This is a genomic window from Bradyrhizobium liaoningense, from assembly GCF_018130785.1.
GTDB lineage: Bacteria > Pseudomonadota > Alphaproteobacteria > Rhizobiales > Xanthobacteraceae > Bradyrhizobium > Bradyrhizobium liaoningense_A.
This window is the reverse complement of record NZ_JAFCJT010000007.1, coordinates 170,033-227,703: the sequence shown is the minus strand read 5'-3', so window position 1 is coordinate 227,703 and position 57,671 is coordinate 170,033. Positions and strand designations below refer to the sequence as shown.

General features: G+C 60.8%; 49 protein-coding genes and 1 pseudogene (2 of these 50 running past the window's edge). 24 read left to right on the top strand and 26 right to left on the bottom strand.

The features are described 5' to 3' along the window. On the bottom strand, positions 1-1,356 hold the 5' portion of the coding sequence (locus JQ627_RS18395; protein WP_212485556.1) for a porin. Its footprint begins 213 nt before the window's first position; only the first 1,356 of its 1,569 coding nucleotides appear in the window; the start codon lies at positions 1,354-1,356; its stop codon lies off the left edge, out of view. Positions 1,357-2,012: 656 nt separating this feature from the next. Continuing rightward, positions 2,013-3,254 carry a sensor histidine kinase gene (locus JQ627_RS18390; RefSeq protein ID WP_249143160.1) on the bottom strand — a complete coding sequence of 414 codons (1,242 nt, stop codon included), beginning with the start codon at positions 3,252-3,254 and terminating at the stop codon, positions 2,013-2,015. A 516-nt stretch (positions 3,255-3,770) separates the two neighbouring features. Between JQ627_RS18390 and JQ627_RS18385 the strand changes: the two genes are divergently transcribed. Then, complete coding sequence (locus JQ627_RS18385) at positions 3,771-4,967, top strand: cation:proton antiporter (protein WP_283817116.1); 1,197 nt, start codon at positions 3,771-3,773, stop codon at positions 4,965-4,967. A gap of 8 nt (positions 4,968-4,975) precedes the next feature. Here JQ627_RS18385 and JQ627_RS18380 read toward each other — a convergent pair whose 3' ends face one another. The 14 genes from JQ627_RS18380 to JQ627_RS18315 all read right to left on the bottom strand — a co-directional run bounded on the left by JQ627_RS18380 (position 4,976) and on the right by JQ627_RS18315 (position 21,605). Continuing rightward, a complete protein-coding gene (locus tag JQ627_RS18380; RefSeq protein ID WP_212485554.1) occupies positions 4,976-6,889 on the bottom strand; it encodes an adenylate/guanylate cyclase domain-containing protein in 1,914 nt (637 codons plus the stop codon). 167 nt (positions 6,890-7,056) lie between these two features. Then, on the bottom strand, positions 7,057-7,401 hold the full coding sequence (locus JQ627_RS18375; RefSeq protein ID WP_212485553.1) for an HdeA/HdeB family chaperone: 345 nt from the start codon (positions 7,399-7,401) through the stop codon (positions 7,057-7,059). Between the two features lie 52 nt (positions 7,402-7,453). After that, positions 7,454-8,923, bottom strand: a complete 1,470-nt coding sequence (locus tag JQ627_RS18370) for a lytic transglycosylase F (protein WP_212485552.1) — start codon at positions 8,921-8,923, stop codon at positions 7,454-7,456. 87 nt (positions 8,924-9,010) lie between these two features. Then, positions 9,011-10,150: an HlyD family secretion protein gene (locus tag JQ627_RS18365; RefSeq protein ID WP_212485551.1), complete on the bottom strand. Its 1,140-nt coding sequence runs from the start codon at positions 10,148-10,150 to the stop codon at positions 9,011-9,013. Beyond that, on the bottom strand, positions 10,147-10,341 hold the full coding sequence (locus JQ627_RS18360; RefSeq protein ID WP_212485550.1) for a hypothetical protein: 195 nt from the start codon (positions 10,339-10,341) through the stop codon (positions 10,147-10,149). The genes JQ627_RS18365 and JQ627_RS18360 overlap by 4 nt, the downstream gene beginning before the upstream one ends. A gap of 1 nt (position 10,342) precedes the next feature. Beyond that, positions 10,343-10,708 carry a DUF3302 domain-containing protein gene (locus JQ627_RS18355; RefSeq protein ID WP_212485549.1) on the bottom strand — a complete coding sequence of 122 codons (366 nt, stop codon included), beginning with the start codon at positions 10,706-10,708 and terminating at the stop codon, positions 10,343-10,345. Between the two features lie 15 nt (positions 10,709-10,723). Further along, complete coding sequence (locus JQ627_RS18350; RefSeq protein ID WP_212485548.1) at positions 10,724-12,217, bottom strand: DUF1254 domain-containing protein; 1,494 nt, start codon at positions 12,215-12,217, stop codon at positions 10,724-10,726. 105 nt (positions 12,218-12,322) lie between these two features. Then, positions 12,323-14,692 carry an arylsulfatase gene (locus tag JQ627_RS18345; protein ID WP_212485547.1) on the bottom strand — a complete coding sequence of 790 codons (2,370 nt, stop codon included), beginning with the start codon at positions 14,690-14,692 and terminating at the stop codon, positions 12,323-12,325. A 70-nt stretch (positions 14,693-14,762) separates the two neighbouring features. After that, positions 14,763-16,076, bottom strand: coding sequence for a DUF3300 domain-containing protein (locus tag JQ627_RS18340; protein ID WP_249143159.1), 1,314 nt, complete (start codon positions 16,074-16,076; stop codon positions 14,763-14,765). A gap of 30 nt (positions 16,077-16,106) precedes the next feature. Further along, positions 16,107-17,120, bottom strand: a complete 1,014-nt coding sequence (locus JQ627_RS18335) for an HAD family phosphatase (protein WP_212485546.1) — start codon at positions 17,118-17,120, stop codon at positions 16,107-16,109. A 72-nt stretch (positions 17,121-17,192) separates the two neighbouring features. Then, positions 17,193-18,902 (bottom strand): arylsulfatase, encoded by a 1,710-nt coding sequence (locus JQ627_RS18330; RefSeq protein ID WP_212485545.1) that lies wholly within the window; start codon positions 18,900-18,902, stop codon positions 17,193-17,195. Beyond that, positions 18,902-19,876 carry a formylglycine-generating enzyme family protein gene (locus JQ627_RS18325; protein WP_212485544.1) on the bottom strand — a complete coding sequence of 325 codons (975 nt, stop codon included), beginning with the start codon at positions 19,874-19,876 and terminating at the stop codon, positions 18,902-18,904. The genes JQ627_RS18330 and JQ627_RS18325 overlap by 1 nt, the downstream gene beginning before the upstream one ends. Before the next feature lie 186 nt (positions 19,877-20,062). Next, on the bottom strand, positions 20,063-20,674 hold the full coding sequence (locus tag JQ627_RS18320) for a DUF502 domain-containing protein (RefSeq protein ID WP_212485543.1): 612 nt from the start codon (positions 20,672-20,674) through the stop codon (positions 20,063-20,065). Positions 20,675-20,729: 55 nt separating this feature from the next. Next, on the bottom strand, positions 20,730-21,605 hold the full coding sequence (locus JQ627_RS18315; protein WP_249143176.1) for a transporter: 876 nt from the start codon (positions 21,603-21,605) through the stop codon (positions 20,730-20,732). A gap of 520 nt (positions 21,606-22,125) precedes the next feature. On the opposite strand from JQ627_RS18315, the gene JQ627_RS18310 reads away from it, so the two are divergent. The 12 genes and pseudogenes from JQ627_RS18310 to JQ627_RS18255 form a co-directional block, all read left to right on the top strand. After that, positions 22,126-24,414: an ATP-binding protein gene (locus JQ627_RS18310; protein WP_312015780.1), complete on the top strand. Its 2,289-nt coding sequence runs from the start codon at positions 22,126-22,128 to the stop codon at positions 24,412-24,414. Continuing rightward, positions 24,411-25,034 carry a response regulator transcription factor gene (locus tag JQ627_RS18305; RefSeq protein WP_212485540.1) on the top strand — a complete coding sequence of 208 codons (624 nt, stop codon included), beginning with the start codon at positions 24,411-24,413 and terminating at the stop codon, positions 25,032-25,034. Before JQ627_RS18310 ends, JQ627_RS18305 begins: the two co-directional genes overlap by 4 nt. Positions 25,035-25,097: 63 nt before the next feature. Beyond that, the gene (locus JQ627_RS18300) at positions 25,098-25,493 is read left to right on the top strand and encodes a response regulator transcription factor (protein ID WP_212485539.1); all 396 of its coding nucleotides are present in this window, start codon (positions 25,098-25,100) and stop codon (positions 25,491-25,493) included. Between the two features lie 476 nt (positions 25,494-25,969). Continuing rightward, positions 25,970-28,855 (top strand): autotransporter outer membrane beta-barrel domain-containing protein, encoded by a 2,886-nt coding sequence (locus JQ627_RS39640; protein WP_212485538.1) that lies wholly within the window; start codon positions 25,970-25,972, stop codon positions 28,853-28,855. A gap of 233 nt (positions 28,856-29,088) precedes the next feature. Then, complete coding sequence (locus tag JQ627_RS18290; protein WP_312015778.1) at positions 29,089-30,096, top strand: AAA family ATPase; 1,008 nt, start codon at positions 29,089-29,091, stop codon at positions 30,094-30,096. A gap of 8 nt (positions 30,097-30,104) precedes the next feature. Then, on the top strand, positions 30,105-31,091 hold the full coding sequence (locus JQ627_RS18285) for a DUF58 domain-containing protein (RefSeq protein WP_212485536.1): 987 nt from the start codon (positions 30,105-30,107) through the stop codon (positions 31,089-31,091). Then, entirely contained in the window at positions 31,084-31,575 is a 492-nt protein-coding gene (locus JQ627_RS18280; protein ID WP_212485535.1) for a DUF4381 domain-containing protein, read from the top strand. The genes JQ627_RS18285 and JQ627_RS18280 overlap by 8 nt, the downstream gene beginning before the upstream one ends. After that, a complete protein-coding gene (locus JQ627_RS18275; protein ID WP_212485534.1) occupies positions 31,568-32,566 on the top strand; it encodes a VWA domain-containing protein in 999 nt (332 codons plus the stop codon). The genes JQ627_RS18280 and JQ627_RS18275 overlap by 8 nt, the downstream gene beginning before the upstream one ends. Next, positions 32,559-34,079 (top strand): VWA domain-containing protein, encoded by a 1,521-nt coding sequence (locus JQ627_RS18270; RefSeq protein WP_212485533.1) that lies wholly within the window; start codon positions 32,559-32,561, stop codon positions 34,077-34,079. The genes JQ627_RS18275 and JQ627_RS18270 overlap by 8 nt, the downstream gene beginning before the upstream one ends. Continuing rightward, complete coding sequence (locus JQ627_RS18265; protein WP_212485532.1) at positions 34,076-35,473, top strand: BatD family protein; 1,398 nt, start codon at positions 34,076-34,078, stop codon at positions 35,471-35,473. Before JQ627_RS18270 ends, JQ627_RS18265 begins: the two co-directional genes overlap by 4 nt. A gap of 89 nt (positions 35,474-35,562) precedes the next feature. Then, complete coding sequence (locus tag JQ627_RS18260) at positions 35,563-37,239, top strand: arylsulfatase (protein WP_409363811.1); 1,677 nt, start codon at positions 35,563-35,565, stop codon at positions 37,237-37,239. Positions 37,240-37,661: 422 nt separating this feature from the next. Continuing rightward, positions 37,662-37,961: pseudogene (locus JQ627_RS18255) on the top strand (lipid A biosynthesis lauroyl acyltransferase); the annotation flags it as partial. On the opposite strand, the gene JQ627_RS18250 reads toward JQ627_RS18255, so the two are convergent. The 7 genes from JQ627_RS18250 to JQ627_RS18225 form a co-directional block, all read right to left on the bottom strand. Continuing rightward, positions 37,941-39,557, bottom strand: coding sequence for a B12-binding domain-containing radical SAM protein (locus tag JQ627_RS18250; RefSeq protein ID WP_212485531.1), 1,617 nt, complete (start codon positions 39,555-39,557; stop codon positions 37,941-37,943). The pseudogene JQ627_RS18255 and the gene JQ627_RS18250 overlap by 21 nt on opposite strands. A gap of 215 nt (positions 39,558-39,772) precedes the next feature. Next, positions 39,773-40,189: a Rap1a/Tai family immunity protein gene (locus tag JQ627_RS18245; RefSeq protein WP_212485530.1), complete on the bottom strand. Its 417-nt coding sequence runs from the start codon at positions 40,187-40,189 to the stop codon at positions 39,773-39,775. A 93-nt stretch (positions 40,190-40,282) separates the two neighbouring features. Beyond that, positions 40,283-40,438, bottom strand: coding sequence for a hypothetical protein (locus tag JQ627_RS18240; protein ID WP_212485529.1), 156 nt, complete (start codon positions 40,436-40,438; stop codon positions 40,283-40,285). 451 nt (positions 40,439-40,889) lie between these two features. Beyond that, entirely contained in the window at positions 40,890-41,591 is a 702-nt protein-coding gene (locus JQ627_RS18235) for a hypothetical protein (RefSeq protein WP_212485528.1), read from the bottom strand. Between the two features lie 89 nt (positions 41,592-41,680). Further along, positions 41,681-41,881 (bottom strand): hypothetical protein, encoded by a 201-nt coding sequence (locus JQ627_RS39790; protein ID WP_131871326.1) that lies wholly within the window; start codon positions 41,879-41,881, stop codon positions 41,681-41,683. Between the two features lie 213 nt (positions 41,882-42,094). After that, positions 42,095-42,679 (bottom strand): protein-S-isoprenylcysteine O-methyltransferase, encoded by a 585-nt coding sequence (locus JQ627_RS18230; protein ID WP_212485527.1) that lies wholly within the window; start codon positions 42,677-42,679, stop codon positions 42,095-42,097. Between the two features lie 5 nt (positions 42,680-42,684). Continuing rightward, complete coding sequence (locus JQ627_RS18225; RefSeq protein WP_212485526.1) at positions 42,685-43,917, bottom strand: hypothetical protein; 1,233 nt, start codon at positions 43,915-43,917, stop codon at positions 42,685-42,687. Between the two features lie 22 nt (positions 43,918-43,939). On the opposite strand from JQ627_RS18225, the gene JQ627_RS18220 reads away from it, so the two are divergent. Together JQ627_RS18220 and JQ627_RS18215 are read left to right on the top strand one after the other, a co-directional pair. Then, positions 43,940-44,827 (top strand): SGNH/GDSL hydrolase family protein, encoded by an 888-nt coding sequence (locus JQ627_RS18220; RefSeq protein WP_312015777.1) that lies wholly within the window; start codon positions 43,940-43,942, stop codon positions 44,825-44,827. A 183-nt stretch (positions 44,828-45,010) separates the two neighbouring features. Continuing rightward, positions 45,011-45,271, top strand: a complete 261-nt coding sequence (locus JQ627_RS18215) for a hypothetical protein (protein WP_212485525.1) — start codon at positions 45,011-45,013, stop codon at positions 45,269-45,271. A 639-nt stretch (positions 45,272-45,910) separates the two neighbouring features. Here JQ627_RS18215 and JQ627_RS18210 read toward each other — a convergent pair. From JQ627_RS18210 to JQ627_RS18200, 3 genes are all read right to left on the bottom strand, one after another. Continuing rightward, positions 45,911-46,546 (bottom strand): response regulator transcription factor, encoded by a 636-nt coding sequence (locus JQ627_RS18210; RefSeq protein ID WP_212485524.1) that lies wholly within the window; start codon positions 46,544-46,546, stop codon positions 45,911-45,913. A 266-nt stretch (positions 46,547-46,812) separates the two neighbouring features. Continuing rightward, positions 46,813-47,442 carry a response regulator transcription factor gene (locus JQ627_RS18205; protein ID WP_212485523.1) on the bottom strand — a complete coding sequence of 210 codons (630 nt, stop codon included), beginning with the start codon at positions 47,440-47,442 and terminating at the stop codon, positions 46,813-46,815. A gap of 111 nt (positions 47,443-47,553) precedes the next feature. Continuing rightward, positions 47,554-48,639, bottom strand: a complete 1,086-nt coding sequence (locus JQ627_RS18200; RefSeq protein WP_212485522.1) for a sensor histidine kinase — start codon at positions 48,637-48,639, stop codon at positions 47,554-47,556. A 511-nt stretch (positions 48,640-49,150) separates the two neighbouring features. Between JQ627_RS18200 and JQ627_RS18195 the strand changes: the two genes are divergently transcribed. From JQ627_RS18195 to JQ627_RS18155, 9 genes are all read left to right on the top strand, one after another. Beyond that, a complete protein-coding gene (locus tag JQ627_RS18195) occupies positions 49,151-50,218 on the top strand; it encodes an efflux RND transporter periplasmic adaptor subunit (protein ID WP_312015776.1) in 1,068 nt (355 codons plus the stop codon). Then, positions 50,215-53,280 carry an efflux RND transporter permease subunit gene (locus JQ627_RS18190; RefSeq protein ID WP_212485520.1) on the top strand — a complete coding sequence of 1,022 codons (3,066 nt, stop codon included), beginning with the start codon at positions 50,215-50,217 and terminating at the stop codon, positions 53,278-53,280. Before JQ627_RS18195 ends, JQ627_RS18190 begins: the two co-directional genes overlap by 4 nt. A 399-nt stretch (positions 53,281-53,679) precedes the next feature. Then, on the top strand, positions 53,680-54,219 hold the full coding sequence (locus tag JQ627_RS18185) for a Na+/H+ antiporter subunit E (RefSeq protein WP_212485519.1): 540 nt from the start codon (positions 53,680-53,682) through the stop codon (positions 54,217-54,219). Then, on the top strand, positions 54,212-54,478 hold the full coding sequence (locus tag JQ627_RS18180; RefSeq protein ID WP_212485518.1) for a monovalent cation/H+ antiporter complex subunit F: 267 nt from the start codon (positions 54,212-54,214) through the stop codon (positions 54,476-54,478). Before JQ627_RS18185 ends, JQ627_RS18180 begins: the two co-directional genes overlap by 8 nt. Positions 54,479-54,493: 15 nt before the next feature. Continuing rightward, positions 54,494-54,787, top strand: coding sequence for a monovalent cation/H(+) antiporter subunit G (locus JQ627_RS18175; RefSeq protein WP_212485517.1), 294 nt, complete (start codon positions 54,494-54,496; stop codon positions 54,785-54,787). Further along, on the top strand, positions 54,784-55,725 hold the full coding sequence (locus tag JQ627_RS18170; RefSeq protein ID WP_212485516.1) for a hydrogenase subunit MbhD domain-containing protein: 942 nt from the start codon (positions 54,784-54,786) through the stop codon (positions 55,723-55,725). Before JQ627_RS18175 ends, JQ627_RS18170 begins: the two co-directional genes overlap by 4 nt. Continuing rightward, positions 55,722-56,063, top strand: coding sequence for an NADH-quinone oxidoreductase subunit K (locus JQ627_RS18165; protein ID WP_212485515.1), 342 nt, complete (start codon positions 55,722-55,724; stop codon positions 56,061-56,063). The genes JQ627_RS18170 and JQ627_RS18165 overlap by 4 nt, the downstream gene beginning before the upstream one ends. 17 nt (positions 56,064-56,080) lie before the next feature. After that, the gene (locus JQ627_RS18160) at positions 56,081-57,595 is read left to right on the top strand and encodes a complex I subunit 5 family protein (RefSeq protein ID WP_249143158.1); all 1,515 of its coding nucleotides are present in this window, start codon (positions 56,081-56,083) and stop codon (positions 57,593-57,595) included. A gap of 14 nt (positions 57,596-57,609) precedes the next feature. Further along, positions 57,610-57,671: the start of a complex I subunit 5 family protein gene (locus JQ627_RS18155; protein WP_212485513.1), read on the top strand. 1,552 nt of this gene lie beyond the right edge of the window; only the first 62 of its 1,614 coding nucleotides appear in the window; its start codon is at positions 57,610-57,612; its stop codon lies off the right edge, out of view.

The following is a 57,671-nucleotide window of genomic DNA, read 5'->3' as shown; positions in this document are numbered from 1 at the left end:
GATGTTGAAGTCCGGGTTGCAAGAGGTGATACCCGCAGTGGCGGCACCCAACGTAGCGAGTTGGCCGCAAATGAGAGCCGCACCACCGTTGCCGTACTTCAGCTGAGCGTACGAACCGTAGATTGCCGTGTTCCAGTACGCGTCCCAGTTATGGGTGTAGGCGCCACGGAAGCCCCAGCTCGTAACCGTGCTGATGCCAGTTCCGTTGGCGAACACACCATCGGCAGCGCCGGCAAGGCCAATGCTCTGATAGGCGCCAGCCAGGTTGGTACCGCCGAACATCGCATAGTTCTGCGAAGCCAAGCTCTGGAAGTTGTATCGGGTCGCACCGTCAGTGTAGACCGCCTGGACGTTGATCACGTCGCCCGCGCCAGTCGGAATGTTCTTGATGGACAAAGCCGCTTGCACAGCCCAGCCCCACTTGTCGCCCGGATGACCGGCCGCTTCAGTCCCGACAAGACCAGGGGTCGCGTAGTACGCGACATGGTTGTTATGCGCCGCTGCCGACAACTGGAACAGACCCCAGGCCTGGTCGATGCGGACCATACCTTGGATGTCAGGAGCCCGCGTGCCGCCGAAGGCATTGATGCCGTAGCCGCCGGTACCAAAATTCGCGACCGAGAAGCCGGCGCTGGTGTTGTACAGGTTGCTCTGGTAGTAGGCCGTCGGATCGACCGCCGAGATCGCGGCAGTGATGCCCTGGCCGAAGTCGGCAGTATAGGTGAACTGGTTGACACCAGTGACCGTGCCGCCGCCGCCAGTCAAACCGTCGAAGTTGTTACCCGGATAGTTGGTCCAGGGGGCGTCGAACTGGGCAACCGCCTTACCCATCGTGAAGCCAGCGAACTGGATGAAAGCGTAGTACACGCCAAGCGTACCGCCGGCGATTGCGCCTGCGTTGGCATTGTTCGGTGCGCCCACGCCCGTGGCGCCGAGCTGCGAGTAAACGGTGGAGCCGTTGCCGGTGCCGTTGCCCGTGTAGTTATCCGTCGTCCAGGACATGACCACATCAGCAAAGGTACGAACCACGCCGTACTCGGTCGCGGTGCGGGTGTCGATGTTGAGGTCTGAACGGGCGCGAGTGACGTAGTAGTTCGTCAGGCGGTTCGAAGAACCGTTAACGCTGCTGAAGTTACCGTTGAAGTCGGTCGCGTTGATCGCGACTTCAGCACGCAGGTAACCACCCAGCTTGATGCAGGTGTCAGTGCCGGGGATGTAGTAGAAACCCGCACCATAGAGCGAGCAGATCTTCACGTATTCGACCGCCTTGGCCTTTACGGGAAGATCAGCCGCTTGTGCTCCGCCGACGGCAAGCAGAGCTGCCGCAGAACCGAGCAAAAGGCCCTTGAACTTCATGTTTAAACCTCCAAGTGAAGCCTCGGTACAAAACTTCGTACAAAGGCGTTTGAGCTACCCGCGAAAAGACGTTGCTAATCAACGCATCCTCGTAACGATGGTCTACTTAAGCGAACCACCTAGAACGGGACGACCTCGGGATGCCCCCCTCCGTCGCGCAGTGATAGAAACCGAAGAGTGCCGATCAATCAATGGAAGACCGGCCGGATTCACCTCTCCGCAGAGCGTTTTCGGCCAATTGTTGCACAAATATCACGCGCCCGTGAGAGTATGGGGCACCCATAAAGCACTGTAATTACTTGTTTTTTTGCGAAGAACCAAGCAGCGCGACCGAAGACTGGGCGCCGGGCCTCACCATCGACCCGTCAACAGGCATGTGTGGGAACAAAGTCACAGAATCGATTCCACGACGCGGCAAAGCCCGTAAGATTCCCGGTTGGTGCCGGCGAGAATCGCCGAATCTTTGGCAGGCTTTGATCAAGCGGCGCTCCACACCGCCAAAATATTGAGCAGCCTTCCGACCGGAACATGGGCAACTGGAAGTGGAGTGTCTCAGCGGCCCGGCCACAAAGGACGGCCCAGCTGACTGCGACATGTTCGGCAGAGGCCCCTGCTGATGAACATCGCGCGCACGGTCGCGTTGCCTGACGCCGGGATCATTCGGTGAATGCGGCTTCTCGCGGCAACGCCAGAACAACTCTGGTTCCGTCGCCAGGCGAGCTTTCGAGCGACATCCTTCCTCCCAACCGATTCACGACAATGTGGTGAGCGATATGCAGACCGAGGCCCGTCGCGCCAAGGTGCCGCCGCGTTGTGAAGAATGGATCGAACGCCTGCCGCTTCACGTCTGGCGTCATGCCAATGCCGTGGTCAACGATCGATACTTGGATCTCGCCCGCCAGCGCGCGCACGGAAACGTCGACGGATCCGGTCCGATCATTCGGATAGGCGTGCGTCATCGCATTTGTCACGAGGCTGCTCAAAGCCTGCGCGAACTCAACGGGATAGCCGTCCATCGTCACGCCGGGCTCGCAGTGAAGGTGAAGCGCTATGCCTCGCGTCCCGAACTCCGCATCCAGATGCGCGATGGCAAGTCTGGTGAGTTCGGTCACATCGAACCTGCGACGATCCGCCGGCCCGGATGCGCTCGCCGCCTGCTTGAAATCATGGACACGATCGGCAGTGCGACTGAGATTTGAAACCAGTTGCGCCGACGCGCTCTGGACGAGTTCGATGAACTCCTTCATCGCGGAACGTCTCACCGTACCGCGCGCGACCTCGCCAGCGAACAATTCGGCTTTGCGCTGTAGCGTCGAGGCGACCGTAAGTCCGACGCCCACCGGGTTGTTGATCTCGTGCGCGACGCCCGCAACCATGCGCCCGAGCGCCGCAAGCTTCTCGGCCTGAATAAGCGACTCCTGCATCTCCCGCAGTTGGCGAAGCGCTATCTCGGCCGCATCCCGCGCCCGCCGGATCTCTTGCTCGGCGCGTTTTCGTTCGGTGATCTCTTCGGCGGCGACATTGACCGCAACGATCTCACCGGAGGGCGCTCGCAGCGGATGCCAGTAGGTTTCCCACAATCGTTGCTCGACCTGATCGGGACGCTGGCCGGCGACCTCGATGCCGACAACTGGCTCGCCAGTTGCCATGATCGAGCCGACAATCTGCTCCACGGCATCGGCGAGCGCCGGCACGCAATCTCTCACGAAGCGGCCGAGATGGCCCTCGACCGAGATGCCGCATATTTCCGTCAGCCGTTGATTGATCTGCAGATAACGGCAATCCGGGGAGAGACACGCAAGACCGATGGGGGCTGTGTCATAGATGAGCTTGAGCGCAGGTTGCTGCGGGAACAGCACCAGGTCCAGAGCGTGCGCTGCTTTGGGAGTACTTGCCAACCTCACCTCGTCGCAACGTCTTGATGCAAGCCTACCGGCTAATTTCAACCCCTTCAAGAAAACAAGCAGAGATCTTCGTAAACACCACGCTCGAGTTCGGACCGTCTTCGGAATGCCTGAGGTTTCACGCCTGCATTGCCCTTGGTCATCCGAACCCGGCGCCGGCCCTCGATCCGGTTCGCGGGTTAGCTCTACTTGGTGATCAAGTGCCTGGTCGGCGTGACCGTCGATGCCGGTGCGGCATTCGAGATCGAGGACGTCAGCCACGCATTCCAGCCTTCCGGGCGGTTCTCTGCCGTAACTCCTTGTAGCCCTTCAAGTTGAGACAGCCTTGGTTGTCACCGATCGCTGTGGACACGATGCTTCATGACGCACGCAGCGCACCATGCCGGCCCAGTTCCATTCGACGGCAAACTGCCTTAAATTAGCAGGAGAACTGCAAGTCTAACGCACAGGGGGAGCGCGTTGGAGTTCTTTTCCCATTTACCCATACTAACGTCCTTTGCACTGACGCTGATGCTCACCCTGGTGCTTCCAAACCTCATGGAACGCCTGCATCTTCCGCGCCCGGTCGGATACATCCTGGCGGGCGTGCTTCTCGGCCCCAATGTGCTCGCCATCCTCAATCCCGACGGCAAGGTCGTCAGCTTCTTTTCCGAGCTCGGCAAGCTCCTGCTGATGTTCTTCGCAGGCTTCGAGGTCAACATCGCCCAGTTTCAGCGCGCGCGAAACAAGGCGATGACATTCGGGGTTCTCACCTTCGCCTGCCCTTTCATCTTCGCAATCGGACTTGCAGCCGCGATGGGCTACTCCGGCAACGCATGCGCGGTGATCGGCTCCATCCTCGCTTCCCACACCCTGCTCGGACTGCCGATCGTCAAGGACCGGGGACTGATGAACCTGGAGGCGACCGTCGTGACGGTTGGCGCGACGCTTCTGACCGACATGCTGTCGATCTTCGTGCTGGCGATCTGCGTGCCCATTCACGTCCGGGGCTTCGAGCCCGTCGGCGTGTTGAAGACGATCACCTGGCTTGCAATCTACGTCCCTGGGATCGTGATCGGACTAAGCTGGCTGGTGGAGCGTCTGCTTCGCGTCTTTGGGACCAGCCGGGTATCCAGCGCGTTGATCATGTTGTTGGTGATGGCTGCATCCGCCCAGGCGGCGGAATGGATCGGCATGGAGGGCATCATCGGCGCCTTCCTGGCAGGAGTCAGCCTGAAACGGGCGTTCGGAGAGTTCCGCAGCGACGACGCGCTCGAGATCATGAGCCACGCCCTGTTCATCCCTGTCTTTTTCATCACTGCGGGTTTTCTGGTCGACTTCAAGATCTTCTTCGGCACGTTGAGCCATCAGCCCCTGCTCGTTCTCGGCGTGCTGGCCGCACTGTTCGGCGGGAAGTGGCTCGCGGCGGAGGCCGCGGGCCGCTTGTTCGGATACGGCCGCCAGGATCGGGATCTGATGTTTTCACTGACCGTCCCTCAGGTGGCGGCAACGCTGGCCGTTGCTCTCGTGGCGTACTCGACCATGAACGCGGCCAAGGAGAGGCTGATCGATCAGGCCATGCTGAACGCCACCGTCGTCCTCGTCATCGTGTCGTCTCTGGTTGGCCTGATCCTGACCCAGCGCGCCGCTCGACCGGTCAAGCAGGAGCCTGCTCGGGCGGCCACCGAAGGTGCCGTCCTCGCCGACGCTCCGCCAAAGGCCGAATAGCGGCGAGCTCACGCGGCTATTTCATCGCACGATACCTCGCCGAGAAGTTCGTAGACTCTCGTTTCGGCCGCCATTCCCTTCGCAACGACCGCATCCACGTATCGGAAATGGAAGCTTTCCTTGACACGTGTGTAGACACTCTCGCTGACGAGGATCTGGGTGTCATATTGCTTGTTGAGGCCTTCCAGACGGGCGGCGAGGTTCACGACGTTTCCAAGCGCGGTGTAATTCATACGCTCCGAAGAGCCGAGGTTTCCGACCACGGCTTCGCCGACGTGAATCCCAAAGCGCGTGAAGAACGGCGGCAGTCCTTCGGCTTCGAACTGGCGGTTGATGGCTTCATTCGCCTTCTTCGCGCGCAAGGCGGCCCGACAGGCGCGCTGGCAGTGATCGGCCTGCGGGTTGGGCGCGTTCCAGAAGGCCATCACGGCGTCGCCGATGAACTTGTCGACCGTGCCACCTTCGAGCATGATGACTTCCGTCAGCGCCGCGAAATAGCGGGACGTCTGCTGCATCAGAACGTCGGGATCGGCATTTTCGGCGATCGTCGTGAAGCCTCTCACGTCGGTGAACAGCGCCGTGATTTCCTGGCGCGCACCGCCAAGATCGGTCGAAATCGAATTATCGAGCACGCCCCTAACGATCGCGCGTGGCGCAAGCCTCGAGAACAGCCAAATCGCCCTTTGCGATTTGTGAATTGTTCGCGCCAGAATATCCAGCTCCGTGATCACGGAGCCGATCGCCTGCCGGGGCGGCGGCGCCATCGTCTGCAACCGCGCAGCCTCGCCCGTGATATCGCGAATCGTTGTCGACATGCGCGTTCCGAATATCCAGGCTGCCGGAATGAACAAAAGGCAAGCCAGCAGCGCAATCATTCGCGCTTTTCGATCGAGCTCCCGGATGCTGGCGGCAAATTCGTCTTCGGGCGCAATCAGAAGCACGCTCGCGGCCAGGTTCGGCCCGAGAGCGATGGTTTCGAGACGCGCGAAGTACTCCCGGCCGTCCTTCCAGGTTAGCTTGTGCCTGTATGGGCTGCTCTTGTCCCAATCCGCAATGATGCGACCTTCGACCGTGTCGCGAAGGTCAATGGTGCTGGGAAGTCGCGGACCTGCCGCGTCCACGGACGTCTGTGCGAACAACGCCGCGTAATTGGGATGCACGATCAACGTGCCCTGGTCGTCGAAAATCAACAGGTAGCCGTTCTTGCCGAATTTCATGATCGGCGCTGCCCTGCTGTAATTGTCGAGCTTGAGGTCCAATCCGACCACACCGTGCGCCTTCCCGTCGAACGGCACACTGAAGGTCAACATGGGTACGCCGAGGTTGAACGAGAGATAAGGCGCAGACGTGATCAAATGGCCCGCCTTGCGCGCGTTTGTATACCAGTTGCGCTCGCGCGCATCGTAGCCGCGTGGCGGGATCTCAATCTGTCCGACGCGGTTGCCGTCCTTGTCCAGGAATATGCGGCTCGTCGGCAGTTCCTCGCCGCCAGCCCATTGTGTGATTGTCGTAGCGTAGACCGCGTCGGCCGGACCGCCGACGCGCTCGCGCTGGACCCCTTTCAACCCGTCCAATCGCTGCACCTGAAGCCAATAGCCGTTGTCATAGCCGACATAGATGCTGTCCAGCGCCGGCCATTGCGCCAGATTTCCCCTGATGAGGCCGGCCGTCGGGCTCGCGTCGCCGGGATCGGATGAATTCATGATGGCCGGGGTGAAGGCCAGCGAGCGAGACATGCGCGAGAGCATTTCGACCTGGAGCTGAAGCGAAGAGACCGTGCTGCGGCTCGTCGCATCCATGGTCGAGGTCGCGGCATCCTCGGTGACGAGATCGAGCGTCAGAACCTGCACGACAATCAGCAGCGCGGCCAAAAGGCCGATCATGAACATGACGCAGGCCGTCAGGGTAAGGCGAAAACTCATCGACCACCCAACCGTTTACCGCTCGAGAGCATTGCACGCGCTCCGTCAACGCCGCCGGAGCGGCAGATAACACTCGAATGACACGTCGCTTGTCTTGCCTCCATGAGTGCACGATGCAGCCAGACTCTCATGTCTCGCTGCATCGACCATTATCAGTGCCTCACCAATCACTTCTCGTTCTTGAACAGCACGTCGATGGCCTGGATGACCTTGAGTTCAGGGTGCGCCTTGCAATAGACGATCACCTGATGCTCACCCGACTTCGCTCGCGTGACATGAGCAAAATGCTTCTGCGCCAGGCCATTGTACCAGCCGCTGTACCATGCAGCGAGATAATCGGCGTCTTCCTGATAGGTGTTGGCGAGTTGCGCGCAGGTCAAAGCCTGAACATCGATGAACCCTTTCGAGTCCATATAGGTCGAGAGCGGGACCTGAGCCTGGGCAGACGCAATCGAGATAGCGAGCGCGCCAAGGCCGGGCCCGGTCCGGCCAGCGAATGATTTTAGTCTCATGGTTCGTCTCCTTCTCTTGATTGAGTTCGTCGCATCAAAGCGCAGCGCAGTATTATTTCTGCGATGGATCGGCGGTCGCGCTCGCCGGACCTGGCGCGCGGAGGGTTTCGTAGGAGATGTAGTGTTTGTAGATCTTGCCGTCGTACTGGACCGTCTCCTGCCCGACGATCGCGGCCGCGCCATTCTCGACGTTGCCGAACCAGATGGTGGAGTCGAAGCCGTGCTTGCTGGCGTAGTCGCGGAAGCGCTTGAGGTTGCCGGGTCCTGCATTGTAAGCCGCCAGCGCCATGAACACGCGCTCGCGCGGATCGGCCACGGACGCATCGACATAGGTGTCCGCGAGGTAGCGCAGGTACTTCGAGCCGGCGTGGATGTTGGTATCGGCGCTCGCCGCGACGCCGGTGATCCCGATCGGCTTCTCCTTCGCGGTGCTGGGCTTGATCTGCATGATGCCCGTTGCGCCGGAGGCATTGTGGCAGGCCTGGTCGAGCTCGGACTCCTGATAGCCCTGAGCTGCGAGCAGCACGGGATCGATCGAGTACTGCACGCCGTACTTCTGGAACGAGGCGCGCAACGCCTTGAACTTCTCTGCCTCGTTGTGCGCGAGGGCGTTCCTCAGCGGCTTCGCCGTCTTGAAATAGCGTGCACGTAGGTCGTTGCCGAACTCGGTCCCGATCTTGTGGGTGCTGACGAATTCTGCCAACTCCTTCTTCAATCCCGGACTGTCCTTGCGAATCGCCCAGGCGATGTCGCCGCCTTCGTTGATCGCAATATCGTCGCGCACCGTCAGCCCGTTCAGGAGGCCCGCCCATGCCTGCGCCTTGAAGCGGTCGACCACGGCCCAGGGCAACAGGCCGGCGCTCACCATCTCCAGCAAGTCCTCGTCCTCGAGGTTCTTGTCGGCCGGCTGGACGACGACAGGCTCCAGCCCCTTGGCCTTGCGGTCCGCGTTGAGCGCAGCCAAATGCTCGAAATAGCTGCTCGATTGCCGGACCTGGATCATCTTTCCACCGAGATCGTTCAGCGAGCCAACGCTCGGCGCGGCAGAGCCTGTCACGAGCACCTCGCGAACGCCGGAGGCCCAGGGATCGGCGAAGTCGACCAGCTTGCTCCGTTCCGGCGTGACCGTGAGCAGGCCGGCGGCGATGTCACCCTTGCCTGCGATGAGGTCGCTCAGCAGCCGGTCGCGCGGCGTCGGGACAAAGCCGACATAGAACCTTTGCTTCTTGTTGCCATACCGCCTGTTCAGCCAGTTCTCGAACTCCGCCCCCAATTCGGCATCGAAACCGAGTTGCTCGCCCTTGTCGATGAAGAAGGAGGTCCTGTCGGTTGGCACGAGAATACGCACCATCCTGCGCTTCTGCATTCCGTCGAAGTCGCCCTGCCAGGCTTTCAGCGCAGGCAGCGCGAGGACCTTGGGATCGGCCTCGGCTGAACAATTTGCGAACAGGAACACCCCGAGCGCGAGCAGATGCCGCGCCGCCAGGCTAGGAAGGTTCAAATCGTTTGAATATGCGAACATCGTCATTACCCAATTGGTGCTCGGTCTAGAATTGAAAGAGTTGGTCGTCAGTGTCGCGAGCGTCGCTTAGCTTGTTTCTCTCCGCTGTCATGACGTGAAGAACAGATAGTTCAGCCAACTGTTGGCGCGCAGCACCGCCATCCTGATCACACCGGCAATCTGTACATTGCCACTGAACACGGCCGCGCTTCCCTGCGTGCCTGCCGGCAGTCTCAGGTCATCGGCATCGTCGAGCTTGATGCGGACGGCAAACCGCGCGTTGTGCGGGGCATCGATCCCCGGGAACAGGCCGGTCGCAGTGAGCTGGCCCTCGGAGGCGAGATCGATCGTCGTCAGCACCTTGCCGGGAAATACCCGCCCCGGGTACATCGGGAAGACCACTTCGGCGTAGGCGCCCGGCTTGATCGCGAGATACGGCCCCTGCATGAACGTCGCGACCACGATGCCGAGATTGCCTTCGTCACGGTTACACACGAATGGCATGACCGACGCCGCGGCGCTGACGACCGTCCCGGGCAGGAGCTGCAGGTTCGTCACATAGCCGTCGCAAGGCGCGCGGACGGTGGCTTCGTCGAGGTTGTACTTTGCCTGGTCGAGCTGCTGCCGTGCCTGCGCGACGGTGGTGTTCTCATCTCCGATGTTTGATTCGTAAGCCAGGCGCGCCTTCGTTTCCACCGCCTTTGCCCCAGTGACCGCCTCTTGAGCGGACTCGAGGTTACGCTGATATTTGTCGAGAGCGGCCTGGGCGATGTCGCCCTTGGTGAACAGCACGTTCTGGCGATCGAAGTCGGCCTGGGCCAGACTCAACTGCGCTCCGGCGCGTTGAACGCCTGCCGACGCCTGGTCCAGCGCAGCCTTCAACTGCGGGACCGACTGGGTTGCGGCCGCGACCGCCGCCTCCAGGCGACTGACCTCGAATTGGAAGGGGCGCGGATCGATCGTGAACAGTACGTCGCCTTTCGACAGAGGAGTATTGGCTTGCGCGACGACGGTCTGAACCCGGCCCGGGACGGTGATGTGCGGCGTGATCTGCACGACCCGCTGGAACACGCGCGCGTCCGTCGAGGACGGGTGATCATTGTTCATCGACAGGATGATGTAGAAGGCGAAGAGCGGCCCGACCGCGGCCAGAACGATTGCGATCGGCAATGTCAGGGGAAAGAGCCTGAGCTTCGCGAAGACGAGCCAGATCAGCGCCGCGTAACCTCCGAAGATGGCCGGCATCATGGCTTGACGCCTCCACTGCCCGAGCCTGCGATCCTGCCTTCGAGCGCTGCGATTTGCGCATTCAACGCGGCGATCTCGGCCTCGATCGTGCCGTCTGAGGCGCTTCCCGATGCCGGAGCAGGCGCACTCTCTGCCTTGAGTTGGCGATAGAGGTAGATCACGACGACCGAGCTTGCGATGGCCCAGAGCATGTCAGCCCCCTGCCCGGGTCTGCTGCGGCAGCCGGCCTTCAAGCGCCGCGAGCCGGCGCCGGGCTTCCTGAAGCTGGGCGATCAGTGCCCCGTCGCCAGCTCCCTTCGCCGCGCCGCCCGTCAATGGCTTGTTCGGGACGAGGTAGGCCCAGATCAGCGCCAGCGGCCACAGCACCAATGTAAGGATGCCCATCCAGCCGCAGATCGCGATGGCATCGGCCTGCGGGTGGTTGCGTGCTCGCGCGATCGCTCCGGGAAGGCCTCCAAGGCGGTAAATCACATAAGCCAGCACGACCGGCATGATGCAGAACACAATCAGCGTCAGCCAGTGCAGAAATGGCCCGAACGCCTGAAGCTTGAATTCCATTGCGTCCTCGCGGCGTCAAGCCACCACTTCGAAATCCGGAAGCTTGAACGTCTTGTTGTTCAAGGCTTCAGTCGGCCCATAACACCGCATCGCCGGCAACGGCCGCTTGCCCGCCGTCGGTATCCAGTTCGATTCCAGCCCGTCCGGCGCTTTCGGACCGGTGTAGATGGTCACGCCGCCGTCAGCGTTCTTCTTCATCTTGTCGAGATCGTAGGACGACAGCGTGGTGCGGTTGGAGTTGCTGTAGATGAAGGAACAGGTTGCGCGATCGTAAACGGTCAGCGCCCAGAACTGCCTGACCGGCATCTCCTTCGGCACGTCGATCTTGTAGGTCTTGCCGGCTTCCAGCAGCTTTCCGTTCTTGTCCGCCACGGCCATGAAGTATTGCGTGCCCGGATTGTCCGTCAGCACCTTCGGCATGTAAGTACACCAGAAATATTCGGCCGCACGCTCTATGAGATCGATGCGGTCATCATAGGTGAAAGTGAAGGTCCGGTTGTCATCCGTCTGCAGCAGCGACGCGTAATGCCGATCGGGCCAATAGAGCTTGTTGGCGGGGAAATTGTCGTACCAGGACTGCAGATAGAACCAGGCATCGATCGCAGCCTGCCGCATCGCACGCTTGGCCGTGTCGTCCGGCGTCATCGGCTTGCCCTTTTCGATGCCGAGCGACTTGATCATGCCCATCATGACCTTGTCGTGCTCTCGCACCGGCTCGACGCTCATGATCGCATGCATGTCCTCGAAATGCCGCTCGTCGTAGAACGGCAGCGTCGGGTAGCGCATGTTTATGGGATCGACGAATTTCTGCTGGGGCGGATTGGTCGCCTCGGAGAGATAATACATCCGCAACCGCTTCGAATATTGATAGGCATCGGCCGCGGACTTGCCGGGCGCCGGAACAGAGCGGAACGCGAACGCAATGCGGTAGTTGGGCGACGGCACGTGTATGTAGCCGGCCGGGACCGTGCCTTTGAAATCGGGCGCCGTGAACAACAGCTTGCCGCCCTCGCCCTTGTCGAGACCCGTGGGACCGACGTCGGCGATGGTGAACTGCCAAGCGTCGACGACCTGGCCATAGAGGCTGCCATCGGGTCCAGCCGCCGGAAGCTCGAGCACAACCGGTTCCTTGCGGAGGTCCGTGAAAGCCGTGATGTAAGGCGTGGTGCTGTTCGCCGTGATCGCTTCGACCTTCGGCGTCGCCGGTGCCGAGTAGGCGATGATGTCGTTGTCCTTCATGCCGAGATCGTTGAAAGCCGCGCGACGGAAGGAATAGATCGCGATCGCCGGCATGTTCCACAGCACGGCTTCGAAGGCGCGCTGGTGCTTGATCTGGTAGTCGAAGTCCTTGATCGAGCAGGTCGAGCCCTGCGGCGGCTGACCGCCGAGCGGCTCTTGTCCGTCCTGAGCTGATGCTTGTGCGATCAACCCGAGATCGAGGTGCGCTGCTGCGACGGCGGATGCAAACGCACCCGCCGCGGTAGGCACGAAGAATTCCCGACGATTCATGCTCTTGCCCTTTTAGCTTTCCCTGGCCGATCGATGTTCAAGCAAGCCTGGCTCCGTCTGCCGCCATGACGAACCGCAAACGGAAGCCAGAACTTCGGCATCTGCCTATTTCTCCAGGTCCACGACGACCTCATCGATCTTGCCCTCAAATACGAAGGGTTCCTGATAGTCCCTGACGACCGCCGTGCCAGTGTCGCGCCCGATGTCCTGATTCTCCGACAGCGAATATTTGAACGGCGTGGTCTGATCGACCTTGCCCGAACCGACCTTGTTGCCGTCGACGGACAAGGTGATGGTGCCGCTCTTGCCCATCTCCTTGCCGCCTTCGTAACTGAAGGCCATTTTGAGCTCATGCTTGCCGGCGGGTATGGGCTGGTCACTCGCGACCGTGAACGACTTGACGTCGAGGAAGTTGTGCGCCCCGACGAGCTTGCCGCTCTTCATGTAGAAGCCCCAGCCGCCGGTGTTGCCGCCTTGGGTGAAGATCACCCCGTTGGCGCCGTCCTTGATGTCGACCTTGGCCGAGACGCTGAATGACTTGTTCTTCAAGTCGGGTGCCGAGGCCTCGGGCAGTCCACTGAGATCACCGGGATAGACGAACTTCTTGCGATCGCCGGCGAGGTTGGGCTTGCCGGTCAGTTCGGCGCTGAAGCGTTCGGCGCCGCGCCAGTCCAGTGGTAACACCTTGTTGGTGGATGCCTGCGCCCACCAGAGTGCAACCAATTCCTGAAGCTTGTCCGGATTCTTGTTGGCGACGTTGTCCGCCTGACTGAAATCCTTGTCGAGATTATACAGCTCCCATTTTGCCTTGAACGGGTCGAACTCGCCGCGTTCGGCCTGCCAGGGTTCGAACGCGAGGGATGCCGCCCACCAGCCGTCCTTGTACATGGCGCGGTTACCGAACATTTCGAAGTACTGGCTGGTTCGCATCTCCGGAGCCTTGGCATCGCTGAAAGTGCCAAGCATGCTTCGTCCCTGGATCGGCTCCTGCGGCGTGCCGTTCACACTGCGCGGCTCGTCGACACCGGCCGCCGCGAGAATTGTCGGGGCGATGTCGATGATGTGGGTGAACTGTGTCCGGATCGCATGGTGGTCCTTGATCTTCGCCGGCCATTTGATGATCAAGGGATTGCGCGTGCCGCCGAGGTGGCTCGCGACCTGCTTGGTCCACTGGAACGGCGTGTCCATCGCCCAGGCCCATTCGGCCGGGAAATGATTGAAATGCTTCTCGCTGCCGATCTCGTCGATGAGCGGAAGCATCTGCTGATAAGTCATCTGATACGCGTTGAAGAACGCGTTCTCGTTCAGGGTGCCGTCCAGACCACCTTCGGCAGACGAACCGTTGTCGCCGACGATATAGATGATCATCGTGTTGTCGGCGTCAGGCCGTGAGGCAACGTAATCGAGGACCCGGCCCACCTCCTGGTCGACCTGGTAGCCATAGGCGGCAAACGTCTCCATCATGCGCGCGTAGAGCTTCTTCTGGTCGGCATTCAGGCTGTCCCAAGCGGGCAGGCTTTGGGGCCGTGGCGTCAGCTTCGCATCCTGCGGGACGATGCCGAGTTTCTTCTGCCGCTCGAAGGTCTGCTTTCGGTACTCGTCCCAGCCCATGTCGAACTGGCCCTTGAACCTGGCAATCAGCTCCTTGGGCGCTTGGTGCGGACTGTGCGTGGCCGCGGGCGCCAGATACATGAACCATGGCTTGCTCGGTGCGATGGCTTCCGCCTTCCTGAGCCAGTCGATGGATTTGTTGGCGAGGTCCGTGCTGAGATAGTAGTCCGGCTTGCTCGGCGTGCCGACCGGCGTCTGGTTCTCGAAGATGAATGGCCTGTTCTGGTTGGTGTCGCCGGCCATGAAGCCGTAGAAATAGTCGAAGCCGAGCCCGTTGGGCCAATGATCAAATGGACCGATCGTGCTCGTCTCGTAGATCGGCGTGTTATGGTTCTTGCCGATCCACGCCGTGGCGTAGCCGTTCTGCCGCAGCACCTCGGCGACGGTCGCCGTGCTCTTTGGAATGATACCGGTATAGCCGTCATATCCAGTCGCGAGCTCGGTGATGATGCCCGTGCCGGCAACCTGATGATTGCGTCCCGTCAGCAAGGCCGCCCGCGACGGCGAGCAGAGCGCGGTCGTGTGGAAACGGCCGTAGAACAATCCGTCATTGGCGAGCTTCTCCATGTTGGGCGATGGCACGCCGCCGCCGGCGACCGAGAACTGGCCGAATCCTACGTCGTCCAGCAGCACGAGCAGGACATTCGGCGCACCTTGCGGCGCCTGCACGCCCTTCGGAAACGCGGCCGGATCGGAATCCTTGAAAGTCGTGCCGACATTGCCCCTGAACCGAGGTTCCGCATACGGCAGAGCCGTTTGTCCGTTCGAGGACGACGAGACGGCCTGGGCGTAGGCACTTGTTCCGAGCAGCCAGGAGGCCATAAGCGCGCCAAGTACGGTGGAAAGCGGCTTGGTACGATTCATTTTGCAAACTCCGTTGGTCTTCGTTGTTTTCTCGTTCCGCGCGTCCGGCCCGTCATTGCGAAGCCGGTCATCATCGCCGACGACCGCCTCCATGGAAGCCACCGCCACCGCGGCCGCCTCCGTGGAAGCCCCCGGTCCGCCTGCCGCCACCGCCGCGATGAATCGCGGCGCCGCCTCCCCGCATGCCGCCGCCGCGCATCGCTGCCGCGCGGCCGCCACCGCCGACCCGGCCACTGACGCGCGAGTGCGTCACGCTTCGGTGCGAGATCGCGGCGCGATTGCCCGCGCCTGTGCGGGCACGGGTGACGCTCTTGGTGCTGGTGCGGCGAGATACGCTGGCACCGCGATTGCCTGTGCGTTGCGAAACCGCGCTCCTGGCCCGGCCGGCGCCCGCGTTAGAGAATTTGCCACCGCCGGGACCGCCGGTGCGATTGCGCAAGGCTTCGCGCGCGGCCGGCGTGTTGCCGCTGCCGAAGCGCCGCGCCACGCCGCCATCGCGATAGGCCACGCCGCCGCGATGAGCGGGATTGTGGGCCCAATTGTTGGTCCTGATGTTGGTGCGGTTGAAGCTGTTGTAGCGGTTGACGTTGACGTAGACGTTGCGGTTCCACCAGTTGCAGCCGCCCCAGATCGCAGCCCCGACGGCGACGGCGGCGCCAAAGCCGATCACGCCCGCAGCGACGTAGCCCGGCGGAGACCAGTAGAACGGCTGGTAGGCGGGATAATCCCACGCGCCGTAGACGACGCCGGGATCATAGACCGGGACATAATAGGTGTCGGGATCGACCGGTTCGATCGAGATCGCCTGCGACATGCCCGAAGGCGCCGACATCCCGGCCGGCGGTGCGCTCCTGGTGACCTTCTGTTGCGGCGTCGATTTCAGATTGCCGGCCGCGTCGGCGCGCTGGCGCAGCTTCTGCACCGCGCTCATCACGTCCTGCTCCTGCCCGAGAAACGCATCGCCGAGCTGCTGCACCCATTCAAGCTTGTCGTTCATCATCTGGAGCACCTGCGGCACCGACGTCAGCGCCTTGACGCTCGGATCCCAGGATTGCTTCTGCATGGCGTCTTCGAGCGCCTTCCCGGTGATGCTCTTGTTGTCCTGCGCCCAGCGCGCGGCCTCCACGACTTCCAGCGGATAGGTCGACGCCATCAGGATCTGCGACAGCAGCGCATCGGGATAGAGCGCGATCGGTGCAACCAGCTGCTCGATCTGGCCGTCAGGAAGTCTTACCGGAGCTGCTGCCGGCGCCGCGGCCGGGTCCTTCGTCGGCGGCGTGGCCGCAGGCGTTTGGGCGTATGCCGGAAAGGCAATCATCAGTCCGGCGGCCAGCGCCGCGCCAACAAGGCTGACACGATGCAATTTCGGAAGACGTATTTTCATTATGCTTCCTCGCTTTTCTTATGTCCCGTTTTATTGGAAGATGAATATCCGCTTCCAATCGTCCTTCATGCTGACAATGGTCCAGCCATTGGCGCTCGCGGCGTCGAGACCCTTGTCGAGTTTGCCGAAGGGCGACTTCCGGTCGTAGGCGTATTCGCGCTCCGCATCCGTGTGATGCACGATCAGGCCGAAGCGGCGGCCGCGCGCGCTGGTCGTCCATTGCAGCATCTGGAAATCGCCGTCGGAATTGCCAAAGGCCGCGATCGGGCGCCGGCCGATATGCGAATTGATGCCGACAGGCTTGCCGGGACCATCGTCGACGAGATCGATGGTGGGCAGACGGATCAGCACCGGACCATCCTTGCCGACCTTGAACTGGGTCTTGATGCTCGACCCCACGACCTGCTCAGGCGGGATGCCGTAGACGCGCTCGCTCCAGGGCCGCATGAATTCGATGCCGCCGCCCGAGACGATGAAGGTCTTGAAGCCGCTCGCCCTGAGATAGGCGAGCAGCTCCAGCATCGGCTGGTAAACGAGATCCGTGTAGGGCCGGTTGAACTTCGGATGACGCGCCGTCTTGATCCAGTCGCTGGCGATCTGCTCGAACTCGGCCGTGGTCATGCCGGCATGAGTCGCCATGACGAGCTCGACCAGGCCCTTCTCGCCACCCTTGGCCAGTGTGGCGATGTCATTGTCCAGAACAGCCTTGAAAGGCTGCTTCTGCTTCCAGTCCGGATGCCTGGCGGCGAGCACTTTCACCCGGTCCAACGCAAACGCAAGCTGCACATACATCGGCTGCTCGCACCAGAGCGTGCCGTCATTGTCGAATGTCGCGATGCGCTCCGGCGCCGGCACGAATTCCGACGCCCCTTCTTTCGTCACCGCGGAGACGAAATCCAGGATCGACTTCTTCGTCTGGCCGTCATTCCAGGACGGAAGAGGGTCACTCTGGGCCCGTGCAGACCGCCCCGAGACCGACAGCGTCGCAGCAGACACCAGCAGACCTGCCAGGATCTTTCGGCGATCAACGAAGGTTCCCTTCACAGGCGCTTGTCCTCCAGTTCAACCGTTCGCAAGAGTAGAACGGCCCCGCGATCCGGGGCCGTTCTGTCGATTTCAGTTGCCGGTGGGCAGGCCGATATGGAAGCCGTCCTTGGCAAGCTGATCTCTGAAGAACGAGAAGCGTTCGTATTGTTGAATCGTGATCGGTCCCGCGTAGGTCTCGCTCTGAATCTTTCGTGGAGGATATTTCACATAGGTCTTCATCAGACCCTTGATCGAGTCATTGATCGTGACCATGATCCAGGTGCGCTCGGTGTAATTGTTCATGAAGATGTCGTAGCGCTCCTGCGGGTCCTGCCAGAGATCGAAGACCTGGGGAACGGTCGCCACGTAGGACTCCGGTCCCTTCCAGCCGAGATTGCTATCAACCGAGAGACCGCCGGTCTTGACGCCGTCATCGCCGCGCAGATTGAACACCGCCTTGTAATTGCCGACGCGCGCTGCGCCCGGCGTGAGTTCGGACTCCGTGAAATAGAACCAGCTCTTGCGATCGGACTTGCCCGTTCCGAACAGGATCGGGGACATGTCGATGCTGTCGAAGATGATGGGCTTACCCTCGCGGTCGTTCTCCGGCAGCTTCACGCCGGCGAGCTTCGCGAACGTCGCCATGTAGTCGAGGCCGCCGACGATGTCGGAATTCTTGGTACCGCCCTTGATGCCCGGACCCCAAGCGATGGAGGGAACGCGGTTGCCACCTTCGCGGACGGTGCCCTTGGTGCCGCGGAATGGCGTATAGCCGGCGTCGGGATAGACGTCCTGCCAGGCGCCGTTGTCGGTCGTCCAGAACACGTAGGTGTTCTTGTCGAGCCCGAGTGATCGTACCTTGTCCATGATACGGCCGATGCGGGTGTCGTTCTCCACGACCGAGTCGGCGAACTTGCTCTTCGACAGCGATTTGCCCTGGAATTCGGGCGCCGGCATGTTGGGCTGGTGCACCTTCATGAAGTTGATGCTCATGAAGAAGGGGCCCGAGGACTTGTTGCGATCCAGATATTCGAGTGAGGCCTTCTCGACATAGTCGTCGAAGAAGGGGATGCCGACGACACCCTTGTCCGGCGTGTTGACGTATTGCCCGTTGATCTTGAAGTCTTCCTTCGCCTTCTCGCCCGCGTTGCCGGACAACGCGCCTTTGGTGACCTTCGTGAACATCGCCCTGAGTTCGGGGTCCATGTCGGGGAACCAGGTCGGGTCGGCGTAGGTGTAGGCGTTGAGATGATAGAGGCCGGCATACTTCATCTCGTCATAGCCCTGGGCGTTCGGGATCGCGTAATCGTCTTCGCCGAGATGCCATTTACCGGTGAAGAACGTTTTGTAGCCGCCCGTCTTCAGGACCGACGCGAGCGTCCATTCCGCGGCCGGCAACCCGCCGCCCTGCCCCTGGAATGCCACGGTGGTCATGCCGCTGCGGTTTGGAATTCGGCCAGTCTGCACCGCGGCACGCCCGGGCGTGCAGCTCGGCTGCGCGTAGAAGGACATGAACTGCATTCCTTCGGCCGCCAGACGATCGATGCTCGGCGTCGGCATGCCGCGATTTTCGCCACCGCCGTAGGGTCCGGAGTCACCATAACCGAAGTCATCCGACAGGATCAGGATGATATTCGGCTTTGCTCCACCGGCAGAGGATGACGGCTGCGGGGTGGTCGCCTGCGCTTGCGCAGTCTGGAAGGGTGCCATCGCCGAGAAAGCGGCAATGGTGGCCAGCGAGCTGGAAGCTGCGAGCAATTTGCGGCGGCTGAAGTCTTCCGTCTTCTTCTTCTCAGTCATCACTCTCTCCCTGGTCGTGTCACGCAGCGAAACCCGAGGTGGCTGGTCGACGTGTCGATCGGCTCGGCATGGCGCGCGGCCGGTCGATAGCGGCGGCAATAGTTCGGCGCGCAGAGATGCGAGCCGCCTTTGATCACCTTGCGCGGAATCCTGCTCTGCGGCAGCGATGGGTCGTGGCTGTCATGTTCGGAGCCGCCGCGCGGGTTTTGCGGGATGCAGCAGGCCTTTTTGGCGTCGGCCTGATGCTTCGGAGCCCACCAATCGCTGGTCCACTCCCAGACATTTCCGATCATGTCGAAAACGCCGTAACCGTTCGGCGGATAGGTCATCACCGGCGAGGTCCGCTCGTAGCCGTCCTCGCGCCGGTTCTCGAACGGGAAATGGCCTTGCCAAATGTTCGCCTGATGGACGCCCTCCGGAACGAGTTCATCCCCCCAGGCATACTCGGCCTCCTCGAGCCCGCCACGCGCGGCAAATTCCCACTCGGCTTCCGTGGGCAAGTCCTTGCCCGCCCATCGCGCATAGGCGAGCGCATCCGAATAGGCGACGTGGACGACGGGATGATCGTCGAGCGACTTAATGTTGCTCTTGCGGCCATACGGATGCCGCCAGTTTGCGCCCTTGAGCAGCGTCCACCAGTGCCTGTAGTCGCGGAGATCGACGGGATGATCCGGCGGCATGAAAGTGAGCGACCCCGCGTAGATCATGTGCGGCAAGGCATCCGGATAGTCCTTCGGATCCGGAGCGACCTCGGCGAACGTGACGTGGCCGGTGGCGCGCACGAACGCCTTGAACTCGCGATTCGTCACCGGCGTGCGGTCGATCCAGAATCCGTCGACGCTCACCATGTGAGACGGAGCTTCCTCCGGATAGTGTCGATCAGATCCCATCCGAAAGGTGCCGCCGGGAATGAAGATCGCGTTTGGAGGGCTGCCTTCAGTGACGTTTGCGACCGGTGCCTGCGCAATGTTCACGTCGGATGCTCCTTACTCCAAAAGCGCCCGACAGCCGTTCGTCCGACGACGACCGGCGAGCGAGGACGAAATCTAAAGCGCGGCTTGGCTCGGCCTAGTTGGACCTTGGTCCATCATGTTTGGTGCGCACAATGCGAATTGCAGCGCGCGGCGCCTGCCGAGCGCGGTGGGAACTCGCCGCCACGATCAGGTTGGCAAACGACGCAGATCCTGTCCTTGAAGCGCAGCCGCCGAACCGATCCCGATGTTCTTTACGATCGCCCTCGCCTGGAGCATGGTGATGTCAAGCGGCCTCACAAGCTCGCCCGGATAGTACCGCACATTGCCGGCCAGCGGCGTCGGTGCCTGCGGCACGAAGACAACCATCCAGTTGTTGTCCAGCGTTTCCAGCAAATACCCGATCTGCCAACCTCCCTCGGCGCGGACGAGCACTGGCTTGAACTCGTCGCTGGCGCTTTCGGCCTGGGCGAGGCCCTCGGCCATGCTCTTGACCATCTGGTATTGCGGCATGCTGCCGAGAAAGGAATTTTCGAACCACGCGCTGACGTTGGCGCCGACCTTTGTCCGCGCCACGACGCCGGCCAGGAAGGACACCAGCACAAGCAGCACCGCCGCGAGCAATGTCACGATGCCGACCCCCGCGATTTTTCCGACCGCGTCGAAATGCAGGAAATGGGACACGGGCATCGCTGCCTTGACCGCGATCCGCATCGCGTGCCCGAGGATCACTAGCACGAGAGCGACCGGCAGCAGGAACAACGCACCGCCAATGATCGTGGTCTTCAAGAACCGCTTCATTGTCCTTCCCCATCATCCGAAGGCCCAACATGGCGCCGCCACCAATCCGGACGAGCTACCAAGTGATGTTGAGCCGGAACTGGCTTTTGAAATTGTAGACTGGATAGTCCTTGATGATGGGTACGCCGATCTCGAGCGAAGCCGCGACGTTGTCGGACAGCTTCTTTCCGGCGCGTACGTCCAACGGCAGAAACAGGCGGCCGGTCTGCCCGGTGACCGGGTCGCCGAAATTGATCCGGATGTCCTGGCTGGGATAGAAGGTGACGAACCAGCGATCGGGTAAACCGATGTTCAACGCCGGACCGAACTGAAGATTGCTGATGTTCCGGCGCGCCGGATCGCCGGCAACGCTCAAATCGTATCGGAAGATCGGCTCAAAGTAGCTCGACTTGCTGATTTCAGGCAGCGCGACGCGAAAGCCGACGATCGGCATCGTTCGCCATTTGCCTGATCCGAGCGGATCGTCGCCAGTGGGGGCAATGAGACGCGCGCCGAAGCCCACGGCCCAGCGCTTGTCGAGATCGTGAATGACCGCCGCCTGGATATCGGCATCGCCGATGCCGTGGAGGTAATTGCCGTTCGGGTTGCTGGAGTTGATCGTATTCCGCGCGAGGAACGGCAGATCCGTCCGCGTCACCACCGTCCATGTCGGCGTCAGATAGAAGGTATGGTCGTATCGCAAGTTGAGCGTCTGTGTGGTGACATCTCGCGTGCTTCCCGGAGCCGTGCGGTACTCGTGCTGGAATTGAAACAAGTTCGGAGGCGGACGGAAGAAATCCAGCCCGGAAAGATCGTATGCTTCGGATGACTGGGCGGCGGCGGGGAGAGAGCGCAACAAGGCGAATAGGACGAGCAATGCAGCCCAACACTTTCCGTTCGCCGCTCTCCAAGTAACCGGGCCGATGCAATCGAGGACATCGCTCGCGTGCATCAACGAGCCGAGCTTCTCGCTGTGCATCATATGCGCTCCAGCGCTCAACCTCGAACGCAAGTCCCATGCATAGCTCGTCTGGCTGACCACAGAGGTGAAAGCTAGAGTGAAGCCAGGATATGGGCCTAGTTGGACCTTGGTCCATCGGCCCCCCTTTGCGAGCACTTCGCTTCAGAACTTCAACCATCTCGCAGTTGCGGGCGACCGAGTGCCGCATCACCGACGATTTGGTTGCCGTCGAGCAGCCTCGGATTTGAGATACGGCGGCACGGCCGTTCTGCAAAGTGTTCGGCCCGAACGCATCGAATTTGCGTTAGATTTCAATGAATCTTCTCCCGCCAGCTCCAGGGCTGGCACAAAGTGCATAGTCCATTCGAATTGAATGACGCATTGCAGGCCAGGCTAGCTCTTCGAGACAGGGCCACAGATAAGTTCTGCAAGCATTCCAGACCGTTGGAGGGAACATAGATCGACCACAGGTTTTGGCTTACCATCAATGCCCGGAGCCGGATTGGAATTCGTGAAAAGCGTAGATCGATCTGAAGAGGCAAAGGCGGAAGTGAATCTCGGTGGAATCCTCGCCGCCGTTATGCTGATTGCCACCGTGCTTCTTTGGTCCGGCGTACCGTCGTGCGCCGACAACGCACCCCGGCATATTCTCATCTTGAGTGCGTACAACTACACGTTTCCCGCAGCGACCCAGGTCATCGACGGGATCGAAAATCGTCTTCGCGAGAAGAGCGGGAGACGGCTTGAGATCGACGCCGAGTTTCTCGATCTCGTCCGCGTTGAAGACCCTCAGCATGAGGTGCGCACCGCCACCTTCATCCGCGAAAAGTATGCAGCGAGGCCACCCGACATCGTCGTTGTGGTGGGCGGCACCGCACTCCAGTTCATGATGAAGTACCGCGACATCGTCGCCCCCCAGGTGCCTGTCGTGTTTGCCGGAGTTTCGCAAGCAACCTATTCCGGCTTGCGTCCGCCCGCCAACGTCACCGGCGTCTTGATAGGACTGGACCTTGAGAACACGCTTCACCTCGCCGAACTGCTTCAGCCCGCCGCTCGACGGCTCTTTGTAATCGCCAGCAACATCACCCTCGAAGATCGCCGATGGCAGGAAACGGCCCGCCGCGCCATCGAGCAACATGACCGAAAATTTGAAACGACTTATCTCTTCGGGCTCCCCTACGATGTCCTCGTTGGCGAGGTTTCGCGAATCCCCAGCGACGCGATCGTCATCCTCTTGGCCTTCTTCGGCGACGGCACCAACAGAACTCTTACCGGGAGGGAGGTCGCTCGTGAACTTGCCCGCGCGTCCCCCGCCCCACTGTACGGACCGTACAACACCTATCTCGACACCGGGGTCGTTGGTGGATTTTTCGAGACGTTCGAATCGCACGGGGCCGCTGCGGCCGATCTGATACTTGCGATTGGCGCCGGGGAAGATCCAGCCGCGCTCCAGCCGAAAATCAATCCAACCCAGGCCTTCTACGTCGACTCAAAAGCGATGGCGCGATGGGGCCTGAAGCAGAGCAACCTTCCGCCCGGCACCAATGTTTGGTTCAAGCAGCCCAGTCTGTGGGAGGAACATCATTATTTGATTTCGGCGGTAGCGCTGGTCATCGCGTTGCAAACGATCATCGTCGCCGCGCTGCTGGTTCAACGGCGGCGGCGCCGCCAGGCCGAGAGTTCGCTCGAGGAGAGCGAGGACCGAATGACTTTCACGGCCGCATCCGCCAATATCGGATTGTGGCAGTTCGACCGCACCACGGACGAGTTGTGGGCGACCGACCATTGCCGGACGATGTTCGGTCTCGCCAGCGATACTCCTCTCACGCGCGAGAGGTTTGTAGCGGCAGTGCATCCCGACGATCGGCGCATCGCCGTAGGGACATTGCGGGGCGTATTGCGCGGCCAGGCTACCGTGACTGACATCCGCATTGTTCGTCCCGACGGCCAGATCCGCTGGTTCAGGATTCGCGCGCGCGCCCCCCTCGACCGTGGCAGATCGCCGGATCAGCTCAGCGGAATACTCGTCGATATCACCGACCAGAAGGCGGCAGAATCCGAAGCAGACCAGCAACGCCAGGAAATCGCTCATCTGATGCGGGTCTCCACGCTCGGTGAGCTTTCGGGTGCGATTGCCCACGAAGTCAATCAGCCGCTCACCGCAATACTTTCGAATGCCCAGGCGGCGCTTTACATTCTGGAACAGAGTGAGCCGAACCTGGCTGAGGTGCGGGATGCCCTTCAGGATATCGTCAAGGAAGACAGTCGCGCGGGCAACGTCGTTCGACGTTTGCACGGACTTCTCAAGAAAGAACAGACGCGCTCCGAGTTCGTCGACCTCAATGAGATGGTCGATTCAGCCCAGTTGCTGCTCCGCAGCGAATTAATCCGCCGGCGCGTGACGATAGAAACCGACCTGGCAAAGAGCAGACCGACCGCATACGGCGATTCCGTGCAACTGCAGCAAGTCCTTCTCAACCTCGTCATCAACTCGATGGACGCAATGGCTTCTACACCCGTGAGCCAACGGCGCGTCCGAATCTGCACTCGGGATGGACCAGATGGTGCGATCGAACTGTCGGTCAGCGACAGCGGTTGTGGCATCCGTCATGTCGATGGCAAGCAGTTATTCAAGCCGTTCTATACGACCAAGGACCACGGTCTCGGCCTCGGTCTGACGATCTGTTCCAGTATTATCCGGAAGCACGGCGGCACGCTCAATCTACGGGACAACGAGGCGGGCGGCGCAACAGCAAGGATCACGTTGCCCCCTCGCCCGATGCTCATGGCAGCTCAATGACAGATCGTGAGTTCACAGTCTTTCTGGTCGATGACGACGAGAGCGTGCTGAAGGCGATTACCCGGCTCCTGAGGGCGCGAGGGCATCGCGTTCAATCGTTCACCTCGCCGAGCGAATTTCTCTCGAACCATGACCCGTCGATCGCTGGATGTGCCATCCTGGATGTCGCGATGCCTGGCCTCGACGGACTCGCGCTACAGCAAGCGCTTGGCGCAAGCGGATCCTGCCGGCCGGTTATTTTTCTGACTGGCAGAGGCGACATCCCCACCACGGTTCGCGCCATGCGGGCGGGTGCCGTGGATTTTCTCACCAAGCCCGTTAGTGACACTGACTTATTGATGGCCATCGCGCAGGCTGAGCGGAGGGACAGCGAAGCTCGCGCTGCTCAAGCTGGCCTCAGTTCTCTCAACACCAGGCTCGCCTTGCTCACGCCACGCGAGCGCGAAGTCATGCAGCATGTCGTCGCCGGCCGCCTGAACAAGCAGATCGCAAGTGTTCTGGGAACTGCCGAGAAAACCATAAAGGTTCACCGGGGACGGGTCATGGCCAAGCTTGGAGTCCGCTCCGTCGCAGACCTCGTGCGCCTCGCGGAGAGAGCCGGAATCAGCGGCGAGGCATGAGAGCCCGCTGTTGGCCCTTGGGCCAACTCGACAACGCTCCGTTGTAACGCCGATAGTTGTGGCATGGCACAAGCTCCGCGGTGGGTAGCAATCGTCGACGACGATCCATCGGTCCTCAAGGCGCTGTCGCGCTTGCTGAGGACGCGGGCCATTGACACGCAAACATACGAGTCCGCCGCCGAATTCCTCGACTCGCTCCCGGAGAGGACGAAGGACGCCTGGCCCGAATGCTTGATCCTGGACCTGCAAATGCCGGGGATGAACGGCCTCGAACTTCAGCGTCACCTGAACCGCTCGGGAATTCAGATCCCGACCATCGTCATCACCGCGCATTCGGAAGATGACATGCGCGAGCTCTGCATAACGGCGGGCGCCGACGCCTATCTCCTCAAGCCGCTTGAGGATCTGGCTCTGATCGCGGCGATCAATGACATTCGAACGAGGAGCGCGCGGTCGTGACTGTCGTCACCGCGCTCCTTGTTCCTCAATCCCGGCATTTGGCAAATGGAACTTTTGCGTCACCCAATAGCATCACTTCCTGCAAATCGTGATGCGGCTCGACATTGCCACAATGGCAGCAAGCTCTGAGCAGATCGTGAGTCGCATGATTTGCTTCCATAAATTGTAGCAATCTTTACGTGTTTTCTGCGCCAGAATAGCGCGGCCATTCTTTCGATTTGTCGTCGTTGGACGTCGCTTGAAGGGGGTGCGCGGTGGAACGTGTCTTCAGTACCATTCTCGCCTTGTCTTGGCCGGATGATCGCCGGTCTGCGGCTTCAAAACCTGGCGGCTGCTCCCATCTCCGGACTGCTTTGCCGAGATGCACCCGCAAGCGGCATGGTGAGCGAGGCACTTTCAAATTTGGGCTCGCGGTCGCGGCACTCATATGGGCCGAGGCGAATGACACAGCGTTCGCCCAATCCTGCACGGTTGCCGTGGACTCGACGGTAACGCTCACCAGCGGAACCTGCGCTATCGATCCGAATACAACGCTGACCGGCACGCCTGCCGTCCACGCCAGCACGAGCGCGCAGATCACCACGAACAACGTCAACATCAATCCCTTCAACGGCGGAAGCATCGGTGGCCTCGCCGACACCAACGGCACGATCATCTTCAGCACGGGATCCAGCATCAACGGCAATTGGAGTATCGCAGCATCGGCGCAGAGCGGCGGCCAGATCATTTTCGAGTCGGGATCGGCCATCAACCCGGCCTTCGGTGGCGGCGGAACTGCATTGCTGGCCGACGGGACAGGCACGCAGATCCGCGCGACCGGGCTGACAGTTGGCCTCAATAGCTCAGGGAACAACGTTGGGGGCAAGGCGACCAATGGCGCCACCATCAGCTTGCTCAACACGGCCATCAGCTATGCTGCCGGCGGCGGCGGCAACACCGGCCTCTGGGCGACCGGCTCCGGCAGCCAGATCACGGCGGTGAACACGACAATCGCGATGCCTGGCGGCGGCGGCAATGATGTCGGCGTGCGCGCCGACACCGGTGGCACCGCTACGCTGACGGGTGGGACTGTCAGCGTTGAAGGCAATGGCGGCGGCGAGACCGGCCTTTTGGCCCAATCGGCCGGAAGCAGCATCGCGGCAAATGGCGTTGCCGTCACGATTTCGGGCGGCGGCGGAGATGTCGGTGCCAAGGCGCTGGACGGCGCGGCGATTACGCTCCGTGGCGGCAGCGTTGCCGCGATCGGGAGCAACGCCGAGATCGGCGTGCAGGCGACCGGGATCGGCAGTTCGATCTCGGCCGAGGAGACCGCGATCAGCACTGTCGGCGACAATTCCACGGGTGTGCAGGCGGATAACGGAGGCAGCGTTGCGCTCAGGAACCTGACCGTGAAGACAGCCGGGGCGTCGGCGGTCGGCTTGCTGGCGACCGGCGCGGGCTCTTCGATCAATGCTCTCGGCGTGGACGTCACCACGTCGGGATCGGGCGCACACGCCGCTATGGTCACGGGTGGCAGCACATTGTCCGTTACAGGGAACCTGACGGCTAATGGCGCCGGCGCAAACGCTCTAAACATCAACGGTGGAGATGCGACCGTTGGTGCGATCATGACGAGCCCGAACGGTGCCTCGATCGCGGCTCCAGGCGGCACGAGCAATGTGAGCCTGACCGGCTCTGCAGCCGTCGTGAATAATGGACAATGGCTGAACGTCAGCGGCGGTGCCTCGCTCAACCTTACTGCGGAGGCGTCCTTCCTACGGGGCGTCGCTCTTACCGCGGCCGGCAGCACCTCCAACGTGTCGCTCAGCGACGGTTCGCTCTGGACCATGACCGGAAATTCGAACGTCACCAATCTGAGCAACACCTCCAGTGACATCGAATTCACGCCGCCGACCGGGGATCCGACGCTGCTGTCAAGCTACAAGACATTGACGGCCGTCAACTATGTCGGCCAGAGCAGCACGATCGGTCTCAACACGTTTCTCGGCAGCGACAGTTCACCATCCGACCGGCTCGTCATCGACGGTGGCACGGCCTCCGGCAACACCTTCCTCAAGATATCCAACACGACCGGTGCCGGCGCCTTGACGACGGGCAACGGGATCCTTGTCGTCGACGCAATCAATGGAGCAACCACGACGGCGGACGCCTTCAGCCTGTCCCGGCCGGTCCTCGCGGGACCCTACCGTTACTCGCTATACCGATCGAGCGTGGACGCCAGCGATCCGCAGTCCTGGTATCTGCGCTCCAACCTCGTCTGTGCCGCCCATCCTGATCTGCGCATTTGCGGCGGAGGTGGTGGCGGAGGTGGCGGCGGCGGAGGTGGCGGCGGAGGTGGTGGTGGTGGTGGTGGCGGCGGCGGCGGCGGCGGCAATATCCCCGACTACCGGGACGAAACGTCGTACTATGCCGCGATCCCGGCGATGACACTGTTGTATGGACGCAACCTGCTCGACTCCCTCCACGAACGGGTTGGCGAGGAGGACGGCGAACGCACGCGCGCCAATCCCGGGAACACCAGGGTCGGCTGGGCTCGCATCATCGGCGTCAATGGCGTTCAGCAGGGCGACAGCCTCGGAGTGCTGGGCGGCGACGCCGGTCCCCATTTCTCCTATAATTTTCAGGCCCTCCAGGGCGGCATGGATGCCTATCGGCAAGATCATCCCGACGGCTCGCGCGACCTGGCCGGCGCCTACTTTGCAATCGGCGGCGCCCAGGGGCGGGTCGCACACTACGATGGTGCTATGGGCGACAGCAACTTTGCCGCCTACACGCTCGGCGGTTACTGGACGCATTTCGGACCCGCCGGCTGGTACGTCGACTCGGTGCTGCAAGGCACGTTCTACGACATTCGCAGCGTGGGCAACTCCGGGATTCCCGCGCTCAAGACCGGCGCACAGGGCGGCGCCGCGTCGGTCGAGGGCGGCTATCCTTTCAAGTTCGCCGGCGGATATTTCATCGAGCCGCAGGCGCAGCTGGTCTATCAGAACGTCCACGTCAACGACGCCCACGACATCGCTGCGCAACTCCGATTCACGGATGTGAGCTCGCTGGCCGCTCGTGTCGGCGCCCGGTTCGGTCGGACCTGGGCGATCGATGACAACTCGCGTACGATCACCGCCTGGATCCGACCCAATCTCTGGAATGAATTCCTCGGCAATCCGACGACGTGGTTCTCGTCCGAGACCGGTTTCATTCCGTTTCACGCCAGTCTCAACGGCTTGTGGGGCGAGATCAATGCTGGCGTCAGCGGCCAGTTGACCTCCACCACAACGCTTTATGCCAATGCCTCCTACCAGAGCCGGTTTGACGGCGGTGGCTTTGCCTACACCGGAAAGGCGGGGCTACGGGTCAATTGGTGAAACGCGATGTAGGGCAACCATCCTCGATGCGGTGTGGCGCCTATTGGACCTAGGTCCAATGTTGCTCTCGCAAGCTCGTATGGGATGCTGTTCAGCGACGAAGGACTTCAATCTTCGGATCAATCTCGTCGGGCGTGCTCAGTCGTTGCGGATCAACCGCGCGATCGGAGCGCCGGATGTTTCGCTGCAGTCACCAACCGCGGCGGCTAGCAATCTTTCATCAAGGGAGAGCTGTGCTGACCGAGCAAGGAAGTTCAAAAAAAGTCTCAGCCGCCCGTGACGCCATCGTCGAGCTCAAGTCGCGGATCGGAAAGTCCGTGCTCGGTCAGGATCATCTGGTCGAGAGCATGCTGATTGCGCTGATTGCCAACGGAAACCTCCTGATCGAAAGCCTTCCGGGCCTCGCCAAGACACGCGCGGTCAAGACAATGGCCAAACATCTGGCAGCGGATTTGTCGCGTGTGCAGTTTACGCCGGACCTGTTGCCGTCGGATGTGACCGGCGCAGAGATATACGTTCAGACCGCGAACGGCGGCCAGTTTCAGTTTCAGAAAGGGCCGATCTTCGCGAATCTCGTGCTTGCCGACGAGATCAACCGCGCACCGGCCAAGGTGCAATCCGCCCTGCTCGAGGCGATGGAAGAACGTCAGGTCACGGCCGCGGGCAAGACCTACAAGATGCCTGACCTCTTCATGGTGCTCGCGACCGAGAACCCGATCGAGCAGGAAGGGACCTATCAGCTTCCCGAGGCGCAGCTCGACCGCTTCCTGATGCATGTCGTCATCACTTATCCCGACGAAGCGGTCGAGGGAGAGATCATCAAGCTCAACCGCGCCGAAAGCGCGCAGAAGCCGAAGGATCGTGCCGCGGAGCCGGAGCCCATCCCGCAACAGGCGATCCTTGATGCGCGCGCAGAAATCGACGGCATCTTCGTATCCGACCTCGCCCAGAAATACATGGTTGACGTGATCACTGCGACCCGCTTCCCGGACCGCTACGGTGAACCGTTGAACAAGTGGATCCAGGTCGGCGCCAGCCCGCGCGGCAGCCTGGCGCTCGACCGCTGCGCGCGGGCGCGCGCCTGGCTGGACGAATACGAGTTCGTGACACCTGATCATATACGCGGGGTCATGCACGATTGTCTGCGGCACCGGCTGATCCTGAGCTACGAGGCCGTGTCCCAGGGCATTACCGCCGATCAGGTGATCGACAAGATAGCGGCCCTCGTCGTATCCGCGTGAGGCAGGGCATGGCGGACATCACCCACAGCGTGCCCGGCGTCTATGTCGATCTCGAAGATCTGACAGCGCTCGAATATCGCGACCGCAAGGTGTCGTTCCTGCCGCGCCAGCCGGTGCACAGCCTGCTGTCCGGACGGTTCGCCTCGCGGATGCGCGGGCGCGGACTCAATTTCGAGGAAATCAGGGATTATCGCGCCGGTGACGACGTGCGGTCGATCGATTGGAAGGTCACCGCACGGCTGCGCAAGCCGCATGTTCGCGTCTTCAATGAGGAGCGAGATCGGCAGACGATCCTGATCGTCGACCAGCGCCTGTCGATGTTCTTTGGCAGCAGGCTTGCGATGAAGTCGGTGGCGGCGGCACAGGCTGCCGCCATTGGCGCCTGGCGCGTCCTCGGGGTCGGCGACCGCATCGGCGGCATCGTCTTCAACGACCGTGACATTGTCGAAGTGACGCCACGGCGCAGCCGGGCAACCGTCCTTCAAATTCTCTCCGCGATCGTCGCACAGAACCAGGCCCTCGGTGTCGGGCGCGATATCGTTTCTGCACCGGAAATGCTCAACACGGCACTGGCGCATGCCGAACGGCGCGCGCTCCACGATGCCGTCGTCGTCATCGTCAGCGACTTCGACGGCGCCAACGATGCGACGCGCAGGATGGTTGGCGCGATGAGCCGGCACAACGACGTCGTCGCCGGACTCGTGCATGACCCCCTGCAAAGCGACCTTCCTCCGTCCGCCAGCATGACTGTGACGGATGGTGAACTCCAGATCAGGCTGGAGGTGGGGCGCGACAGCGTGCGCAAGAGCATCTTGCGGGCAACCGAAGAGCGGTTGAGAGACGTTTTCGTCTGGACCACAGAGCTCGGCATTCCTGTGCTGCCGCTCAGCGCTGCGGAGGACATCGCAATGCAGCTGCGTCGCCTCCTGGGCGGCATGCCCCAGCGCCATGGGCGTGGCAGCGGACATAACGGGACGGAGGCCTCGCTTGGCTGAAGTCCAACCCGTCAACACCGATCCTGTCGCCGGACTGATCGACATCCCCCTGCCCCGCGAGGTCAGCCTGTGGCCACAGACCTGGGAGGCGAGGATTGCGACCATCCTTGTCCTGGTATCGGTGATCGCCCTGATCTGGCGCGTCGTCCATGTCCGGCGCGTCAATCGGTATCGCCGCGCGGCCCTTGCCGAACTGGAAACGATCAGAGGCGCGAGTTCGACGGCTCCGTCGGATCTGCCGGCACGATTGGCCCTGCTCGTCAGGCGAACAGCGCTCGCGGCTTTTCCGCGGGCACAAGTCGCCCCTCTGGTCGGTCCGGCGTGGCTCACCTTCCTCGATGATTCCTATGGAGGGCACGAATTTTCCGAGGGCGTCGGCCGACTGCTCGTCAACGGGCCTTATCGGAACGATCCGCCTGGGGAAGCCGAACTGACATCGCTCGCCGCGTTGGTCCGTCAATGGATCGAGGTGCACCGTGCTTGAGTTCGCCTGGCCATGGGTTCTGCTGGCGCTGCCGCTGCCCATTCTGGTGTGGTGGTGGCTGCCGCCTTACCGCGCGCGCCAGGCTTCGGTCCACGTGCCATTCTTCGACCGGCTTGCGGCAGCGACCGGCGAGACGCCGCAGCGCGGCGCCGTCATCATGGAACGTCGCGCCATTCAGGTGATCGTGGCGATTGCAATCTGGGCACTGCTGGTCTCGGCGCTGGCACGGCCGCAATGGGTCGGCGATGCCGTGACCCACGAGGTGTCCGCGCGTGACCTGATCCTTGCCATCGACATCTCGGGATCGATGGACCAGCACGATTTCAGGGCGCCCGATGGCGATATGCTGACACGGCTTGACGGCGTCAAACGCGTCATCAGTGACTTCATCGCGCGCCGCAAGGGTGATCGCGTCGCGCTCATTCTGTTCGGCACGAGGGCCTATGTGCAGGTGCCGTTCACGCAGGATTTGCAGACCGCGCAGCAGCTGCTCGGCCAGACCGAGGTCGGCATGGCCGGCCAGCAGACCGCCATTGGCGACACGATCGGGCTTGCCATCAAGAGCTTCGCGGGGAGCACGGCGAAGGAGAAGCTCCTGATCCTGCTCACCGACGGCAATGACACCGCGAGCCGCGTGCCGCCGGTACATGCCGCCGACATCGCCCGACAGAACGGCGTCGTGGTCTACGCGATCGGTGTCGGGGACCCCACGGCCTCCGGCGAGAACCGCGTCGATCTCGGTGTGCTGAAAGACGTTGCGACCACGACAGGAGGACACTTCTTCCGCGCCGAAGACGGTGCCCAGTTGCAGGCGATCTATGCCGACATCGATCGGCTTTCGCCGGCGAAGCTTCAGACCTTGTCATGGCGGCCGAAGCTGCCGCTGTTTCAATGGCCGCTGGGCGCGGCCGTGATCCTCGGCCTCGCCTTGTGGCTTGCGCTGCTGGCCGCCAGCGAATGGCGCCGGGGAAAGGCGGTCGGTCATGCATGATGCCGCCGCCATCCCCTTCCACCTGCTGCGCCCGTGGTGGCTGCTCGGACTGGTCCCTGTCGTCGCGATCTTCGCCTTGCTGCTCTGGCGACAGAATGTGCGGGCACAATGGGGCGCCGTGATTGCCCCGCACCTGCTGGATCATCTGATCGTGCAGCCCGGGCGGGGGCGTAGCGTCAACCCGCTCTATCTCGTCGCGACCGGCCTGATGCTCGGCATCGTCGGCATGTCGGGGCCCACATGGCGGCGCGAATTGCCGCCCTTCGTCGAAGACAAGGCGCCGCTGATGATCGTCCTGGCGGTCGGCGCGTCGATGAGCGGGACCGATGTCGCTCCGTCTCGGCTCGAGCGCGCCAAGCAGAAGATCGGCGATCTCCTCGCGGCCCGCGCCGGCGCCCGCACCGGACTGATCGCCTATGCCGGCACCGCCCATCTCGTCATGCCGCTCACCGACGACCGCGCCGTGATCGAGCCCTTCCTGACGGCGCTCGCGCCGGGATTGATGCCGGCGGACGGCAACAACGTCGCCGCTGCGATCGCGCTCGCGACAGCGTCGCTGGCGACCGAGCCGGTTGCAGGCACCATCCTGCTGGTCGCTGACGATCTTGGCTCCGCCGATCCCGCGGCGCTCCGGAAGGCCGCCGGGCGGAATAATCTGGTGATGCTCGCCGTGAGCCCGCAGACATCCGCCACGTCGCTCGGTGCTGACACCGTCGAGGTCAGCATCGACGGATCGGACATCGTGCGGCTGGAGCGGCGGATCGAGAGCCGGTTCCAGGCAGCCGAGAGCGATGCGTTCGGGACACGATGGCAGGACGAGGGTTTCTGGCTGCTGCCGCCGATGGCACTGCTCAGCCTGCTCTGGTTCCGGCGCGGCATGACGGTGGCGTGGGCAATCGCCCTCGTTCTTGCGCTGCAGGCAGGACAGGCGAGAGCGGAGGATACGTCCCGCTTTGCAAATCTGTGGCTGACACCGGACCAGCAAGGACGGCTGGCTTTCGATCGCGGCGACTACAAGAGTGCCGCAACGCTGTTCGCCGATCCGATGTGGCGCGGCATCGCGGCCTATCGCGCCTACGACTTCATCGCCGCTGCCGAAGCGTTTTCACGTGTCGATACGATCGAAGGCAAGTTCGCGCTCGGCAACGCCCAGGCTCAGAACCACGCCTTCGAGAAGGCGATCGGCCTCTATGACGAGGTGCTGAAGGCCGAGCCCGGCAACGTCGCGGCCAGGACCAACCGCGCGATCGTGCAGGCCGCGCTCGACGCACGAGAGGCGAAGCGCCGCAAGCAGGAACAGAGCGACGCCCCGCCGCCCGACCTGAAGCCTGACGAGATGAAGGTCGATCCCAAGCAGAAGGGCGGCAAGACCATCAAGGTCTCGCCGCAGGACATCACCACCGCCGGGGCTGCGGAAGCCTGGATGCGGCAGGTGCAGACCACCCCTGCCGACTTTCTCAAGCTGAAATTCGCGATTCAGGCCGCCGCGCCGTCGGCAGGAGCGAAGCAATGAGGCCGCTGCTCACCGCGATTGCGCTGCTCGCCGCGGCCTTGCTGCCAGCGCGGGGCGTGGGGGCGCAGGACAGCCCGCCCGCGCCGGTCGTGCAGGTGGGCATCGATCCGCCGCGCGTCGTCGTCGGGCAGCAGGCGACGCTGCATGTCACCGTGCTGGCTCCGAACTACATGACCGCTCCGCCCGAGGTCCCGAGCTTCCAGCTACGCAACGTCGTGACCCGGCAGCTGCAGAGCGTCAACATCAACGATAGCCGGGACGGCGTGGCTTACGCAGGCGTGCGCCTGGAGTTCGCCATCTATCCGATGGAAGCCGGCAGTTACGCCATCTCCGATCAAAAGGTTCACGTCAAATATGCCGCCGAACCGCCGGCCACACGCGAGGTTGACGTCGCCCTGCCGGGCGTGTCCTTCGAAGCGTTCGTGCCGGAACCGGCGTCGGGACTGGAGCCGTTCGTCGCGGCCAGTCATCTCGTTGCCGAGCAATCGATCAAGCGATCGTCGGATCAGCTCAAGGCAGGCGATGCCGTCACGCGGACCGTCACGATCCGCGCCGAGGGTACGCCGGCGATGCTGCTGCCGACACAGCGGTTCGCGGCGGTGAAAGGCCTCGCCCTTTACCCGACGCAGCCGACGCTCAGCGACAAGACGGAGGGGCGAACCGATGTCCTCACCGCCACCCGCGTCGACGCCGCCACCTACATGCTGGAACAGCCCGGCGAGTACGAATTGCCTGCGATCGACATCGGCTGGTGGAATGCCGGCAGCAATCAAGTCGAGGCGATCCATCTCGATGCGGTGCCGCTGAAGGTCGCGGTCAATCCGGCGGCCGAAGGCGGAGCGGGCATCGACCGCACGCGCCGGGACTGGACCTGGAGCGGGATCATCGACATGGTCGCGGACCATTGGTTGTTCCTACTGCTTGCTGTTCCGGTCATCGCGGGATTTGCCTGGGCCGCGCCCGCGGCCGTTCGGCGTACCGCCCGGGCCTATCGCCGCCGCCGGCAGGCCTATCTGCAATCCGAGGCCTTTGCGTTCCGCCGGTTTCGCCGCGCGGCGCTCCGGCACGATGCGCGGGCAGCGTATTTTTCGCTGCTCGACTGGCTCGCGCATGTTGGCGGAGCCGCATCCAAGAATTCACTGGAGAGGTTCAAGGCGGCCGCGGGCGATACCGACCTCGGCCGCGAGATCGGAGCCGTCGAGAACAAATTGTTCGCTCGCTCACATGAGCACGACCGTTGGTCGCCGCGCCGGCTCGTGCGTCACGTCAGCATCGCCCGTCGCGGGTTGCGGCAGCATGCGCGATCTCACGAGGCGTCGCCCCTGCCGCGACAGCTGAATCCGACCGGAGCGACGATCGCGCCAGCCCATGCGGGCCGAAAGCCCGCGAGATGAGAAGGAGCACATCGAAGCCGACATCAACAAATTTCGGACTCCAAGAGATCGATCGAACGACCAACCCACCAGTGGCCAAGGAGCGTCTAATGACCAAAGAGACGATGAAGCACGATGAAGCCGCCGCCGAAAAAACGCGCGCAACAAACTCATCCATGGATCGCCGGGCCGTCCTTCTTGGCTCGTCATCGCTCGTCGCCGCCGCAACGCTGACCTCTCAGGCGCTCGCGCAGGCCCAGAAGGCCGCACCTGCCACAATACCAGCGGCCGGTGGCCGCAAGCCGAATATCCTCGTCATCTTCGGCGATGACATCGGCATTCCCCAGATCAGCGCCTACACCATGGGGATGATGGGTTATCGTACGCCGAATATAGATCGGATCGCTCGCGAAGGCGCGATCTTCACCGATTCATACGGCCAGCAGAGCTGCACCGCCGGCCGCGCCTCGTTCATCCTGGGCCAGGAGCCGTTCCGCACCGGTCTTCTCACCATCGGCATGCCCGGCGATCCCCACGGCATCCAGGACTGGATGCCGACGATCGCCGACGCCATGAAAACGCAAGGCTATGCCACCGGCCAGTTCGGCAAGAACCATCTCGGCGACCGTGACGAGCATCTGCCGACCAAGCACGGTTTCGATGAGTTCTTCGGCAATCTCTACCACCTCAACGCCGAGGAGGAGCCGGAAGGCTACTTCTATCCGAAGGATCCGAACTTCCGTAAGCAGTTCGGCCCTCGGGGCGTCATCAAATCGTCCGCGGATGGCAAGATCGAGGACACCGGGCCGCTCAACACCGCGCGCATGCCGACGGTGGACGAAGAATTCCTGGGCGCGGCCAAGGACTTCATCGGCCGTCAAGCGCGGGCCGACAAGCCGTTCTTCGTCTGGTTCAATTCGACACGCATGCACGTTTTCACGCACCTGAAGAAGGACTCACTCGGCAAGACCGGCAAAGGCATCCATGCCGACGGCATGGTTGAGCACGACGGGATGGTGGGAGAGTTGCTCAAGCAGCTCGACGACCTCAACATCGCCGACAACACGATCGTTCTCTACACGACAGACAACGGCGCCGAAATCGCGCTTTGGCCCGACGGAGCCATGACGCCATTCCATGGCGAAAAGGGCACCACTTGGGAAGGCGGCATGCGCATTCCGATGATGGTGCGCTGGCCCGGCGTGGTGAAACCTGGAACGCAATACAACGAGATCATCTCGCTGATCGACTGGTTCCCGACGCTGTGCGCCGCGGCAGGAATCCCCGACGTCAAGGAGAAGATGAAGACGGGCTTTGCCGGCGCCAACGGCAAGAATTTCAAGGTCCATCTCGACGGCTACAACTTCATGCCGTTCTTCAAGGGCGAGACCAGCACGCCGCCGCGCGATGCGATCTACTATTTCGATCAGGGCGGCAACCTCAACGCCATCCGGTGGAATGACTGGAAGCTGAGCTTCGCATCATCAAAGGGCAACATCGCAACGGGAACGCGCGAGGTGACCGCCTGGTCGCTCATCGCCAATTTACGCATGGACCCCTATGAGCGTGGCCTCGAGGAAGGCGGCGGAGCAATCCAGTTCCTTGCCCAGAACATGTGGCTGATCGTGCCGGTGCAAGGCAAGATCAAGGAGTTCTTCTCCGATTTCGACCAGTTCCCGTACCAGGAAGGCAGTTCGTTGAACGCAAGCGGCATCAACTACGGACTGCTCCGTCAGCAAGCAGCGCTGAAACGGCTCAACGAACTGGAGCGGATTAAGCCACAATAGGGAAGCAATCCCGGCACGCGCGCAAGCCGGGAGATCCATGAGAGTGCGTGACGAAGCCGCGAGCCGCGCGTGCTTCGTCACGCAATACGGCGCAGGCTGTCGCGGGAGTGCATCGTTATGGTGGACCCAGACGACGGCGCGTGCGTGTCCCTTCGTCAATCACCGAGCCCGGAGACCCATACGTTGCGCAGGGCCCTGCGCAACTCGTCAGCGTCTTTGATCGCATCGCGTATCGGTGGTACGATGATGCACGCTGAAGACGTCGAAAGCTGAAAAGTGTTGGCCAGGATTGTCGTTGCTATGCGCACCAGGCCCGAATTTCGCGACGTGACCAAAGCGATGGGCCAAGCAGCGGTGGGCGCGCTGACGATCGGAATGCTGCGTACCGCTCGCCGTTTCGATCCGACCAAGACCGCCAACTGCTGATCGACCAGTATCTGACCAACGGCGTCGAGGTCACCTTCTTCGGCCGCAAGACGAGGGCCAATCCGATGCTTGCCCGGCTGCTGCGGCAGATTGAGTGCCCGATTCATGGCGTGCGCATCATCCGCCTGCCCGGACAGCGCTTTCGTGGCGAACTGTCTGAAGAAGTGAAGCCGGTCCGCGATGCCGCGGGACAAATCGACATTCAGGGAACGATGCAGGCGGTCACGTCGGTCATCGAGGGCTGGATCCGCGAACATCCCGATCAGTGGCTGTGGCTACACCGTCGCTGGAGGTAGCACTTGACTGGTCGCCGTAACCCTCAGTGGAGGTGCACCATCCAACTCGGCAATACGGCGGTCAATCTCGCCGATCACGCGTTCCGAGAACGGCCCGAGATGCATGTACAGCGCCATCAGCATCACAATGTACCGTAGCGCGCCCGGATTGGTCTCCGCGACTTCGACGAAGGTCTTCCAGAACGGCTCGCGAACCTTCGGCAGGGCCCGCATGATCTTGTGTACGCTGTCGATGCCGCCAAGCCTTTTTCGCACATCGCCATCCGGGAGATCGCGGCGCCGGTCGGACCGGTCGAGCATGGCTGCGAGACGCGACAGTCGTCCTGCATATGCTGCCGGACTGTAGACGTGCCCGAGCACGGCCTTGTAATCGGCAAGGATGTCACGAAGCGGACGCTTGGTATCGAAATTACAGCCGAGCGTGCACTGATCGCCCGCCTGCTCGATGTTCATGAAGTCATGGCCCTCGTGCAAGCGGCCTTCCGCGGCCAACCGCCGTGTTAGCTGCGTCCCAGGCAGCGCATAAAGCAGTCCAACGATGGAGACTGGAATGCTCGCCTCCTCGATGAGGTCGGCCATTGCCTGTCCTATCGAGGCATTTTCGCTATCGAACCCGACGATGAAGCCCGCGGTGACGAACATGCCGTAGCCGTAAATCTTATGAATGGACTCGGCGATGTTGCGCCTGGTGTTCTGCTTCTTCTTCATCTGCACGAGCGTCTCGGGATCCGGGCTCTCGATGCCGACGAAGATCGCGAAGAAGTTCGCATCCTTCATTGCCTGCAACAACTCGCTGTCGTCCGCGATGTTGATCGAGGCTTCGGTTGAGAACTCGAATGGATAGTCGTGGTCTTCCAGCCAGGCTTTGAGCCGCGGCAGCAAGGTGCGGAGGTTCTTCTTGTTGCCGATGAAATTGTCGTCGACGAAATCGACATGCCCGCGATAACCGTGATCGTAGAGCGCCTGCAATTCTGCGAGAATCTGATCGTTGGTCTTGGTACGCGGCACGCGACCATACAGCTCGATGATATCGCAGAACTCGCAGGTGAACGGGCAGCCACGCGAATACTGCAGGCCGACGTATAGATAGTGATCGAAGTTGAGCAGATCGTAGCGAGGCATCGGGCTCAGCGTGACATCTATCTTGAATTTCTCGGCGATGAACACGCCCTTGCGTTCGCCGCTTTCCCAGGCGGCGATGAACTGCTCGATGACATGCTCGGCCTCGCCGATCACCTGAAAGTCCGCGTCCGCGTAAAGATGCGGGCTGGAGGAGACATCCGGTCCACCGACACATACTGGCTTGCCGTGCAGGTGAGCGAGATCGATCAGGTAGATGGCATCCGGCTGCTGGTTGAGCATGCCGCCGATCATCACAAGATCGGCCCAATCGAGGTCCGAATCAGTCAAAGCCTCAGTATTGCGGTTGACCAGCCGGATGTCCCAATGCTTCGGCAACATGGCGGCGACGGTGATCAGGCCGAGTGGCGCCGTTGGATACTTCGCGCCGACGAGTTCGCAGGCCTCCGCATAGTTCCAAAACGAATTCGGAACGAACTTCGGATAGATCATCAGGACGCGGCAGGGGATTGTCATGCTGTTCCAGCCCGGGCGTTGATGGCACAATGCCCCGCTGTTTATCGGGGCTCAAGGGTTCGCTTCGCTCGTCGATAAGGCGTTGAGTGCTGGTCGTGGAGGTGTGCACTGCAGTTCAGTTCGCGCACCTCGGCAGTAGTGCATTGCGAATCAATCAAGCCGGACGCGAACATCGCGGACCGTAAGGCTAGCATTAGTATCCGCAGATACGCGTTCTAATTGGATTTTTTTGGGGCACGCTTTTTCGATCCAGTTCCGGTGGACTGAGCGTCGTCCCCACGGCAGGGCCAAGAATCTCTGAATGCTTCGATGGCGACGGTGATCCCGGGTTCATTCGCTCGATCCGGATTATTATCAAGATACCGCAGAAGGACCTTGGCACTTTGCAAAGTGCTGCCTTGCGCGGGGGGGCATGCACGCACGTTAGCCGGCAGATTTGGTGAAAAGAGCATCGCCGTCTCGATCATTCCCTCACATACGCCGGCGGACCGAGCTTCGTCCTGATTGCGAAACGAGTTCTGAACCAGCAGTTCGCAAGACTTTTGCGCGTCGGTTGCTTTATCGACAACCGTGGCACTGGCCTTCCCGATGACCAACAGGATTAGGCCGGCAACAACAACATGACCCCGCATCCGCGGTCCCCCGAACAGCGGCGCGATAGCTTACTGCGTTCAGTATGCCGCAATAGAATGGCCGCCCGCGCCGTTCCAGGCGGCTCAGACGGCTTAGCTCAAAAAAAGCGTCTGATCTACCGCGCTCAAATAGGAGCGAAGTGAACTCAGCTCTTCCATTTCCACAAAGCTGAAAGAGCGCTTGGCGACTTGACAACACGCAGCTTTACGCGCCGTGACCGCCGCAAAGGTCGGCTGCACCGCGATCATGATCGCGAATCAACACCGGCGGCAACAAGCGCGCTGATGGTACAGATCCCGATCCGGCGCGGAGAGCGTCTATTATCCCGTCGTGTACGCGACGTGCACAGGTCGATTGATGTCGAGGCTCGGCCTCGACGCAGAACCATTGCCTAGGCGGTGATCTTCGTCTGCGATGACAAGTTCTGCGAATCTTCCTCAACTACGCCAAGGAGGACTTCACCTTCAGAACGGTCTCCAACAAGAGCTTAGCCATGACCAAGCGGAGGTAGAACTGCCTGGCTGCGCAGCGCCGCGGACGTTCCCATGATCTTCCGGCCTATTCTTCAACCAGGCGAACCAGCACACGAATGCTGGTCGTATCGAACCACATCCTCAAAGAACAAGCTCGCTTGAATTTCTTGAAGACCTCACACCTATCCTGACGCAAGGACAACCGAATGAACTCGATCCGAGGATTCTAGCCTCGACCGGATTCAAGCTGCACCGTTTTTCGCCCCCCGTTCAGCTCTCTGAGTTTGTTGACGTATTCCTCAGGCTTTAGCAGATGAAACGGAGCGTTGAGGCCCATGAACGTCGCTATGCGGCCGATAAAGGCAGTACAGTTTGTCGTTGCAGCATTCCAGAGCGGCGAAGACTCCTGCTGGCGCTTGATATAAGCAAAGACCTTCTTGGCGTCTGCCTCAGACAGATAGACGCGATAGCTGGCCGTCAAATATTGCTCGTCAAGATCACCGTAGGTCGCACCCGTCTCAGAAGGGACAAACATGATGTGTCCCAGGAGGTATGGCAGCTCGTCGCCGGCCGGAGCCAGACCAGCGACCTCGACCTTCTTTTCGCTCGTCTTTCCGTACCAGACGAATGCATGACCGTACGTTGCTGCCGTGCGGGCACGAAAATCAACATAGTAGGGACCCGTGGTGGCAGCTCTTCGAACCGGCTTTACATCTGATGTGGCCGGCCGGGCACCCGGCGTAACAGCAGCCATGCTCTCCACATGCTTCGTCGCCGAACTGGGGAGAGCGTCCCCTTGCTGCTGGTCGGTACGCGCCACGATCGGCTGTGCGCCACTGATCCCCGTCCCCAGGCCCACAAAGGCCACCAGCATGGCGGCCTTTGCAAGAACCTTGAGACCCGGATATCTCCGAATCACTCCCGCCATCTTCGAATCCCTCTTGGATCCAAGATCCGATGCCACAGGTAGTCTGCTACCCCAAACGAACGCCGCTGGCGTTCGTTTGGATAGTCAGATCAACCCTTGGTCACCAACGGGGCCGGGGCAGCAACCGGATACTTGCCCACCGGGCTCTTACCTACGGGATATTTGCCGATCGGAGCCTTGCCAACCGGCGCGGGGGCGGCGGCAACCGGCTGAGGCCGTGGCAGGTCGGCAGCAACTGCGGTTCCCACGAAAGCCAGCGACGCGATTCCAAGTACAACGAATTTCAACATCGGATCTCACCATTTTGTTCGGGAGCGATTGAATTCACCTGACACACATAGGAATAACCCGACACTCGCCACGGCACCAAACGAATAGACCGTGGAGTCGGCGGTTCCGGCAGCTTTTTCTACCGTATGTTGCGGAAATGGCACGCAAATTGAGGTATCCGGTTCCAAATCAGCCCCGTGAGCACCACAGGTCGACACCTGTCGGGCTCCACCTCAGAGTATCCAGGGGAAGACTCGACCGGTCCGCGCCATATATTCGCGATAGCTGTCGCCAAACGTCTGCAGCATCATTCGCTCTTCTCTTGCAACGCGGCCAAAGAACAAGATCCCGAAGCCGGCAATGCCTGCAAAACCGGCGATCCAATTCGGCAGCAGCAATGCCTGGGCGATGGCCCACAGCCAAAATGCCGAATACATCGGGTGTCGAACTCTCCGGTAAATCCCTTCCGTCACGAGTTCATGGTTCTCCCGCACGTCGAGACTTATCGACCAATTCCGGCCGAGTGCACGATGAGTCAGGTGAAACACGGCCAAAGCCGCAATCGCAAAGAAAGACCCCAGCCAAGCCAACCAGGGATAAAAGCTGTGATCTGCGAAACGAGGCATTCCTGTCGCTACGTAGACAAGCGGAACAAGTCCGAGTCCCGAAAGAGATATGAGCAGGAGAGCAATTTCCAGGGGGCCGCGAGCGCTCCGCACGATCCTGGCACGGCGAGAACGCCGCGCGTACTTATAACGAATAGCGTACCAGCCGATCGCCAACGCAACGAAGATGATTTTCGAAATGGTGGGCGTCATTTGAACTAGGCTACCGCGCCCGGAATACCTGGCAGTCCGCCTGCTGACGGCGGTGCGCTCGCAATAAGCCCTCCGTCGTCAGCGATCATCGACACGGCGCCATCCGGCGCGAGCGTCTGGGATTTGGCTGAAACAGGTCCGCAAGTCAGCATGAAGTAGTCATACGATGTTCGCTTGTCATTTCCGCTGACGAACTGGCAGTGCACGCGGAAGTAGTTGAAGCGGATGCGTTGATACATGTCGTCGTCAAGCATTCGACTAAGTCTCACAATCCTAACGATCGCCTCGTTTTCTGTCGACAAGCCCATTTCGGCCATTGGCCGGCTTTTGTAAAAGTTCAACAGGTCGACGAGGGCCTGATAGTCGCCCCAGAAGATTGCGGGTGAATTGGCGACGCGTTCCATAGCCATACGAAAGCGTATTGCCTGCGGGTGCAGGCCGATCTTGAGTATGGATGATCCAACGCTCAAGAATGTCACGGGAGTTTTGTTCCGATCGAGCGCAGGGTCCAGCCTCAAGGCGCGATCCAGTAGATCGACCGCAAGTACGGCGCCAAGACTGTGCCCTATGACCAAAATTTCGTCTGCGGCAGAGCCGCTCGCCGCAGCCACGAGCTCGGCTGCCAATCTGTCCAGTCTCTGCTCAATTTCCGAATTACCGTATCGAATATACTCGCGAGAAAAAATCCAATCGTCGAACAAGTCGCCCAGGTGGAGCCAGCGCCACGGGCCCGCGAAAACGGCTACGATTCCGAAGAAACCGCCAACGGTAGCGACAGGAATGGATCCGGTGATCTTGAATGCAACCACGGCAATCAAAAAGGCGACCGCGATGAGCAGTCCGAACATGACCAATGGATAGAGAAAGAACAGTGCGTAGCGCCAGTTGGTCAGCAAGTACCGCCAAAGAGTGCCGGTCAGAACGAAATCCAGAAACGCAAGAACGCCGACGGAAATGCGTGAGCCAATGCTTCGACGCCCGAAGGCCTCAATTACGTCGTGCCATCGGACCAGACGGTAATCGGTTTCGACGAGCCAATCGGGACCAGTTGTCGTCACATTCCATTGAATCTGGTCGGCGGTCTCATGCAAACCGTCAACGGCCGCTTTTACTGACCACGTACCTTGGAACCTCGCAATTTCGCGCACAAAGCGTCGTTGCGCGCTGGCATGCGACGTGATCGGATCATAGCCGCCGATATGGAATACCAACCGTTTCGCCACAGGCTTGGCGGACATTGTCTCATCCCCGGACTCATGCGTGCTGCTCGCTGCCCCACGTCGTCAATCGACCTGTAGTCAAAAACAGACGTTTGACGCCAAGGGTTGTCAAGAGAGAAACGACCAGTTATTGGGGAACATGTATCGATTTGTTCTGCCATGCATAAGCCGAACCGCTCGAACAATAGCGTCGATCGGTGCTGCCGCGATTATCGGATTGTCCAGCACGGCGCCCTCTCAAGCGCAGGACGAGAGATCGTCTGGAGAGAGATGCCTTGCCGCAAATTTGGACGTCTCGCTGGGCGCACAATTGCCGCGCACGGCGGCGCGCTTGAGATCTGGTGCGCCGCTAAAGATTGTCGCGATCGGATCATCGTCAACGGTGGGACTCTGGGTACTTAGGTCCGCGGCCACATATCCAGAGGTGATGCGCCGAGAACTCTCGAGACTTAGATCCAACGCCACGATCGAGGTCATCAACAGCGGTCGAGTCGGCGATACGATTCCGAACAACGTCGCACGGTTCGAGCGTGACGTTTTCGCGCACATGCCTGATCTCGTTATCTGGCAACTGGGTACTAATGACGTCGCCTGGGGTGGCCGGCCGGACCAGGGGCTCAAGAGAAGCGTTGTTGAAGGGGTAAGGGCACTTAAGGCGGGGTCAGCCGATGTCGTGTTGATGGATCTGCAATATGCGCCACAGGTGCTCGCCTCGGCCGGCTATTCGACGATGGAGGACATCATCATCGATGTCGCAAGACAGGAACGGGTCGGGCTATTCTCTCGTTTTGCGCTGATGCGAAACTCGGTCAGTGCCGGAGTTGCGCAAAGCGCGCTTGTAACGTGGGACGGATTGCACAACACGGCCGATGGTTATGATTGCATTGGACGAGCCCTTGCCCGAGCAATCTCGACGAGCGCGCGTTGAGAGGCCCTAGCTCAGGCGAATCGGAGGCTGCGGGTTCGCATGAGCTTGGGCCGCGGCCCGTGACAGCGATGCCGAGCGTGCAGATGCCCACCAACGCGAACAGAGATCAATTATCGTCGACAATCACCGCATCTCTCGCGGCGGTGACAGCAATTCGCGGCGACGCTGTCAGGAGGTGCGCTCATGCACCATTATGCCAGCCAACTTGTTGACCTGTTACTGGTGCTTGTCGCCGCGTGGATGGTGCCGGCCACCATCTTTATTATCTACGCCTATTTCGCTCGTCTTAAGAATCCGGTCAGCGAATCGGTCTTTGGACGTGTGGTGATCATATCCTTGTTCATCATAACCACGTCGATCTGGCTCCCGATAATTCTGACCGCCATAGTCCTATCACTGATCGGTCATTTGTGGTTCCGCTTCAGGGGACGACTACGCAAATAGCTAGATATTGCTAGGGGCAAAAAAGCTGGAGACGAATTAGAGCGGCCCCTCAGCAAACTAAGAAGGGAAGCGAAGCAATGTCCGCGTTTCTCCCAGCTCTGACGATAGCTGCTATCAGTTTTATAACAATCGCCACGGCTGCAGAATGGCGACCGCAGTTTCTCTCAGCGTGCCGAAACGGTTGCGCGCAGCAAGGCGACTTTTCGACGGACGCTTGCTTGCAGATTTGCAACTGTATGGCCTCAGAGTTGGAAGCGAAATTTAGTACCGAGACTCTCGGCTCCATTGATCGCCCGAGTGCTGAGCAACTACACCAAACTAACGAAATCAGAATGCTTTGCGTCCGGCGAGTACTAGGACGTTAGAGCTGTTGCCATTGGCACGGAGGTCATCAGCTTGACCCTGACGTACCTCTCCGTCTTTCCATAGCGACTGTGGTGTCGAGTAATTATATGGTGGGCGCACCAGGGCCCGAACCTGGGACCCGCTGATTAAGTGACATGCAGCTCGCCTTGATCTCTCAAGGGGATTTCTCCAACCGAGCCAAAATCGGATCATTGGAGATCAATAGCTCACCGTGGAAACTCCAACTGCGAGCGCGCGTCAACGGGAGAGCAGGTTCAGAGGACGATATTCCTTTCAAAGTCCGATCAATTTTGTACGAATAGCATACCGGACCAACTCGGCAGTCGAGGAAATATTGAGTTTACGCATTGCCGATGCGCGATGGGTCTCGACCGTCTTCACGCTGAGATTCAAAATCGCGCCCACGGACTTGTTGGTGTGTCCTTCCGCAATCAATTGAACAACGCTCTGTTCTCGCGAAGATAGCAGGATCTCCGATCTCCCCTTCTTGTTTGACTGATAGTCATGAAGCAACTTTTCCAACAAGGCACTGGTGAAATAAGGTCGATGGTCAAGTAATGCTTCGATAGCCGCAATTAGGTGACTCTTCGCATCTGACTTGAGCAGGACTCCCCGCACGCCTGCCAGAAGGACTTCCGTAAGAATTTCTTCGCTTTCATGCATTGTGAGAATGAGCACTTCCGCGCGTAGATGATGCAATTTAATTCGACGGCTGACCTCCAACCCATTCATGACGGGCATCGAGTAATCGACGACTGCGACATCCGGCTTCAATTTCAAAGCTAACGCAACGGCGTCCTTGCCATCGACAGCTTCCCCGCCCACGGTCCAGTCGGCGCGAGTTTCGATGATCGCGCGAAGGCCGGACCGAACGACTTCATGGTCATCCGCAATCAGGATCTGCTTCACAGTGACGTTCCTGTCGGTTGGAACCACCGGCTAGGGCGATCGGCGGCTTGGCAATGCGACAGCAGGATGGGTTCATCATACTGATCGGCTTGCCTGCCGTTAATCCCACAAAACCCTGAAACTCCAGGGATGAGTATTCGGATTTCTCGATTGAACACTCCTCGACACGTTAGAGGCGCCGTCGCCCGCCACCTGCCGGGTCAAGCTCCCCGGCCCCCCGCAGAATGGGTGCAGCGCAATCTGACGAGACGATTGGAACCGCGTTCTCATGCCTCCACGAGCTTGCTACGAACGGCGTATCGAACCAGGCCCGCCGTTGAATTTATGTTAAGCTTGCGCATGGCGGCCGCTCGATGCGTCTCCGTAGTCTTTATGCTGAGATTCAAGATAGCGCTTACGTCCTTATTGCTGTGCCCTTCCGCAACCAGTTTCACGACCGTCTTCTCTCGAGGCGAAAGCACCTGGTTCGGCTCGCCCTTTCCAGTCACCCTACCCTTCAGTTCGCCTGGGAAAGCGCCCGCGTAGAACGGCTTATGAGTTATCAATGACTCGACCGCCGCCAGGAGCATTTTGTTTGCATCAGATTTCAACAGAAATGCACGGGCACCTGCCTGAAACGCCTGCAACGCAAGCACATCTGAATCGTGCATCGTGAAGATGAGTATTTCCGTTTCTTGCTGATGTTCCCTGATGCGCCGTGCAACTTCTATACCTGTCATAAAGGGCATCGCGTAGTCTACAATGGCAACGTCAGGCCTTTCTTCCACGGCCCCAGCGACCGCCTCCTTGCCATCGCGTGCCTCAACTACGACCTCCCAACCGGCGCGCCCTTCCAACAGGGCGCGTAGTCCGCATCTCACTGTTTCATGATCGTCAGCTATTAGAATCCGTTTCATGATCGAAGAAAACTCCAATGCCGGGTTGCGTCAGGCATCGACAACCCATCGTTCGTCTCCAGACCTCCTTGGATATTCTGCGTCCCTCAAACATTTCGAGCGGCTGGCGCTTCAATGCCGCCCTGCAATGGATCTGTGATGCTCCAGTTGGCCATGACGCTGCACCGGCTGTCGCGCCCTCTTGAGCAAAAGACCGTGCGGGAGATCTGCACACAACGTGGTACCTCGCCCCCCTTTTGCTGATGAAGAATGGATTTCCAGGGTGCCGCCCAACTGACGCAATCTGGCTCTCATTGCCGGAATTCCGACGCCAAATGAGATCGCCTTAGGGCCTGATCTCGCTTGATTGGTTGGCATGCCGCGGCCGTTGTCAGCAACCTGAAGCTTGAAATGCGTATCCGTAGCCTCCATTGCGACATTCACGTGCGTCGCTTGGGCATGACGGAAGACGTTCGCAAGGGCTTCTTGAATGACTCTCAGCACAGCGCGCTGCCGCTCGTAGGATAACCTGTCAACTTCGGGAGCAATCTGGAGACTGGTCTTCAGTGAAGTGCGCGCCGAAAATCCCCCTACAAACTGTTCGATCGTAAGCTTCAGGCCGTCGGTCGACAGATTCCGGGGATGGAGCAGGTAGGTAAACGCACGAATTTCCCTCTGCGCCTGATCTATCGACGCATCGATATCGTCCATGAGTTTCTCTACGCTACCGTTGTCGCTTATTGCGCGCCTCAACCGCATGACGGTCAAGCTGGCGGCAATCAAATGCTGGCAAGTCGAATCATGTAGATCGGATGCAATCCGCTGTTGCACCTCTTCCTGAAGCGATAACAACCGGAGCTCGAGTTCTGCTGTAGCCCGTCTTTTGGCCGTCCTGTCGACGGCATCGCCGGTCGCCCGCGCGTCGATCACGCGGTGGCTACCGACTAGCTTGACAATATTCCCGCTTTGCGAATCACGAACGGGATTGATCGTCGTATCAAACTCGCGTCGGCGTCCACCGAGTGTAAGGCGGTGCCGGTCATGAACTGACTTTCCCTTGGCCAGACATGCATCGCAGGAATCGCAGATGGCCTTCGCGTCCTCTTCGCTCATGCAGTCACGAACTGCTGTTTCGCGGCTGATTGAAATTCCGAGCGCGCGTTCGAAGGCCGGATTCATGCTCGCGTAGAAGAACTGTCCGGCATTCGAAATCTGCATTCCGAAGAGATATTCCGGAGCATGTATCCAGTGGAGCTCGTGGTACGCTGGTCGCGGACTCATCACGGTCCTGCCCCTGATATTCCCCAGGTTGCGCGGCCTTTAGAACTGGCCGTTTCCTTGAGCAACGTTAAATCTGCGTCGCTTTCTGGGCTTGCCTTAAGTAAATACCCTCTGGAAAACACTCGTCAAGCATCTGTTTTCGTAGCCGAAAAAGGCGATGCCATTTGGCACATTTTGCATAGTGCACTTTTACTCGAGTTTTCAATTTTTCCCCGCCACAATTCAAGATTGAATGCGATTTCAGTCACTTAACGGTCACGCCGTAGACAACGCCAAAAAGCGGGAGGCCTGCTGACTCAAGGCTGGGGCAATCGGCAGGAGCGCTCAGTATATTTCCTGATGGCGGGGGGTTTTGGCCTGACGGAGAATACTTATCGGGATCGATCTGCAGCTGATAGGTCTTGCTATGCCTTCAAGCCCCGGCAGGACAAAGTCGTATCGATTGCTGATGACGGCGCTTGTTGCGATCGCACCAGCAATGTCGCTCGCGGCCTGCCAGAGAGAGACAGGGACCGCAGCTCCGCCAGCCCGCCCGGTTAGAACCATATCCGTTGAGAAGCGCGAGGCAGGCGAGGCGCTGACATTTACCGGCCGTATCGAAGCTGAAGATGAAGTAACTTTGGCGTTTCGAATTTCCGGGCGGCTATTGGAAAACAGCGCCAAGCTCGGGGACCGGGTGCAAGCCGGGCAAGTTATGGCACGGCTTGAACCGCAAAACGAGTTGAACGCATTGCGGCAGGCACAGGCAGGTCTCGCGGCCGCCCAGGGGCAGTTGACGCAGGCGCGCAATCATTACGAGCGCCAGGAGACGCTTCTTGCGCAGGGATGGACCACGCGGGCCAATTTCGAACTGGCGACGAAAGCGCAGCAAACCGCCCAATCGCAAGTGGATGCCGCCGAAGCCCAGCTCCATACCGCACACGATTTGGTAAGCTTCACCGAACTCAAGGCCGATGCGCCGGGAACAATAACTGCGACAGGCCCCGGCGCGGGGGAAGTTGTTCAGGCAGGGCAAATGATCGCCAGGCTTGCACGGAAAGATGGCCGCGACGCGGTTTTCGACGTTCCGGCCCAGTTGCTTCGATCAGCACCGAGCGATCCCCGGATCACCGTCAGCCTGACGGACGATCCGGCAGTGACCGCGCAGGGGCGAATCCGCGAAGTCGCCGCTCAGGCCAATCCTGTCACCCGGACCTTCGAGGTCAAAGTCGGCTTGACTGACCCCCCCCCCGCCATGCTGCTTGGGGCAACCGTCGTCGGGCGCATGCAAACCGACGCCGTGCCGATCATCGACATCCCGGCAACGGCTTTGACGAAGATCAATCAGCGACCCGCGGTATGGATTGTCGATCCATCGACCAAAACGGTTTCAATCCGAAACGTCGACGTCTTGCGCTTTGACCAGGCGCGGGTGATCGTTTCCCAGGGGCTGGACACCGGCGAAATCGTGGTCACAGCGGGCGTTCAGGCCCTTCACCCGGGCCAGACGATTCGCCTGCTCGGGTCAGAGCCATGATCAATCTCTCCGAATGGGCGCTCAAACACCGTTCGCTCGTCGCCTACATCATGATTGTCGCCGTCATCGCCGGCGTCCTGTCGTATTTCCGACTTGGCCGCAGCGAAGATCCTACCTTCATCATCAAGACCATGGTCGTTCAGGCAGCCTGGCCGGGAGCAACCGTCGAAGAGACGCTCAAGCAGGTAACCGAGCGACTTGAGCGAAAACTGCAGGAAACGCCTCATCTGGATTTTCTGCGCAGCTTCACGCGCGCCGGCGTTACGACAATCTTTGTCAACCTGCAGGGCAGCGCGAGCGCAAAAGAAGTTCTCGACACCTGGTATCAGGTTCGCAAGAATGTCGGCGATATCCGCCACACGCTTCCGGCAGGAATTGTCGGCCCCGGATTCAATGACGATTTCGGTGATACGTTCGGGATTATCTATGGCTTTACGAGCGACGGTTTCACGCATCGCGAACTACGCGATCGTGTCGAGGATATCCGCTCGAAACTGCTCCAGGTGCCTGACGTATCGAAAATCGAACTATTAGGGGCACAAGACGAGAGGATCTTCGTCGAATTCTCGATGAAGGAGCTCGCCAGCCTTGGGATTGACCGGTCCGCGCTGATCGCTGCGCTGCAAGCACAGAACATCGTAAGGCCGGCCGGCACGATTCAAACCGGCGATGAAAGTCTTTCGCTGCGGGTCTCGGGCGCATTTACATCGGAGCAGGATGTCGCGAACACCAATTTCGTCGCCGGCGGACGTGTGCTCCGCCTTAGCGATATCGCGCAAGTACGGCGTGATTATTCCGACCCGCCCCAGCCGCAATTTCGCGTAAACGGCGAACCGGCCATCGGGCTTGCGATCGCGATGCGGGACGGCGGTGACATTCTTGCTCTCGGTGCAAACATCAAGAAATTGATGAAGCAGGTCACCGCAGATTTGCCCATCGGCATCGAGCCGAAGCTCATCGCGGACCAAGCCGTCACCGTCGACGGCGCCATCTCGGAATTCATGACGTCGCTGTTGCAGGCGATCGCCATTATTCTCGTCGTGAGCTTCATCAGCCTCGGCGTCCGGCCCGGCTTGATCATCGCGCTTTCGATTCCACTGACGCTGGCCATCGTCTTTCCGATCATGCAGATGGCGGGCATCGATATGCAGCGCATATCCCTCGGTGCGCTGATCATCGCCCTCGCATTGCTCGTCGACGATGCGATGACGACGACCGACGCCACGCTCAATCGGCTGGCGGAAGGGGACGACAAGGTCGAGGCCGCGACATACGCATTCCGGACCTACGCATTTGCCATGCTCGCGGGAACGCTGGTGACGATCGCCGGTTTCGTCCCCGTTGGCTTTGCAGCCAGCTCGGCGGGAGAATACACATTCTCGCTCTTCGCAGTGGTCAGCATCGCCCTGATCGTGTCATGGTTCGTCGCGGTGATCTTTGCGCCGCTGCTGGGTGTCGTCATTCTCAAGCCACCGCGGGCCGCGGCGACCGCCGATCCCGGCAGGATTTTCCGATGGTACCGGAGTTTCCTCACCTTCGCCATGCGAGCGAAATGGCTGACGATTCTGGTTTCGTTGGCGCTCTTCGTGGCATCCTTTCTCGTGCTTCCGCTCATCCCTCGGCAATTCTTTCCATCCTCGGATCGTCCAGAGTTGCTGGTCGACCTCAGCCTGCCGCAGAATGCGTCGATCTATGCCAGCGAATCCGCAGCACAACGCCTCGATGCTGCTCTGAAGGGCGATCCGGATGTCGCGCGCTGGAGCACCTATGTGGGTCGCGGCGCTATTCGCTTCTATCTGCCGCTCAATGTTCAGTTACCGAACAACTTCTTCACCCAGGCGGTCATTGTTGCAAAGGACGTTGCGGCACGCGAACGTCTCCGCCTGAAACTGGAAAAGATCCTGTCCAATGAATTTCCAAACGCAATTTCGCGGGTCTACCCGCTTGAACTTGGGCCTCCGGTCGGATGGCCTGTGCAATATCGTGTCAGCGGACCCGACGTAGGTCAGGTGCGCGAGATCGCGCTCAAGCTCGCCCGGATCATCGCGACCAATCCCAAGGCCGAAAAGGTCAATTTTGACTGGATCGAGCCCGCCCGCCAGGTGCGCATTCGTGTCGACCAGGATGAGGCGCGCCTGCTCGGCCTCAGTTCGCAGGCACTAGCCGGAGTTCTGAATACTGTCGTATCCGGCACCTCCGTTACCCAGGTACGCGACGATATCTATCTGGTTGATGTCATCGCACGTGCGACGGATGAGCAGCGGGTCTCGCTTGCTACCCTGCGCACCGTGCAAGTGCCGGTGCCGGGTGGGCGAACGGTTCCGCTCAGTCAGTTTGCGACTTTCGAATACGGGCAGGAATATCCCTTGATCTGGCGGCGCGACCGCGTTCCGACTCTGACGGTACAAGCCGACACCATCGCCGGCGCCTTGCCGGAGACAGTAGTGACCGCGCTTTCGCCCGATGTGGAAGCCCTGACGAAGACACTCCCTGCAGGATATCATGTCGTTGTCGGCGGGACCGTCGAAGAAAGCAAGAAATCACAAGCCTCCGTCATTGCCGTCGTGCCGGTCATGTTGCTCATCATGCTCACCGTCCTCATGGTGCAGTTGCAAAGCTTCCAACGACTGTTTCTGGTCCTTAGCGTAGCGCCGCTCGGCCTGATCGGCGTCGTCGCGGCGCTCCTGCTGTCCGGCAGGCCGCTGGGCTTCGTTGCCATTCTCGGCATCCTGGCCCTGCTGGGCATGATAACCAAGAATGCGGTGATCCTGATCGGCCAGATCGAGGCAGAGCGTTCTCAGGGAAAAACTGTCTGGGACGCCGCCATCGATGCCAGCAGCTCCCGTTTCCGTCCAATCATGCTGACCGCTGTATCGACCGTCCTCGGTATGATCCCTATCGCTCCGACAGTTTTCTGGGGGCCGATGGCCTTTGCGATCATGGGCGGCTTGTTGGTTGCAACGATTCTGACGCTGATCTTTCTACCGACGTTGTATGTTGCCTGGTTCAGAGGAACCGAACGGTCAGCGGACCCTTCGAACCCCAAAGAAGCCGCCGCCTGAAATTCAAATCTCGCCCGACGGACCGTGCACGTACCTTGCTGCCGAAAGATCCAGAAGCGACTATCGAGGGATGTTGGCTTTCCATGCTGTCGTCAGCTCAAGGCCGGGTATCTCTTCCGCATCTGCGTCAAGGGAGTCCCCTCCCCTCCAACTAGGTAATTACCCGATATCGTGATGCAGTCCGGACGTGCACCGTGCCGATACCCAACAGTGGAGGCAACGATGCTTGGTCCGAAAGCGCTGTTGGTCCCCGCGCTGGTCCGGAGGTTGGTTCTCGCGGCAACTTCGATCGGAGCTTGGGGCTACCGCCTGATCCTCACCAGGTGATTTGGCGTCGATACGTCAGCAGGTGTGTGAAGCACCGCTGCCGGACCGGGCAATATGGAGGTCAGTAGCGTCATGAACTCATCGGAGGAGCAAGGCAGGCCCGCGGAGCCGCCCGTAACCGGTACAGGCATTCTTGGAAGTGCGATTTCCCGGGCTGCCGGATTTTTTGCTTTCTGGCTGGCGCTGACCGACGCCAACTCTGGCGATCTTGCGGCCGGGTTAGCGGCTGCTGTAGCGGCAACCTGGGCAAGTCTGCGCCTCATGCCTGCGGAGCAATGGAACCTAAATCCTGTCAAGCTTGCAAGATTCACGCTGCACTTTCTCCGCCAATCGATCGTCGCCGGAACGGACGTCGCGTTGCGCGCGCTTGATCCTCGGCTGTCGCTCCGGCCGGGCTACGTGGTCTATCAAGCGCAGCTCCCGCCGGGCACGAAGAGAAATGCGTTCTGCGCCGTCATGAGCTTGCTGCCAGGCACGCTTCCATGCGGATCCGCGGAAGGCAATGGCCTGACCATTCATTGTCTCGATGTGGCGGCGCCGGTGGTCGAGCAGCTGGCTGCGGAGGAAGCCCTGTTCTTGCGGACATTCGGAGGAGCGCAGCGCAATGATTAGCTTCCTGCTGGGAGCCGCGGGCTTCGTGCTGATGACCGTGGCGCTTGCTCTGGTCGTGATTCTTCGTCGTCCAGCCGAAGTCGACCACATGATGGCGGCGCAGCTGCTGGGCACCGGTGGTGGCGCCATACTTCTTTTGCTGGCCACGGCGACCGAAACACCACCGATCGTGGACGTTGCATTGCTGTTGGCACTGTTTGCTTCGTTCGCGGCCGTCGCATTCGTTAGAAGCGCGCCCGGCCAGGAGAGCGAGGTCTAAGGCAACGAGCGGCGGATGAATCTCGCGCTTGACATCTTCACCGTTTCGGCCGTCTCGGCGGGCGCGCTCTTCTTTTTGGCGGGGACGGTCGGCTTGCTCCGCTTCCCGGACTCGCTGACGCGCCTGCACGCCCTGACCAAGGTGGACAATCTTGGCCTTGGCCTTGTCGTCCTGGGTCTGTTGCCACAGACGAACGGACTATTCGGCGCGCTGAAGTTGGTGAGCATCTGGTTGCTGGTCCAATTGTCCGGCGCGATTGTTACACAGCTCATTGCAGGCACGGTGCGACGACGCGGATCAAATGGATGACCATCTTTGCTGTTTTCGACATCGGTCTAGTCGTCCTGATCCTGGGGATCGCGGTCTCGACGATCGCCGCGCGCGACGCGTTCGCAGCCGTTATCGGCTTCGTCGTCTACGGTTTGCTGTTGTCCATCGCCTGGGTCAGGCTCGCTGCGGTCGATGTCGCGCTGACGGAGGCCGCCATCGGCGGTGGAATGACCGGCATGTTGATGCTCGGTGCGGTCGCACGCCTGCGCTTTGCCGGGGGCAACGATATCAGCATCAGCCTGCCAGTGCGCTTTGCGACGGCGGTATTGTGCGCGCTTGTCGCGGCAGGCCTAGCCATCGCCGTCCTGTCCCCGCCTGATGCCATTCCCACGCTCGCACCTATGGTGATGGAAAATCTGGCGCAGAGCGGCCTCGGCAATCCCGTCGCCGGCGTTCTGTTCGTTTACCGCGCGCTCGACACGCTGCTCGAGAAAGTGGTCTTGATACTCGCGTTGCTCGGCGTCTGGTCGCTGGCGCCGGATAGCGTGTGGGGCGGAATACCAGGACTGCGTGTCTATGCACGACGAAGCAGCACGCTGACTTTTCTGGCCCAGCTTCTGCCACCGGTCGGAATCGTAGTCGCAATCTATATGTGCTGGGTCGGGGCGAAGGAACCGGGCGGCGCCTTTCAAGGCGGCACGGTCTTGGCCGCAATGTGGCTCCTCGTCATGATCGCAGGCTTGAAGCGTGTACCCTCGATCGGCCAGCCCTGGCTACGCCCGCTGCTCGTCGTCGGACCGGTGATCTTCCTTGCCATCGGGCTCGCAGGGATGGTGCTGGCGAACGCCTTTCTTGCCTATCCACCGGGCTACGCCAAACCGTTGATTGTCGCGGTCGAGGTCGCCTTGACACTTTCGATCGGTGTGGCTCTAGGCCTGCTTGCCGCAGGGCCGCTAGAACAGGCGCAACAGCAATGAACGCTGCAACGTTGTTTGGGCTAAGTGGCGCAGCACTGGTGGGAATTGGATTGTACGGGTTCGTCACAAATCCCGAGCCGCTACGTAAGATACTGGCATTCAACCTGCTGGGAAGCGGCGTGTTTCTAGTGTTCGGCGTCGTGTCCAGGAGGGCCGCAGCTTCCGGTCTCGGGGGCGATCCAGTCCCCCAGGCGATGGTCATCACCGCGATCGTCGTTGCCTTCGCCGCTACGGCCATGGCCATCGCGCTGGTGCTGCGACTTTTGCAGGAAACCGGCCGATCCACGCTCGGCGCCGATAGCCCCGGAGACACAGATAGGGTCAGCGGCAACTCCTGATGCCGGAGGCAAACGTCTTGCCCGACGCGACAACGACGGATGGAGCGCTCCTTGTTCTGGCGATCGTATCGCCGGCCGCGGGCGTTCTGTTGTCATTCGTCCTGGGCGGACAGTACGCTGAAAGGATTGCCGCCGTTCTGCTGCCCTCCGGCCTCTTCCTTGCGTCGATCATTTTCGTCGACGTGTGGCGAAGCGGCGATCGGCTGATCTACATCGTCGGAGATTGGACCCCCCCGCTCGGGATCGCGTTGCGCGCCGACGGGCTTTCGGCAGCGATGATGATGACAATGGCGATCGTGATCTGCGCGGTCGCGATCTTTGCACTCGCGGACTTCGGCACGCGTGCAGGGTCCGCCGAAGCCCGCGCTCCGTTCGCGTTCTGGATCCTGCTGATGGCGATCTGGGGCGCGATGAATATGGTCTTCCTGGGCGGAGATCTGTTCACATTATACGTCGCGATCGAGCTCCTCACCTTCGCCGCGGTACCGCTGGTCTGTCTTGATGGCCGGGCGGAGACATTGCAGGCCGCGCTGCGATACCTGCTCTTCGCCCTGCTCGGCTCGATTCTCTATCTGGTCGGAACGGCCCTGCTCTACGGCAGCTATGCAACGCTCGACATCGTCCTGCTCTCCCGCCGCATTCATATGGAACCCGCGACACTTGTCGCGGCAGCGCTGATGACCATCGGACTCTTCGCCAAGACGGCTCTCTTTCCACTGCATCTTTGGCTTCCGCCAGCCCATGCCGGTGCACCGGCCGCAGCCAGCGCGGTTCTGTCGGCGGTGGTGGTGAAGGGATCGTTCTTCATCGTCGTGCGGCTCTGGTTCGACGTCATGCCGGGAATGCTCGGTCCAGCCGGCGCACAACTGTTCGGCGGGTTGGGGGCGGCGGCGATTGTATTCGGCAGCGTCGTCGCCCTGCAACAGCAGCGGCTCAAGCTCCTGATCGCCTATTCAACGGTCGCGCAGATCGGTTACCTCTTCCTGATGTTTCCGCTCGCCCTCGACACGGTGTCTGCGGAGCTACAGTCCAGCGGCGCTTTGACCGGCGGGATGCTTCAGGCGATATCGCACGCGACAGCGAAGGCGGCCATGTTCATGGCCGCAGGAATTATCTACGCCGTGCTTGGACATGATCGCATCGCCGAGCTCGGAGGAGTCGCGCGGGCGATTCCCATGACAATCTTTGCATTCGCGCTCGGTGGAGTGTCCCTGATCGGGTTGCCGCCAAGTGGCGGCTTTCTGGCGAAATGGCTGCTGCTCGAGGCGGCGGTCGCGACCGGTCAATGGTGGTGGGCGATCGTGATGCTCGCGGGAGGCCTCTTCACGAGCGGCTACATGTTCATCGTACTGTCGCGTGCAGTTGCGCCGTCGGGTGAACCTCTCAAGCCCCGCGTCGCTGTGCCGAGATACCAGGAAGCAGCGGCGCTGGCGTTGGCGCTGACGTCGCTGTTGCTGGGTCTCGTCGCGTTCGGGCCTGTCGATATTCTCCAGGCTGGCCGCCTGGAATCAATGCTGGTTGGGCCGCGATGATTGGGGAAAGCACATTGCTGGCCAGCGCCTTCGTCGTGCCGCTCGGCATGCTCCTGGCATGCCTCTGGCCGCAGGC

Coding starts and splice junctions, on each gene's coding strand:
- JQ627_RS18385 (WP_283817116.1), top strand. CDS start 3,771: ATGCTCACCCTGGTGCTTCCAAACCTCATGGAACGCCTGCATCTTCCG.
- JQ627_RS18380 (WP_212485554.1), bottom strand. CDS start 6,889: ATGAGTTTTCGCCTTACCCTGACGGCCTGCGTCATGTTCATGATCGGC.
- JQ627_RS18375 (WP_212485553.1), bottom strand. CDS start 7,401: ATGAGACTAAAATCATTCGCTGGCCGGACCGGGCCCGGCCTTGGCGCG.
- JQ627_RS18370 (WP_212485552.1), bottom strand. CDS start 8,923: ATGTTCGCATATTCAAACGATTTGAACCTTCCTAGCCTGGCGGCGCGG.
- JQ627_RS18365 (WP_212485551.1), bottom strand. CDS start 10,150: ATGATGCCGGCCATCTTCGGAGGTTACGCGGCGCTGATCTGGCTCGTC.
- JQ627_RS18360 (WP_212485550.1), bottom strand. CDS start 10,341: ATGCTCTGGGCCATCGCAAGCTCGGTCGTCGTGATCTACCTCTATCGC.
- JQ627_RS18355 (WP_212485549.1), bottom strand. CDS start 10,708: ATGGAATTCAAGCTTCAGGCGTTCGGGCCATTTCTGCACTGGCTGACG.
- JQ627_RS18350 (WP_212485548.1), bottom strand. CDS start 12,217: ATGAATCGTCGGGAATTCTTCGTGCCTACCGCGGCGGGTGCGTTTGCA.
- JQ627_RS18345 (WP_212485547.1), bottom strand. CDS start 14,692: ATGAATCGTACCAAGCCGCTTTCCACCGTACTTGGCGCGCTTATGGCC.
- JQ627_RS18340 (WP_249143159.1), bottom strand. CDS start 16,076: ATGAAAATACGTCTTCCGAAATTGCATCGTGTCAGCCTTGTTGGCGCG.
- JQ627_RS18330 (WP_212485545.1), bottom strand. CDS start 18,902: ATGACTGAGAAGAAGAAGACGGAAGACTTCAGCCGCCGCAAATTGCTC.
- JQ627_RS18320 (WP_212485543.1), bottom strand. CDS start 20,674: ATGAAGCGGTTCTTGAAGACCACGATCATTGGCGGTGCGTTGTTCCTG.
- JQ627_RS18315 (WP_249143176.1), bottom strand. CDS start 21,605: ATGCACGCGAGCGATGTCCTCGATTGCATCGGCCCGGTTACTTGGAGA.
- JQ627_RS18305 (WP_212485540.1), top strand. CDS start 24,411: ATGACAGATCGTGAGTTCACAGTCTTTCTGGTCGATGACGACGAGAGC.
- JQ627_RS18300 (WP_212485539.1), top strand. CDS start 25,098: ATGGCACAAGCTCCGCGGTGGGTAGCAATCGTCGACGACGATCCATCG.
- JQ627_RS18285 (WP_212485536.1), top strand. CDS start 30,105: ATGGCGGACATCACCCACAGCGTGCCCGGCGTCTATGTCGATCTCGAA.
- JQ627_RS18270 (WP_212485533.1), top strand. CDS start 32,559: ATGCATGATGCCGCCGCCATCCCCTTCCACCTGCTGCGCCCGTGGTGG.
- JQ627_RS18265 (WP_212485532.1), top strand. CDS start 34,076: ATGAGGCCGCTGCTCACCGCGATTGCGCTGCTCGCCGCGGCCTTGCTG.
- JQ627_RS18260 (WP_409363811.1), top strand. CDS start 35,563: ATGACCAAAGAGACGATGAAGCACGATGAAGCCGCCGCCGAAAAAACG.
- JQ627_RS18250 (WP_212485531.1), bottom strand. CDS start 39,557: ATGACAATCCCCTGCCGCGTCCTGATGATCTATCCGAAGTTCGTTCCG.
- JQ627_RS18245 (WP_212485530.1), bottom strand. CDS start 40,189: ATGCGGGGTCATGTTGTTGTTGCCGGCCTAATCCTGTTGGTCATCGGG.
- JQ627_RS18240 (WP_212485529.1), bottom strand. CDS start 40,438: ATGATCGCGGTGCAGCCGACCTTTGCGGCGGTCACGGCGCGTAAAGCT.
- JQ627_RS18235 (WP_212485528.1), bottom strand. CDS start 41,591: ATGGCGGGAGTGATTCGGAGATATCCGGGTCTCAAGGTTCTTGCAAAG.
- JQ627_RS39790 (WP_131871326.1), bottom strand. CDS start 41,881: ATGTTGAAATTCGTTGTACTTGGAATCGCGTCGCTGGCTTTCGTGGGA.
- JQ627_RS18230 (WP_212485527.1), bottom strand. CDS start 42,679: ATGACGCCCACCATTTCGAAAATCATCTTCGTTGCGTTGGCGATCGGC.
- JQ627_RS18225 (WP_212485526.1), bottom strand. CDS start 43,917: ATGTCCGCCAAGCCTGTGGCGAAACGGTTGGTATTCCATATCGGCGGC.
- JQ627_RS18215 (WP_212485525.1), top strand. CDS start 45,011: ATGCACCATTATGCCAGCCAACTTGTTGACCTGTTACTGGTGCTTGTC.
- JQ627_RS18205 (WP_212485523.1), bottom strand. CDS start 47,442: ATGAAACGGATTCTAATAGCTGACGATCATGAAACAGTGAGATGCGGA.
- JQ627_RS18200 (WP_212485522.1), bottom strand. CDS start 48,639: ATGCAGATTTCGAATGCCGGACAGTTCTTCTACGCGAGCATGAATCCG.
- JQ627_RS18195 (WP_312015776.1), top strand. CDS start 49,151: ATGACGGCGCTTGTTGCGATCGCACCAGCAATGTCGCTCGCGGCCTGC.
- JQ627_RS18190 (WP_212485520.1), top strand. CDS start 50,215: ATGATCAATCTCTCCGAATGGGCGCTCAAACACCGTTCGCTCGTCGCC.
- JQ627_RS18185 (WP_212485519.1), top strand. CDS start 53,680: ATGAACTCATCGGAGGAGCAAGGCAGGCCCGCGGAGCCGCCCGTAACC.
- JQ627_RS18180 (WP_212485518.1), top strand. CDS start 54,212: ATGATTAGCTTCCTGCTGGGAGCCGCGGGCTTCGTGCTGATGACCGTG.
- JQ627_RS18175 (WP_212485517.1), top strand. CDS start 54,494: ATGAATCTCGCGCTTGACATCTTCACCGTTTCGGCCGTCTCGGCGGGC.
- JQ627_RS18170 (WP_212485516.1), top strand. CDS start 54,784: ATGACCATCTTTGCTGTTTTCGACATCGGTCTAGTCGTCCTGATCCTG.
- JQ627_RS18165 (WP_212485515.1), top strand. CDS start 55,722: ATGAACGCTGCAACGTTGTTTGGGCTAAGTGGCGCAGCACTGGTGGGA.